The organism is Caulobacter sp., assembly GCF_035254145.1.
Classification (GTDB): domain Bacteria; phylum Pseudomonadota; class Alphaproteobacteria; order Caulobacterales; family Caulobacteraceae; genus Caulobacter.
The window spans coordinates 1-48115 of sequence record NZ_DATFAV010000126.1 but is presented as its reverse complement, the minus strand read 5'-3'; the positions used below and the strand labels follow the sequence as shown (position 1 = coordinate 48115).

Annotated in this window: 49 protein-coding genes and 2 pseudogenes; 21 read left to right on the top strand and 30 right to left on the bottom strand. The window is 69.2% G+C overall.

Going from position 1 to position 48115, the window contains the following annotated elements:
* The 3 genes from VJ655_RS07530 to VJ655_RS07520 all read right to left on the bottom strand — a co-directional run.
* On the bottom strand, positions 1 to 1603 hold a 1603-nt coding region (locus VJ655_RS07530), incomplete at its 3' end, for a flagellar hook-basal body complex protein (RefSeq protein WP_324110449.1).
* 120 nt (positions 1604 to 1723) lie between these two features.
* Positions 1724 to 2437: a flagellar hook assembly protein FlgD gene (locus tag VJ655_RS07525; protein WP_324110448.1), complete on the bottom strand. Its 714-nt coding sequence runs from the start codon at positions 2435 to 2437 to the stop codon at positions 1724 to 1726.
* 9 nt (positions 2438 to 2446) lie between these two features.
* The gene (locus VJ655_RS07520) at positions 2447 to 4285 is read right to left on the bottom strand and encodes a flagellar hook-length control protein FliK (protein ID WP_324110447.1); all 1839 of its coding nucleotides are present in this window, start codon (positions 4283 to 4285) and stop codon (positions 2447 to 2449) included.
* A gap of 401 nt (positions 4286 to 4686) precedes the next feature.
* On the opposite strand from VJ655_RS07520, the gene flgK reads away from it, so the two are divergent.
* The 6 genes from flgK (at position 4687) to VJ655_RS07490 (ending at position 10347) form a co-directional block, all read left to right on the top strand.
* Positions 4687 to 6798 (top strand): flagellar hook-associated protein FlgK, encoded by a 2112-nt coding sequence (gene flgK, locus VJ655_RS07515; protein WP_324110446.1) that lies wholly within the window; start codon positions 4687 to 4689, stop codon positions 6796 to 6798.
* A 3-nt stretch (positions 6799 to 6801) separates the two neighbouring features.
* Positions 6802 to 7725 (top strand): flagellin, encoded by a 924-nt coding sequence (locus VJ655_RS07510; RefSeq protein ID WP_324110445.1) that lies wholly within the window; start codon positions 6802 to 6804, stop codon positions 7723 to 7725.
* A gap of 44 nt (positions 7726 to 7769) precedes the next feature.
* Positions 7770 to 8993, top strand: a complete 1224-nt coding sequence (mnmA, locus tag VJ655_RS07505) for a tRNA 2-thiouridine(34) synthase MnmA (RefSeq protein WP_324110444.1) — start codon at positions 7770 to 7772, stop codon at positions 8991 to 8993.
* A gap of 58 nt (positions 8994 to 9051) precedes the next feature.
* Complete coding sequence (locus tag VJ655_RS07500) at positions 9052 to 9501, top strand: DUF4126 domain-containing protein (RefSeq protein WP_324110443.1); 450 nt, start codon at positions 9052 to 9054, stop codon at positions 9499 to 9501.
* Positions 9498 to 9665, top strand: a complete 168-nt coding sequence (locus tag VJ655_RS07495; RefSeq protein ID WP_324110442.1) for a hypothetical protein — start codon at positions 9498 to 9500, stop codon at positions 9663 to 9665. The genes VJ655_RS07500 and VJ655_RS07495 overlap by 4 nt, the downstream gene beginning before the upstream one ends.
* A 79-nt stretch (positions 9666 to 9744) precedes the next feature.
* Positions 9745 to 10347, top strand: coding sequence for a hypothetical protein (locus VJ655_RS07490; RefSeq protein ID WP_324110441.1), 603 nt, complete (start codon positions 9745 to 9747; stop codon positions 10345 to 10347).
* An 18-nt stretch (positions 10348 to 10365) separates the two neighbouring features.
* Here VJ655_RS07490 and VJ655_RS07485 read toward each other — a convergent pair whose 3' ends face one another.
* Positions 10366 to 10578, bottom strand: a complete 213-nt coding sequence (locus VJ655_RS07485; protein WP_324110440.1) for a hypothetical protein — start codon at positions 10576 to 10578, stop codon at positions 10366 to 10368.
* Positions 10575 to 11075 carry a helix-turn-helix domain-containing protein gene (locus VJ655_RS07480; protein ID WP_324110439.1) on the bottom strand — a complete coding sequence of 167 codons (501 nt, stop codon included), beginning with the start codon at positions 11073 to 11075 and terminating at the stop codon, positions 10575 to 10577. Before VJ655_RS07480 ends, VJ655_RS07485 begins: the two co-directional genes overlap by 4 nt.
* 237 nt (positions 11076 to 11312) lie before the next feature.
* Between VJ655_RS07480 and VJ655_RS07475 the strand changes: the two genes are divergently transcribed.
* On the top strand, positions 11313 to 12500 hold the full coding sequence (locus VJ655_RS07475; RefSeq protein WP_324110438.1) for an acetyl-CoA C-acyltransferase: 1188 nt from the start codon (positions 11313 to 11315) through the stop codon (positions 12498 to 12500).
* 6 nt (positions 12501 to 12506) lie between these two features.
* Here the strand turns inward: VJ655_RS07475 and VJ655_RS21055 are convergent.
* Positions 12507 to 12625, bottom strand: a pseudogene (locus VJ655_RS21055) (hypothetical protein); the annotation flags it as partial.
* Positions 12626 to 12669: 44 nt separating this feature from the next.
* Here VJ655_RS21055 and VJ655_RS07470 point away from each other — a divergent pair.
* Positions 12670 to 12939: a GNAT family N-acetyltransferase gene (locus tag VJ655_RS07470; protein WP_324110437.1), complete on the top strand. Its 270-nt coding sequence runs from the start codon at positions 12670 to 12672 to the stop codon at positions 12937 to 12939.
* Between the two features lie 48 nt (positions 12940 to 12987).
* On the opposite strand, the gene VJ655_RS07465 is transcribed toward VJ655_RS07470, so the two are convergent.
* Positions 12988 to 13476 (bottom strand): helix-turn-helix domain-containing protein, encoded by a 489-nt coding sequence (locus VJ655_RS07465; RefSeq protein ID WP_324110436.1) that lies wholly within the window; start codon positions 13474 to 13476, stop codon positions 12988 to 12990.
* 97 nt (positions 13477 to 13573) lie between these two features.
* Between VJ655_RS07465 and VJ655_RS07460 the strand changes: the two genes are divergently transcribed.
* Positions 13574 to 14371, top strand: coding sequence for an SDR family oxidoreductase (locus VJ655_RS07460; RefSeq protein ID WP_324110435.1), 798 nt, complete (start codon positions 13574 to 13576; stop codon positions 14369 to 14371).
* A gap of 233 nt (positions 14372 to 14604) precedes the next feature.
* On the opposite strand, the gene VJ655_RS07455 is transcribed toward VJ655_RS07460, so the two are convergent.
* Complete coding sequence (locus VJ655_RS07455) at positions 14605 to 15174, bottom strand: OmpA family protein (RefSeq protein WP_324110434.1); 570 nt, start codon at positions 15172 to 15174, stop codon at positions 14605 to 14607.
* A 180-nt stretch (positions 15175 to 15354) separates the two neighbouring features.
* Positions 15355 to 16224, bottom strand: coding sequence for a LysR family transcriptional regulator (locus VJ655_RS07450; protein ID WP_324110433.1), 870 nt, complete (start codon positions 16222 to 16224; stop codon positions 15355 to 15357).
* A 92-nt stretch (positions 16225 to 16316) separates the two neighbouring features.
* On the opposite strand from VJ655_RS07450, the gene bla reads away from it, so the two are divergent.
* Positions 16317 to 17225, top strand: coding sequence for a class A beta-lactamase (bla, locus tag VJ655_RS07445; RefSeq protein ID WP_324110432.1), 909 nt, complete (start codon positions 16317 to 16319; stop codon positions 17223 to 17225).
* A 30-nt stretch (positions 17226 to 17255) separates the two neighbouring features.
* Here the strand turns inward: bla and VJ655_RS07440 are convergent, their stop codons facing one another.
* Entirely contained in the window at positions 17256 to 18224 is a 969-nt protein-coding gene (locus tag VJ655_RS07440) for an SDR family NAD(P)-dependent oxidoreductase (protein WP_324110431.1), read from the bottom strand.
* A 105-nt stretch (positions 18225 to 18329) separates the two neighbouring features.
* On the opposite strand from VJ655_RS07440, the gene VJ655_RS07435 reads away from it, so the two are divergent.
* Complete coding sequence (locus tag VJ655_RS07435; protein ID WP_324110430.1) at positions 18330 to 18908, top strand: helix-turn-helix domain-containing protein; 579 nt, start codon at positions 18330 to 18332, stop codon at positions 18906 to 18908.
* Positions 18909 to 18917: 9 nt separating this feature from the next.
* On the opposite strand, the gene VJ655_RS07430 is transcribed toward VJ655_RS07435, so the two are convergent.
* The 7 genes and pseudogenes from VJ655_RS07430 to prmC form a co-directional block, all read right to left on the bottom strand.
* Complete coding sequence (locus VJ655_RS07430; RefSeq protein WP_324110429.1) at positions 18918 to 19250, bottom strand: hypothetical protein; 333 nt, start codon at positions 19248 to 19250, stop codon at positions 18918 to 18920.
* 233 nt (positions 19251 to 19483) lie between these two features.
* Complete coding sequence (gene clpB, locus VJ655_RS07425) at positions 19484 to 22063, bottom strand: ATP-dependent chaperone ClpB (RefSeq protein ID WP_324110428.1); 2580 nt, start codon at positions 22061 to 22063, stop codon at positions 19484 to 19486.
* Positions 22064 to 22190: 127 nt separating this feature from the next.
* Positions 22191 to 22943, bottom strand: a complete 753-nt coding sequence (locus VJ655_RS07420) for a M48 family metallopeptidase (RefSeq protein ID WP_324110427.1) — start codon at positions 22941 to 22943, stop codon at positions 22191 to 22193.
* 108 nt (positions 22944 to 23051) lie between these two features.
* The gene (locus tag VJ655_RS07415) at positions 23052 to 23642 is read right to left on the bottom strand and encodes a DUF4893 domain-containing protein (protein WP_324110426.1); all 591 of its coding nucleotides are present in this window, start codon (positions 23640 to 23642) and stop codon (positions 23052 to 23054) included.
* A 138-nt stretch (positions 23643 to 23780) separates the two neighbouring features.
* Positions 23781 to 24896 (bottom strand): DUF4167 domain-containing protein, encoded by a 1116-nt coding sequence (locus VJ655_RS07410; protein ID WP_324110425.1) that lies wholly within the window; start codon positions 24894 to 24896, stop codon positions 23781 to 23783.
* Positions 24893 to 25100, bottom strand: a pseudogene (locus tag VJ655_RS21050) (hypothetical protein). The gene VJ655_RS07410 and the pseudogene VJ655_RS21050 overlap by 4 nt, the downstream one beginning before the upstream one ends.
* 40 nt (positions 25101 to 25140) lie before the next feature.
* The gene (prmC, locus tag VJ655_RS07405; RefSeq protein WP_324110424.1) at positions 25141 to 26013 is read right to left on the bottom strand and encodes a peptide chain release factor N(5)-glutamine methyltransferase; all 873 of its coding nucleotides are present in this window, start codon (positions 26011 to 26013) and stop codon (positions 25141 to 25143) included.
* Positions 26014 to 26085: 72 nt separating this feature from the next.
* On the opposite strand from prmC, the gene VJ655_RS07400 reads away from it, so the two are divergent.
* Together VJ655_RS07400 and VJ655_RS07395 are read left to right on the top strand one after the other, a co-directional pair.
* A complete protein-coding gene (locus VJ655_RS07400; protein ID WP_324110423.1) occupies positions 26086 to 26352 on the top strand; it encodes a type II toxin-antitoxin system ParD family antitoxin in 267 nt (88 codons plus the stop codon).
* Positions 26349 to 26639 (top strand): type II toxin-antitoxin system RelE/ParE family toxin, encoded by a 291-nt coding sequence (locus VJ655_RS07395; protein WP_324110422.1) that lies wholly within the window; start codon positions 26349 to 26351, stop codon positions 26637 to 26639. The genes VJ655_RS07400 and VJ655_RS07395 overlap by 4 nt, the downstream gene beginning before the upstream one ends.
* Here VJ655_RS07395 and VJ655_RS07390 read toward each other — a convergent pair whose 3' ends face one another.
* Positions 26640 to 27401, bottom strand: a complete 762-nt coding sequence (locus VJ655_RS07390; RefSeq protein WP_324110450.1) for an MOSC domain-containing protein — start codon at positions 27399 to 27401, stop codon at positions 26640 to 26642.
* 109 nt (positions 27402 to 27510) lie between these two features.
* Between VJ655_RS07390 and VJ655_RS07385 the strand changes: the two genes are divergently transcribed.
* A complete protein-coding gene (locus VJ655_RS07385) occupies positions 27511 to 28722 on the top strand; it encodes a YihY/virulence factor BrkB family protein (RefSeq protein WP_324110421.1) in 1212 nt (403 codons plus the stop codon).
* Positions 28723 to 28731: 9 nt separating this feature from the next.
* On the opposite strand, the gene VJ655_RS07380 is transcribed toward VJ655_RS07385, so the two are convergent.
* A complete protein-coding gene (locus tag VJ655_RS07380; RefSeq protein ID WP_324110420.1) occupies positions 28732 to 29274 on the bottom strand; it encodes a class I SAM-dependent methyltransferase in 543 nt (180 codons plus the stop codon).
* Positions 29275 to 29425: 151 nt separating this feature from the next.
* Between VJ655_RS07380 and VJ655_RS07375 the strand changes: the two genes are divergently transcribed.
* The 3 genes from VJ655_RS07375 to VJ655_RS07365 are packed head-to-tail and all read left to right on the top strand — an operon-like array spanning position 29426 to position 31365.
* Entirely contained in the window at positions 29426 to 29953 is a 528-nt protein-coding gene (locus tag VJ655_RS07375; protein WP_324110419.1) for a GNAT family N-acetyltransferase, read from the top strand.
* A gap of 49 nt (positions 29954 to 30002) precedes the next feature.
* Positions 30003 to 30536, top strand: coding sequence for an AAA family ATPase (locus VJ655_RS07370; RefSeq protein ID WP_324110418.1), 534 nt, complete (start codon positions 30003 to 30005; stop codon positions 30534 to 30536).
* Between the two features lie 58 nt (positions 30537 to 30594).
* Positions 30595 to 31365: a hypothetical protein gene (locus tag VJ655_RS07365; protein WP_324110417.1), complete on the top strand. Its 771-nt coding sequence runs from the start codon at positions 30595 to 30597 to the stop codon at positions 31363 to 31365.
* Between the two features lie 4 nt (positions 31366 to 31369).
* Here the strand turns inward: VJ655_RS07365 and VJ655_RS07360 are convergent, their stop codons facing one another.
* Positions 31370 to 32752: a PLP-dependent aminotransferase family protein gene (locus VJ655_RS07360; protein WP_324110416.1), complete on the bottom strand. Its 1383-nt coding sequence runs from the start codon at positions 32750 to 32752 to the stop codon at positions 31370 to 31372.
* 108 nt (positions 32753 to 32860) lie between these two features.
* Between VJ655_RS07360 and VJ655_RS07355 the strand changes: the two genes are divergently transcribed.
* Positions 32861 to 33535, top strand: coding sequence for a LysE family translocator (locus VJ655_RS07355; protein ID WP_324110415.1), 675 nt, complete (start codon positions 32861 to 32863; stop codon positions 33533 to 33535).
* Between the two features lie 7 nt (positions 33536 to 33542).
* On the opposite strand, the gene VJ655_RS07350 is transcribed toward VJ655_RS07355, so the two are convergent.
* Positions 33543 to 35765 carry a putative bifunctional diguanylate cyclase/phosphodiesterase gene (locus tag VJ655_RS07350; protein WP_324110414.1) on the bottom strand — a complete coding sequence of 741 codons (2223 nt, stop codon included), beginning with the start codon at positions 35763 to 35765 and terminating at the stop codon, positions 33543 to 33545.
* Positions 35766 to 35940: 175 nt separating this feature from the next.
* On the opposite strand from VJ655_RS07350, the gene prfA reads away from it, so the two are divergent.
* On the top strand, positions 35941 to 37011 hold the full coding sequence (prfA, locus tag VJ655_RS07345; protein WP_324110413.1) for a peptide chain release factor 1: 1071 nt from the start codon (positions 35941 to 35943) through the stop codon (positions 37009 to 37011).
* On the top strand, positions 37011 to 37775 hold the full coding sequence (locus tag VJ655_RS07340; protein ID WP_324110412.1) for a pseudouridine synthase: 765 nt from the start codon (positions 37011 to 37013) through the stop codon (positions 37773 to 37775). Before prfA ends, VJ655_RS07340 begins: the two co-directional genes overlap by 1 nt.
* Before the next feature lie 4 nt (positions 37776 to 37779).
* Here VJ655_RS07340 and VJ655_RS07335 read toward each other — a convergent pair whose 3' ends face one another.
* From VJ655_RS07335 to VJ655_RS07315, 5 genes are all read right to left on the bottom strand, one after another.
* Entirely contained in the window at positions 37780 to 38298 is a 519-nt protein-coding gene (locus tag VJ655_RS07335; protein ID WP_324110411.1) for a glycine cleavage system protein R, read from the bottom strand.
* Between the two features lie 27 nt (positions 38299 to 38325).
* Positions 38326 to 39465 carry a flavodoxin-dependent (E)-4-hydroxy-3-methylbut-2-enyl-diphosphate synthase gene (ispG, locus tag VJ655_RS07330; RefSeq protein WP_324110410.1) on the bottom strand — a complete coding sequence of 380 codons (1140 nt, stop codon included), beginning with the start codon at positions 39463 to 39465 and terminating at the stop codon, positions 38326 to 38328.
* A 181-nt stretch (positions 39466 to 39646) separates the two neighbouring features.
* Positions 39647 to 40708: a helix-turn-helix domain-containing protein gene (locus tag VJ655_RS07325; protein WP_414646959.1), complete on the bottom strand. Its 1062-nt coding sequence runs from the start codon at positions 40706 to 40708 to the stop codon at positions 39647 to 39649.
* 183 nt (positions 40709 to 40891) lie between these two features.
* Positions 40892 to 43156 (bottom strand): phosphoenolpyruvate--protein phosphotransferase, encoded by a 2265-nt coding sequence (ptsP, locus tag VJ655_RS07320; protein ID WP_324110408.1) that lies wholly within the window; start codon positions 43154 to 43156, stop codon positions 40892 to 40894.
* Positions 43157 to 43389: 233 nt separating this feature from the next.
* Entirely contained in the window at positions 43390 to 43782 is a 393-nt protein-coding gene (locus tag VJ655_RS07315; protein WP_324110407.1) for a glycine zipper 2TM domain-containing protein, read from the bottom strand.
* A gap of 283 nt (positions 43783 to 44065) precedes the next feature.
* Between VJ655_RS07315 and VJ655_RS07310 the strand changes: the two genes are divergently transcribed.
* Positions 44066 to 44491, top strand: a complete 426-nt coding sequence (locus VJ655_RS07310) for a hypothetical protein (protein ID WP_324110406.1) — start codon at positions 44066 to 44068, stop codon at positions 44489 to 44491.
* Here VJ655_RS07310 and VJ655_RS07305 read toward each other — a convergent pair.
* From VJ655_RS07305 to VJ655_RS07290, 4 genes are all read right to left on the bottom strand, one after another.
* Positions 44488 to 45441 (bottom strand): DMT family transporter, encoded by a 954-nt coding sequence (locus VJ655_RS07305; protein WP_324110405.1) that lies wholly within the window; start codon positions 45439 to 45441, stop codon positions 44488 to 44490. The genes VJ655_RS07310 and VJ655_RS07305 overlap by 4 nt on opposite strands.
* Before the next feature lie 72 nt (positions 45442 to 45513).
* Entirely contained in the window at positions 45514 to 46257 is a 744-nt protein-coding gene (locus tag VJ655_RS07300; RefSeq protein ID WP_324110404.1) for an AraC family transcriptional regulator, read from the bottom strand.
* 18 nt (positions 46258 to 46275) lie between these two features.
* Entirely contained in the window at positions 46276 to 46740 is a 465-nt protein-coding gene (locus VJ655_RS07295) for a hypothetical protein (protein WP_324110403.1), read from the bottom strand.
* 81 nt (positions 46741 to 46821) lie between these two features.
* Positions 46822 to 48069, bottom strand: coding sequence for an aspartate kinase (locus VJ655_RS07290; protein WP_324110402.1), 1248 nt, complete (start codon positions 48067 to 48069; stop codon positions 46822 to 46824).
* Positions 48070 to 48115 lie beyond the last annotated feature (46 nt).

Below are 48115 nucleotides of genomic sequence, written 5' to 3'. Positions count from 1 at the left end.
CGCCCTGGCCCGGAGGCTTCAGGCTGTAGGTGCCGCTCTCGTTGGTGACGCGGTAGGCGTTGCCGTTAACCCCCTTCAGGCCGTTCGGGTTCGAGAAGGTGGCGACCGCGACCTGGGCGATCCGGCGGGTGACGCCGTTGTCGAAGATGGCCGAGACATAGCCGTCCTCGTCGACCTCGATGTTGGTCAGGTTGCCGAAGGCGGTGCCGTTGGTGTTGACCGACTGGACGACCGACTGGCTGTTGTACTGGGTCAGGCCGCCGGCGGCGCTGGCCAGGTCGATCTGGACGTCCTGGGTGTCGATGCCGAGGGCGTCGGCCCAGGTCGGCGGCGTCACGAGCGGCGGAACCAGCGGGGCGGTGCCCGAAGCCCGGATCGAGATCGAGGTCGGGTTGGTGCCGCCGAACAGGTTGCCGGTGCTCTGCAGCTTGCCGTCGGTGGTGAAGGTGACAATGCCCGTGCTGATCTGGCCGTTGGCGTTGTTGGCCAGATCGCCCGGCTTGGCGCGCAGTTCGGCGTACCACTGGTTCGGACCGGGGCCCTTCAGCAGCGACAGGGTGACGGTGCGCTGGCCGCCCTTGGAGTCCGACAGGGGGATCTGGACTTCGAAGTCCGGCTTGACGCCCTTGGTGTTGTCGGCGGCGTAGTCCGACATCGACCAGGTGGTCGGATCGTACAGCTTGCCCACCTTGGCGTCGGCGTCGGTGTCGATGCCCAGCGCCGTCAGGTTGACGGTCGTCGCCGGGGCGCCCGTGTCGATGTCCATCGTGGTCAGCGAACCCGAGGCGACGGCGGCGGCCTTCGGTTTCAGGGTCGAGCTTAAGATCGCGCCGGTGCCCGGATCGTAGCCCACGATACCCGTGGCGACGACGACCCCGTTCTCCTTGACGTCCACCTGGTAGCGGTTCTCGGCGGGCGCGCCGACCGGGTTGGCGATGCCCGTCGAGCTGTAGACCACGTCGTAGTTGTGGCTGACGGCGGGGGTGGCGCTGTCCAGCACGCCCGTCTTCGACGGGTTGCCGGCGGTGCCGACCTTGTACGACACGGCGGCGGCCACCGGCTGCTCGGAGCGCAGGTTGGCGTTGATGCCGACGCGGGTCGTCTTCTCGGCCGTGCCGCCGACGGTGCCGACGTTGATCGACGACAGTTGCATCAGGTCCGACGGGTCGGGCGTGATCGTGCCGGTGACCGGGTCGGCCAGCCAGCCTTGCAGATAAAGGCCCGCGTCGTTGCGCAGGTAACCCAGGCTGTCCAGCTGGAACGAGCCGGCGCGGGTGAACGAGCGGGTGTCGGTGGCGGTCAGGTTCTCGGGCTTTTCGGTGGCGACGAAGAAGCCCGCGCCCGAGATTGACAGGTCCAGGTTCGAGGTCGTGGACTGGGTCAAGCCCTGTTGGCTGATGAACTGGTGCGTCTGGGCCTTCACGCCGCCGGCGCTGTAGGTCTGGTTCTTCGAGCCGGAGGTGACCAGGGTCGAGAAGTTGGCGCTGGAGCGCTTGTAACCGACCGTGTTGACGTTGGCGATGTTGTCCGAGATCGCGGCCAGGGCCGAGGAGTTGGCGACCAGGCCGGAGACGCCGGCGAGCATGGCGCTGTTGATGCTCATGACTGAATTCCTGCTCTAAAGGGGTTTCGAGGGTTCAGCGCTGTTTGCGTTTGGGTCCGGGGGAAGACCGTCTTCCGGGGACCGCGTCGGCGTCGTTCTGACGCCCGTTCGATAGTCGGATCAGGCGGACTTGGAGTCCGTCTTGTCGGTGGTGCTGGCGGTGGCGGTGATGCCGATGACGTTGTCGATGGGGACGGCCTCGCCGTTGATGATGACCTTGGCCTGGCCGGTGGAGTTGTCGACCGCGGTGACGACGCCCTCGGTCCGGCCCTTGATGTTGGAGACCTTGATCTCCTTGCCGTCGCCGCCCTTGGCCTTGACGTTCGCGGTGTAGACACCGCCGTCGGCCAGCTGGACGCCGGAGTCGTCCTTGCCGTCCCAGGTGAGGGTGTGGTCGCCGCTCTTCTGGTCGTCCGGCGTCAGGGTGCGGACCACCTTGCCGGCGGCGTTCTTGATCTCGACGGTCAGCGACGTGGAGCCGCCCGCCTGGGTCCAGGAGAAGGCCGCCTTGCCGTTCTTCAGGGTGGAGCTGTCGGTGGTGGCGGTGACCGTCTTTCCGATCATGGACACGCCTTCCGACAGGCCCGTGCCGGTGTTCATGCCGACCAGCGCCGCCAGCAGGTCGTTGGTGACCAGTTGCTGCTCGACCCCCGTCATCTGGGTGATCTGCTGGGTCATCTGGGTCGTGTCGGTCGGCGACAGCGGGTCCTGGTTCTTCAGCTGCGTGGTCAGCAGCTTCAGGAAGGTCTCGGTGTTGCTCGCCATCGACGTCCGACCGTTATTGATCCGGTCGAGAACGGATTTGGTGCTCTGGGAAGAGACGGGCATCGCCATGGGCGTTTCCTAGATCCGGATGTCCAGACCGCTGTCGGCGGCCGTCTTCAGGCCGGGCAGCAGGTCGGAGGGGGTGATGGCGATCTCGTCCTCGGCGGTCATGGCGGCCTGGAACGCGCGGCCCGAAAAGGCGCGCTGCCCCTGGTCGCCCCAGCCTTCGAAGGCGAAGAAGGGGTTCTGGCCCTGACCGCCGTTCTGGCTGGACACGTCGAAGCTCAGGGCGTTGTCGGCCACGTTGAAGCCGGCGTCGACCAAGGCCTGGCGAAGCTCGCCAGCCTTGTTGCGCAGCTCCTGGGCGGCGTGGGCGGTGTCGAACCGCATCGAGGCGGTCAGGGCGCCGTCGCGCGCGATCTCGATGCGCACGTCGACCTTACCCAGGCCGTCGGGCGTCAAGGCCACGTCGAAGCGGGTGGTCTTGGCGTCGGCCTTCTTGACGATCTCGGCGGAAAGAGCCGCGACGGTTTCGGGCGAGCCGCGCACGGGCGCCGGGGCGGCGGCCAGCGACGATGCGCCGGCGGCCTGGGCCGGGGCCATCGGAGGCGGCGCGGTCGTCGGCGTGATGTCGACCGCGGCGCTGGCGGCGGCCGGGGCGTCGACGACGGCGGCGGCGATCTTGTCCGAACCCTTGGCGTCGGCGCTGGTCTCGCCGCCGCTCGCGGTGTTGTCCGTGGCGACCGCGGTCACGGCCTGGGCGGTTTCGACCGCGACGGCGTCGACGGCCTTGGCCTGGGCGGCCAGCGGCGTGGCCGGCTTGGGAGCGTCCGCCGGCTTGGCGGTCACGGCGGCTTCGGGGGCGTCCGCGGCCTCGGCCACGACCTCGGCGGCGACCGTCTCGACGACCGTGGCGGTCGCGGCGGGCTCGACCACGACCGGCGCCTCGACGGTCGGGGCGGCCGGTGCGGTCACCTGGACCTGCGGCGGGGCGACGGCTGCGGCTTTCGGCGTCTCGACCGGTTTGGCGACGGCGGGCTTGGCGGCGTCCTGCGCGGCGACCGGCGCCTCGAGGACGGGCTGATCATCGGCCGCGACCGGCGTGGCGTCGGCGTCGGTCAACTGGCTCAGAGCCTCGAACGCGGCGGCGTCCACCGCCGCGCCCTCGGTGGCGGCGACGGCGACCTGAGCGACGGCCTGGGCCGCGGGCTGGGCGGCCGGCTGAGCCTGAACGGCGGGCTGGGCGAGGGGCTGGGTGTTGTCGGCGACGGTCGGCGCCGCGACCGGAGCGTCCGTCGTCACCTGCAGGGCGGCGGCGAAGGCGGCGGGCTGATCGCTCGTCGCGGCGGGCGCCTCGAGCGCCGGCGCGGGCTCTGTCGTGGCCTGCGCCTGGACCGTGGCTTGCACCGGAGCGCTCATGGCCGCGATCAGCGCGGCGGCGGCGGCGGCGGCCTGGGCGGCCGCGTCGACCTGGGTCGCGTCCTGGCCCGAAACCGTATCGGCGACCTGTTCGGCGGCTTCGGCCTTGTCGGCCTTGTCGGTGGCGGCGTCCGTCCGGTCGGCGGCGGCTTCGGCTTTATCCGAGGCCCGGTCGGCGGCCCGGTCAGCAGCCTTGTCGGCTCGCGCATCCTGAGCCGCGTCGGCGCGGTCGTCCGCGCGATCGGCGGCCGCGGCGTCGGACTTGGCGTCGGACTTGGCAGGCTTCTTGGCGGCGCGGACGTCGTCGTCGCGAGCGTCGCTCTTGGAATCGGCGCGGGAGGACTGAGTGTTGGACGACTGGGCGCGGGGCGCGGGCTTGTCGTCGTCGCGACCGGCGATGGCCAGCAGCGCGTCGAAACCGTCATTGGCCGTCTTGGCGCCGACGGCCGGGGTCGGCGCGGCGGGAAGAGCGGCGGTGGGTGCGGCGATCGCGGTCATTCGCAGTCGAAGCTCGGGTTGGGCGACGGTCCATGACGAACACGCCTTTGCCGCCTCTCCCCAGCAACGGTCGGGCCAACTCGCCAAACCACCAGTATCATATTGATTTTATTGATATTAATTCCTCGTTTACAAACAAAATCGGGCGCCGAGCGGCGCTTTTTGCCGAGCGCCAGTGGTCGGTGATGACCGGAACTGCCGCGTCGGCGGGTCGCGCCCCGAGTTGGCGCCGTCCTTGCGCATGACCACTCGTCGAATTTCCGACCACCGGAACACTTCGCCATGAAATTCAATGGCTTGGCATATATCGGGATCCTGATCCCCACCGCACCCCGGCAAGTTTCGCCGGGCAAGGGCGCGTCCTGCGTTGCGCGGTTTGCCGAGCTGAAGGGGGTCCCCGCATGTCGCTAAACGCGATCATGAGTACGGCGACGTCCGGCATGATGGCCGCGCAGACGGGTCTGCGCGTCACGTCGGACAACATCGCCAACGTCAACACCCAGGGCTACGTCCGCAAGACGATCAGCCAGTCGAACATGCTGTCCAACGGCATGGGCGTCGGCGTCAGCATCGACGCCATCAAGCGCGCGACTGACCGCTTCCTGCAGTCGGCCAGCCTGAACGCCGCCTCCGACGGCGGTCGCGCCGCGGTGATCTCCCAGTCCCTGAACAGCGTCCAGGAGCTGTTCGGAGACCCGACGACCAACGACAACTTCTTCTCGACGCTGGACGACATCTTCACGGCCTTCTCGTCGGCCCAGGACGATCCCTCCTCGGCCCTGCTGCGGACCCAGGCCCTGACGCGCGTCAGCGACTTCCTCAGCGAGTCCAGCCGCATCACCTCGTCGATCTCGAAACTGGGCAAGGACGCCGACACCCGCATCTCGGGCGACGTCGATCGGGTCAACGACCTGCTGAGCCAGATCGACGGGCTCAACACCGACATCACCCGGGCCAAGGTGGCCGGCGCGGACGCCACCGGCGCCGAGAACGTCCAGAGCGGCCTGGTCGACGAGCTCTCCAAGCTGATGAACGTCCAGGTCACGCCGCGCAACATGGGCGGGGTGGTCGTGCGATCGACCGAAGGCCTGCCGCTGGCGGGCGACGGCGCGGCGAAGATCACCTACCAGACCTCCGCGACGGCGACCGGCTACCTGACCGTTCAGCTGGCCAACGGCTCCTTGATCCCTACGCCGCTGAACATCTCCAGCGGGGAGATCAAGGGGCTGATGGAGGTGCGCAACACCGAGCTGGTCAATCTGTCCGACCAGCTGGGCGAGTTCACCTCGCGCGCCGCCGAGGAAATCAACCGCGCCGCCAACGCCGCCTCTTCGGTCCCGGCCGCCACCACCCTCACCGGCCGCGACACGGGTCTGGACGCCCAGGCCGCCATGACCGGTTTCACCGGCAAGACCACGATCGCCCTGACCGACTCCAGCGGCGTCATCCAGCGACGGATCGACATCGACTTCGACGCGGGCACGATGAGCATCAACGGCGCGGCCGGCCCCGCCTTCACGCCGGCCAATTTCACGACCCAGCTGAACGCCGCCATGGGCGGCATGGGCACGGCGGGCTTCTCGGGCGGCGCCCTGTCGCTGTCGGGCGTGGGCGGTCTGGGCGTGGCCCTCGCCGACGACCCCACCACGCCGTCGAACAAGGCCGGCAAGGGCTTCAGCCACTATTTCGGCCTCAACGACATCGTCCGCACCAACGGCTACTCGCCCTACGAGACGGGCCTGACCGCGACCGATCCGAACGGCTTCACCTCGGGCACGATGACCATCCGCCTGACCGACGTCGAGGGCGGCCGGATCCGGGACGTGGTGGTCGACGCCCCGGTCGGCGGCACCATGCAGGACATGCTGGACGCGCTGAACTCCCGCGCGTCGGGCGTGGGCCTCTACGGCCAGTTCGCGTTGAACGCCAAGGGCCAGATCAACTTCAGCTCCAACACCACGACGCCGGTGACGATGTCGGTGGTGGCCGACACCACCGAGCGCGGCGTCGGGGGCCCCTCGGCCAGCCAGCTCTTCGGCATCGGCCCGGCCGAGCGCAGCACGCGCGGCGAGAAGTTCTTCGTCAATACGGCGATGGACCAGAACCCCAGCCTGCTGCCTTTCGCCCAGTTGGACCTGACCCAGGCCGTCGGGGGTAACGCGGCCCTGGCGATCGGCGACGGTCGCGGGGCCCTGGCCCTGGCCAAGTCCGGCGAGAACACCACCAGCTTCTCCGCCGCCGGCGACGCGTCTCCGGCGACCATGACCGTCTCGCGCTACGCCGCCGACTTCAGCGGCTCGATCGCGCGCAAGTCCGCCACCGCCGACAGCCGCAAGGACTCCGCCGAGGCGGTGTCCGGCGAGATCAACAGCCAGCGGCAGTCGGAAGAGGGCGTGAACCTCGACGAGGAACTGATCAACCTGACGACCTACCAACAGGCCTTCAACGCCTCGGCCCGCCTGATCCAGGCGACCAAGGACATGTTCGAAGTGCTCACCGGAATTGTGGGGTAAGCCATGACCCGTGTCTCGACCGTCCAGAACTACAACGTCATGACGTCCAACCTGATGCGGGCTCAGATCCGCCAGAGCGACGTGGGCGCGCAGGTCTCCAGCCAAAAGGTCGCCACCGACCTGAAGGGCTACGCCAAGAACGCCGAGATGTTGACCGCCATGCGCGGGACCCAGACCAAGATCGCCGGGCTGATGGACCAGAACAAGCTGGTCAACAACCGCTTGGCGATGCAGGACAGCGGCATCGGTCGCGTGGCCGACTCCACCAAGTCGGCGCGCGAGGCCGTCGCCAACGCCCTGGCCGCGGGCAAGGCCACGACCTTGATGCAGCAGCTGCAGGCCGCGTTCGGCGACGTCGTCCAGGGCATGAACACCAAGGCCAACGGGCTTTATGTGTTCTCGGGCGCGCAGACCGACGTGGCGACGACCTCGGCCACCAGCATGGCCGACCTGACCCTGGCCCCGTCGACGGCCTCGCTGTTCCACAACGACCAGTACATCACCACCAATCGCGTCGACGAGCAGACCAGCGCCAAGACCGGCGTCCTGGGCGACGCCCTGGGCACGGGGGTGTTCGACGCGTTCAAGCAGATCCAGGCCTATGTCGACGCCAACGGTCCGTTCACCGGCAACCTGACCGACACCCAGGTGACCTTCCTGAAGGGCCTGCTGCCGACCTTCGACGCGGCCTATTCCGGCGTGGTCGACATCCAGGGCAAGAACGGCGTCACCCAGAAGCGGTTCGAGGCCGCCCAGACCGACCTGCAGAACCAGGCCGACACCCTGACCGGCATGGTCGGCGGCATCGTCGACGCCGACATGGCCGAGGCGGTCACGCGACTGGAGTCGGCCAAGCTGGCCGTCCAGGCGTCGGCCCAGGTGTTCAGCAGCCTGCAGCAATCCTCGCTGCTGAACGTCTTGAAATAGGTCGAAACCTCGCAAAACCGGCCCCCAACCGCTATATGGCGGCGATGAGCGCCGACCTGCTGACCAAGACCGACCCTTCCGACGCCGACCTGCTTGTCGCGCGGGCGGTGGAGCAGGCGCGCGCCGCCGTCGGCCTCCCGGAGGGAACGCGGATCGTCGCGGCCATGTCCGGCGGGGTGGACTCCACCGTCACGGCCGCCTTGCTGGCCCGCGCCGGCTATGACGTGGTGGGCGTGACCCTGCAGCTCTACGACCACGGCGCGGCGATCTCGCGCAAGGGCGCCTGCTGCGCCGGCCAGGACATCCTGGACGCCCGCATGGCCGCCGAGCGCATCGGCATCCCGCACTATGTGCTCGACTACGAAAGCCGGTTCCGCGAGCAGGTCATCGAGGACTTCGCCGACGCCTATCTGCGTGGCGAGACGCCGATCCCGTGCGTGCGCTGCAACCAGACGGTCAAGTTCCGCGACCTGCTGGACGTGGCCCGCGACCTGGGCGCCGAGGCCATGGCCACCGGCCACTACGTCCAGCGCGCCATGCCCGCGAACGGCGGCAATCGCCCGCAGCTGCGCCGCGCCGCCGACCCGGCCAAGGACCAGAGCTATTTCCTGTTCGCCACCACGCGCGAGCAACTGGACTTCCTGCGCTTCCCGCTGGGCGGCATGGACAAGCCGACCGTGCGGGCCGTGGCGGCCGGCCTTGGCCTTTCCATCGCCGACAAGCCCGACAGCCAGGACATCTGCTTCGTGCCCGAGGGCAAGTACACCACGGTCATCGACCGCATCCGGCCGCAGGGCGCGGAAGCCGGCGACATCGTCCACCTGGACGGCCGGGTGCTGGGTCGCCACGAGGGTGTGACCCGCTACACGATCGGCCAGCGCCGGGGGCTGAACGTCGCCGTCGGCGACCCGCTGTTCGTGGTCCGCATCGACGCCGACAAGCGCCAGGTGATCGTCGGCCCGCGCGAGGCCCTGCTGACCGCGGCGCTGACCCTGAAAGAGGGAAGCTGGCTGGGCGGCCAGGACAGCCTGGAGGCCGCCGCTCAGGACGGCCAGCCGGTGCTGGCCCGCGTCCGCTCGACCCGCGAACCGGTCCCCGGCCGCCTGACCCTGCTGGACGGCGAGGTCGCGGTGGCCTTCGACGGCGTCGAGGAGGGCGTCGCCCCCGGTCAGGCCTGCGTGCTCTATGATCCGGCCGATCCCGGGCGGGTGCTGGGCGGCGGCTTCATCGCTCGGGCCGTTCGGTCGATGGACCTTTCGCCGGCGTAACCGGCGGATCGAATGGCGGCCTCCCGGGTTGTGCAAGGACATCCCACGGAGGCCCCGCATGCTTCGATCCTTGCTCATCGGCCTGTCGGCCGGCTCCCGCGCCCTGACGCCCCTGGCCACCGTCAGCGAGGCCGCGCGCGGCGGCCATCTGGCCGAGGCCAATCCTGCCGTCCGACTGCTGGCCCATCCGCTCTTCGCGGCGGGCTCCAAGACCCTGGCGGCCGGCGAGCTGTGGGGCGACAAGCTGAAGTCCGCCCCGGACCGCGTCGTCCCCGCCGGCATCGCCGCACGACTGCTGGCCGGCGGCCTGGCCGGCGCGGCGCTGGCCCCGCGCAAGCGGCTTCTGCTGGGCGCGGCCCTTGGCGCCGGCGCGGCGGCCGCGGCGGCCTACGTCACCTTTGGCGCGCGGATGAAGGCGATGCGACGCTGGGGTCAAACCCCGACCGGCCTGGTCGAGGACGCCCTGACCGTCGGCGCGGCCCAATGGGTGGTGCGGGGGGCGAAGTGACCAAGCCCTCCGAGGGCGTTCAGCGCCCGGGCCCGCCGCCTCGCCCCTCTAGTCCCCCCGCCGAACCCACGGCGGCGGCCACGGCCGAGGGCGTACGCCGCCAGCGCCGACACATAAAGACGCTGACCGGCGAAGATCCGCTGCGCGGCGGCGTGGCGGACTAGAACCTGCGGCGTCTTGACGCTGGTTCGCGTCGTAACGTTCACACGGCCTTCACCATGACCGCGTCAAACTGGCGCCACGATGCAGATATCGCAGATCTCGACGCGTGATGCTGGCCGTACATCCGTCGCCTACCCAGGCGGCCTCGCCGCGGCGGCGGCGGCGCTGAACGACACCAGCGGCGCCGTCGGACTGGACCAGCAGTTAAGCGCCTATCACGCCCTGGCCAGTCGCTGGAACGGCGCCGGCTTCGCCGAGCGCGCGAACCTCACGCAGGCGCTGACCGAGTCTCCGTTCGCCAAGACCATTCAATCGGCGCTCAACACGTTCACGCGCGCGGCCTGGGCCGGAGCCGACGCGGTTCCGCCCGCGCCGCAGCAACGGGCGCTCACCGCGTTCGACGGCCTGTCCGAGACCGACCAGGCGATCATCGCCTCTCTGCAGGTCGGCGTCAGGGACAGCCAGGGCCCCAGCTCGGTCGCCGACTATCGAGGCCGCTTGCAGGCCGATCTGGAAAGCGCCCAGCCCGCACCGGCCGAACCGCGCGACAGCATCACGCTCTCGGCCGAGGCCCAGGCCCGCCTCGCCGGCGGGGCGGCGCCGGACTCCGCCCCCGCCACGCCCGTGGACGCCACTCCGGAAATGGCCGCCGCGATCAGCGCCTACGGCAAGGTCGCCCGCTAGGGCGCGGACCGGACGGGCTCAGACGATCTCGTCGAACGACAAGCCGATCCGGAACAGGCAGTAGCCGGTCTCGTCGACCAGCCTGGCGACGTCGGGATTGGTGTCGCCCCGCTCGCGAACGCGGGTGAAGCGCCAGTCGGCTTCGTTCGCTTCGCCGGGAAACGGCGCGCCCTCCGCGGTCACCAGCCGGTAGGTCGGCTTCGTGCGATGGACGTGGAAGCGATAGCTCACTCGGCCGCCGTCTTCACCGCCTCGAGCGCCTCGCCGACCGTGAGCCCCTGGGCTTTCCGAGGCGTGCGCTCCAGGTCGCGGCGCTGGACGACCTCGCCGCATTCCTCGCAGGCCAGGACCGGGTGGAAGGCGCAGCCGCAGCTCTTGTGGGTGAACAGCACCGGCGAGTTGTCGCGGCCATAGACGTGGCGGTCGCCCCACTCGGCCATGGTCAGCAGCACCGGCGACAGGGCCAGCCCCTTCTGGGTCAGCCAGTATTCGTGGCGCGGCGGGCGTTCGGAATAGCGCCGCGTCTCCATGACGCCATGAGCGACCAGGCTCTTGAGCCGCGCGGCCAGGACGTTGCGGGCCACGCCCAGGCGCTCCTGCCACTGCTCGAAGCGCTTAACCCCGGCGAAGGCGTCGCGGAGGATCAGCAGGGTCCAAGGATCGCCCACGACTTCGAGCGTGGCGGCGACCGAGCAACGTTCATTGGTGTAGTCAGCTGTGCGGCCCATGACGCGAAGGTGAGGCGTTCCGCGAGGGAAAGCAAGAGAGTTGCGTTTGAATATGAACCATAGTAGGTTTTTATTCGCAATTGACTCTCTCGGTTATTGCACACTGGCGAGGAGCGGCCGACGATCCCCCGTCGATCTCTCCTCGCCCCTTTCTCATCACTTTCTCGCGGCCCTCTTGCGCATGGCGGGGTGATGAGGGCCTATCTCGCCTCAAAACACGTTCCGGGAGCCTAAAACATGTCCGCCGCCGATCCTATCGTCATCGTCTCCTACGCCCGTACGCCGATGGGCGGCTTCCAGGGCGCGCTGGGCGGGGTGAAGGCCACCGAACTGGGCGCGGCGGCGGTCAAGGCGGCGATCGAACGCGCCGGCCTGGCGGGCGACAAGGTCGAGCAGATCATCATGGGCTGCGTGCTGCCCGCCGGCCTTGGTCAGGCGCCAGCCCGCCAGGCGGCGCTGGGCGCGGGCCTGCCCCTCTCGGTCGAGGCGACCACCGTCAACAAGATGTGCGGCAGCGGCATGCAGGCCGCGATCATCGCCCACGACGCCCTGGCGGCCGGCTCGGTCGACCTGGTGGTGGCCGGCGGCATGGAGAGCATGACCGGCGCGCCCTACCTGATGGCCAAGCACCGCGCCGGAGCCCGCATCGGCCACGACCAGATCTGGGACAGCATGTACCTGGACGGCCTGGAGGACGCCTACACGCCGGGCAAGCTGATGGGGGCCTTCGCCGAGGACACGGCCAAGGACTATCAGTTCACCCGCGAGGCGATGGACGACTACGCGACCCGCGGTTTGGCGAAAGCCAAGGCGGCCATCCAGAGCGGCGCCTTCAAGGCCGAGATCACGCCGGTGACGGTCACCTCGCGCAAGGGGACCGAAGTCGTCGACACCGACGAACAACCGCTGAAGGCCGATCCGGCCAAGATCCCGACCCTGCGCCCGGCCTTCGCTCGCGACGGCGGGATCACCGCGGCCAACAGCTCTTCGATCAGCGACGGCGCCGCCGCCCTGGTCATGACCCGCGAAAGCGTCGCCAAGGCGCTCGGCCTGCCGATCGTCGCGCGGGTGGCCGGCCACGCCGCCCACGCCCATGAGCCGGGCCTCTTCACCACCGCCCCCGTGCCGGCGATGAAGAAGGCGCTGAAAAAGGCCGGCTGGGAGGTCGCCGACGTCGACCTCTTCGAGGTCAACGAGGCCTTCGCCGTCGTCGCCATGATCGCCCAGCAGGAGCTCGGCATCCCGGAGGACAAGCTGAACGTCAACGGCGGCGCCTGCGCCCTGGGCCACCCGATCGGCGCCTCGGGCGCGCGCATCCTCTGCACCCTGATCTCGGCCCTGCGGGCGCGCGGCGGCAAGAAGGGGCTGGCCTCCCTCTGCATCGGCGGCGGCGAGGCGACGGCCATGGCGGTGGAGCTGGTCTAAGGCTTAAATCCTCCCCCTAGCGGGGGAGGTGTCGGCTCGAAGAGACGACGGAGGGGGAAGAGGCAGGATCAGCGGCGCTTCCCCCTCCGGTCCTTCGGACCACCTCCCCCGCTGGGGGGAGGATTTGACTATCCCGCAACGCCCTAGCCCTCCCCGCGTTGGAAACTCCATGACCGACATCTTCCGCCACAACCCCGAACTTTCCCGCTACGAGTTGGAGGTCGACGGCCTGCAGGTCGTGGCCGACTACCAGCGCGCGGGTCATCGGCTGGTGATCCCGCACGTCGAGGCCGATCCCGCCCTGCGCGGCACGGGCGCGGCCGGGCGGCTGATGACCAAGGTCGCCGAGACCGCCCGCGCCGAGGGGATGCGGATCACCCCGCTCTGCTCCTACGCGGCGGCCTGGCTGAAGCGGAACGATCCTGACCTGATCGCCTAGCCCCCTCCCCCGACCTCCCCGGCGTTCGCCTCGGAGGTCGGATGAGAGCTACCGCGCGGCGATGAAGGCCACGCGATCCAGCACCTCGGGTCCCGCCGCCGGTCCGGCCGCGTAGGTGAAATGCTCGGCGGTGATCGGCTTGCCGCTCTTGCGGTCGACCAGGATCGGATCGGCGGCCTCGCCCGTCCGCCGGTCGACCAGTTGGCCGGCGATCCCCTCGGTGGCGAAGTGCCGGTTGCCGAAGGCCAGCATCGCCGTCAGCACGCCGCCGAAATCACGCCCCAGGTCCGTCAGCAAGTATTCGTAGCGCGGCGGCCGCTCCTGATAGCGGCGCCTTTCCAGGAGGCCGTTCTCCACGAGGGCCGCCAGGCGCTTGGTCAGGATGTTGGGCGCCACGCCCAGGCTCTTCTCGAACTGATCGAAGCGGGTGAGGCCATGACTGGCGTCGCGCAGGATCAGGAACGTCCAGCCGTCGCCCACACGCTCCAGCGTGCGGCCGACCGGACATTGGGTGGGGGCGCGTTCAGATTTGCTCATGACGAAATATGTGGTCACTAACTTGCGAAAAGCAAGTTACTCCATAGCTAGGGAAACAAGCCGGACCGCTGGGGCCCTGGCGAGGGACTTGAGAGACATGAGCGACAGCAGCAACAAAGGCGTGGTCCTGATCACTGGCGCCTCGACCGGCATCGGCGCGGTCTATGCCGACCGCCTGGCCAAGCGCGGCCACGACCTGATCCTGGCGGCCCGCGACGAGGCTCGCCTGAACGCCCTGGCCGAACGCCTGCGCGCCGAGACCGGCGTCAAGGTCGAGGTGGTCAAGGCCGACCTGACCGACAAGGCCGATCTGGTGAGGCTGGAGGAGCGCCTGGCGAGCGACCCGACGATCGACGTGCTGGTCAACAACGCCGGGGCGGCTGGCTTCATCGGCTTTTCCACCACCGACCGCGACGCGATCGACAGGCTGATCCAGCTGAACGTCACGGCCGTGACCCGCCTGGCGCAGGCGGCCGCGTCGGCCTTCGTGCCGCGCGAGCGCGGAACGATCATCAACCTGGCCTCGGTCGTGGGGCTGATGCCGGAGCTCCGCTCGCCCGTGTACGGGGCGACCAAGGCCTTCGTGCTCTATCTGACCCAGGCCCTGCGCGAGGAATTCCCCGCCGGCGTGCGCCTGCAGGCCGTGCTGCCGGGCGCCACGCGCACCGAGATCTGGGAACGGGCCGGACGCGACGTGAACGACCTGGACCCCAACATGGTCATGGATGTCGACGATCTGGTGGACGCGGCGCTGTCGGGCTTCGACCAGGGCGAACTGGTCACCATCCCGTCCCTGCCGGATCCGGCCGACTGGAACGCCTTCCAGGCCGCCCGAGGCAAGCTGGCCCCGAACCTCTCGCGCCGCTATCCGGCCGATCGGTTCAGGACCGCTTAAGCGCTTGCACCGATGGCGGAAACCTCGCCGGCGCGGCGCTCACTCCCGCGCCGGCGAGTCCGCCCTGACGGCTCTTCACTAGGTTGATGCAGACCAATGAGGCGCCGCCTGGAACGCGAAACTAGAGAGCCTGTCCATTTCGGATCGCGATCCGAAATGGATAGACGGGCTCGTTCTTCAAAGTGTGGAGCGTGGCAGCCGCCGAAATCGCTCCCACTTTCGGCCGCCACGCTCTACGAAAGCACCATCACGACGACGCGGCGGTTCTGGGCTCGGCCTTCGCGCGTGTCGTTAGGCGCCACGGGGGCGTCTTCGCCGTACGAGATCGTGGCCATGCGGTTCAGCGCCACGCCATGCATCGACAGGAACTTGCGAACCGTTTCGGCGCGCTTTTCACCCAGTTCCTCGTTGTAGGTCGGGGCGCCCGAATTGTCGGTATGGCCCTGGATCTCGAGATAGACGTTCTTGTTGTCGGCCTTCAGCTTCTCGGTGAACTCGGTCAGGCGTTGCTCGGCCTCGGGCGACAGGGTCGCGGCGTTGACCGGGAACTTCACCGAGTCGTCGCTGAGCACGAGGGCGTACTGGAATTTGCCCTCGGCGAGCTTGCCGGCCTTGGTCGCGCGGTCGAGCGCTTCCTTGGCGGTCTGGTCCAACTCACCGATCTGGGTGTCGTGAGCGCTGACCCGCTCATTGACCGCCCCGACCTGGGTGTTGACGTACTTCTTGGTCGCGCAGCCGCTGACCGACAGGCCGCCCATCACCAGGGCGGCGGCGACCATCATGGTCTTCGTGCTTGCTATCATTTTGCGTCTCATCCGTAGTTGGCGCGAGCGTCCTGCAACGCTGGCTGTAGCAAAACCGACAGCGGAACTTGGCTAAAGATGGGCGTGATTTCGACGCTTCAAGGCCAAGCTAGACCATTGATTGACCTACACATTTATACTGCGCGCGAGCGCCGGCCACACGATTTGGTTCCACAAAAATTATCCACTTTCGGAGCCCGAAAGCCACGCCAGAAAGGCCTCCAGGGCGGGACTCGCCGCCTTGGATTTCAGCCAGGTCAGCCAGTAGCGCCCCGCGCCGACCTCAACGTCGAACGGCTGGACCAGCCGTCCCTGGGTCAGGTCCCGGGTGAACATATTGGACGGCGCCAAGGCCACGCCAAGACCCTGGATCGCCGCCTCGACCATCACCCAGGAGCTGTCGAACACCGGGCCCCGGATCGGCGGGGGCAAGAGGCCGGCGGCGGCGAACCAGTCGGGCCAGTCGGCGGCGCGATAGCTGCGTAGCAGGGTCTCGCCGAACAGATCCTTGGGCTCGGCCAGCCGCTCGGCCAGGGCCGGCGCGCAGAGGGGGCTCATCGGCGCGGCGAACAGCGGCGCGGCCTGGACGCCGTGCCAGGCCCCGTCGCCAAACCGGATGGCGCAGTCCAGCCCCTCCCCCGCCAGGTCGGCGCGGTTGTTATTGGTGAAGAGGCGCAGGTCGATGAACGGGTTGGCCTCGCGGAAGGCGGGCAGGCGCGGCAGCAGCCAGCCGACCGCGAAGGTGCCGACCACCCCGACGCTCAGGACCTCGGTGACCCGCCCGCCCTCGAACCTGGCCAGGGTGTCATCCAGCCGATCGAACGACTCGCGCACCGAGGGCAGGAGGGCCAGGCCCTCGTCGGTCAGGGCCAGGCCGCGTGGCAGGCGGCGGAACAGGGCCGCGCCCAGCCGCGCCTCCAGCCCCTTCACCTGATGGCTGATCGCCGCCTGGGTCACGCACAGCTCGATCGCCGCCTTGGTGAAGGACAGGTGCCGGGCCGAAGCCTCGAAGGCGCGCAGGGCGTTGAGGGGTAGTTGGGCGCGGTTCATCGATACCCAAAATCATCTAATGCCTGCGCCAAGGTATCGTCGTTTGCGCGCGGAGCCAGCCCCCGGCAGGTTCCCCGGGCAAGGAGACCCGCATGCTGCATCGTAGAACGCTGATAACGGCCCTGGCGGCCGCGCCCGCCCTACTGTCCGCCGCCACGCCGGCCTGGGCCCGCGACCGCGCGATCACGTCGAAAAGCCTTAGCTCACGTATTAACGAATTGGAGCAGGCCAGCCGCGGCCGGATCGGCGTGGCCGTGCTGGACACCCAGGACGGCCGCCGTTTCGCCTGGCGCGGCGATGAACGCTTCCGCATGTGCAGCACGGTGAAGACGCCACTGAGCGCCGCCATCCTGCGCCGCGTCGACCAGGGGCGCGAGCGGCTGGACCGCCGAGTGACCTTCGGCCCCGACGTCCTGATGGGCAATTCGCCGATCATCGAGAAGCACGTCCAGGACGGCATGACGATCGGCCAGCTGTGCGAGGCGACCATCACCGTCAGCGACAACGCCGCGGCCAACCTGCTGTTCGAGGCCCTGGGCGGTCCGAGCGGGGGGCCCGCGGCCCTCACCCGCTTCCTGCGCGCCATCGGCGACCCGACGACGCGCAGCGACCGGATCGAGCCCGCGCTCAACACCGGCGCCCCCGACGATCCGCGCGACACCACCACGCCGACCGCGATCCTGGCGACCTGGAAGACCCTGCTGCTCGGCGACGCCCTCGCCCCGGCCTCTCGCGATCAGCTGACGGCCTGGCTGATAGCCAACAAGACCGGCGACAAGCGACTGCGAGCCGGCCTGCCCAGCGGCTGGCGCGTCGGCGACAAGACCGGCAACAACGGCCGCGACATCACCAACGACATCGCCATCGCCTGGCCGCCGGGCCGCAAGCCCGTGCTGATCGCCGCCTTCCACGATCGCGGCGGAGACGACGACGCCCGCAACGTCGTCCACGCCGAGGTGGCGCGGGCGATCGTGGCGGCGGGGTTGGGACAGCCGAGCTGACCCAGCCGCCCGACGCCGCCTCGCCGGCGACTAGAAGGTCTCGCCGACCATGCGCTCGCTCAGCGCCCACAGGGCCTGGGCGCGGGCTGGATCGAGGGCGTAGGACCGCACGCCGCCGCTCATCTGCGAGTCGCCGTCAACGCGTTCCGCCACGTGGCAGTCCTCGCAGTAGAGGCCGGCGACCTCGTCCGCCGGAGCCACCACGCCGGCCCAGACGCTGGTCGCCGCGCCCTGCGGAATGGTCTTCAGTTCGAAGGGCGGGCCACCCTCGGCCGCGGCCTGGGCGTTCAACCGCTCGATCCATTGCTGGATGAAGGCAGGGTCCAGGTGACGCGACAGTTCGGTCTGGATACCACCCGGATGCACGGCCGTCGCCCGCACGCCGCGGTCCTTGTGACGACGATCGAACTCGACGGCGAACAGGATGTTGGCGGTCTTGGACCGGCCATAGGCCTCGAAGGGGACGTAGTCCGTGGTCTCGAAGTTCGGATCCTCGAGGTTCACGTCCGAGAAGCGGTGGCCCGCCGAGGCCAGCGACACCACCCGCGAACCGGCCTTGAACAGGTTGGCGATGCGGTTGACGAACACGAAGTGCCCCAGATGATTGGTCCCGAACTGGGTCTCGAAACCGTCGGCCGTCTTGCCGAACGGCGGGGCCATCACGCCGGCGTTGGCGATGACCACGTCGAACGGCCGGCCATCGGCGACCAGGGCGTCGGCGGCGGCGCGGACGCTGGCGAGGTCCGCCAGGTCCAGCGCGATCAGTTGCAACGAGCCGCCGCCCTGGGCGGCCGCGTCGCGGACAACGGCGGTGGCGCGCTCGGCCTTGGCCAGATCGCGGGCGGCGCCGACCACGTCGGCGCCGTGGGCGGCGAGAGCTCGGGCGGTCTCCACGCCCAGGCCGGCCGAGACCCCCGTGACCAGCACGCGCTTGCCGGTGAGGTCTACGCCGTCCAGAACGTCGTCGGTGGTGGATTTGGCGCCGAATTGTTGGCTCATGGCTCTCTCGTCCCTTGCAGGATTGTTGTGCGAGCCCATCCGCGGCATTAAATGGAGGATGGCTCCGAATATATATTCGGAGGGACCCTCCGCTTTTCAAGGCCGATGTCCGAAGATTCCAAGATCAAGGTCCGCAAACCCCGCGCCGACAGTCTGCGCAATCGCGAGTTGCTGCTGACCGCGGCCAAGGCGGCGTTCAACGAGGCCGGCGCGGACGCTCCGCTGGAGGACGTCGCGCGGCGGGCCGGCGTGGGCATCGGCACGCTCTACCGCCACTTCCCCACCCGCGAGGCCCTGGTGGCGGCGGTCTACGCGCGTGAGATCGAGCAGTTGGCGGCGTCGGCCGACAACCTGCTGTCGGAGCGCCCCGCGGGCGAGGCGCTGGGCGCGTGGCTAGATTTGCTGATCGACTACATGGCCACCAAGCGCGTGGTGGCCCCGGCCCTGCGCGCCGACCCCGGCGAGGGGTCGCGGGTCTATGCGAGCTCGGGCCCGACCGTCCTGGCGACGCTGCAGCGCCTCACCGACGCCGCCCATGAGGCCGGAGCGATCCGTCCCGACATCGGCTTCGAGGACATCCTCCGGATGATGAGCGGCCTCAGCGTAGGCTACGAGCAACCCGACTGGGAAGCCGGGGCGCGAAGGCTGCTGAGCGTGATGATGGCGGGGTTGCGGGCGGCTTAAGGCGCTCGCCTACGCCCCCTCCTCATCCACATAGATCACCACGGGCTTGCCGCGCGACAGCGGCTCCCAGCCGGCCTCGATGGCCGAGGCGATGGCCTTGGCGACGACGCGGACGGGGATCTGCGAGGGCTTCAGCGGCGGCGCGCTGAACTTGGGCTTGGGGCCGGGCGGGAACTCGATCATCGCCTCGCGCTGGCCCTCCTTGTGGCGCACGGCGATCACCTTGCCGTGGCGCTCGGACGGGTCATAGGACCACTGCGGCAGGCGGTGCAGCCGCCAAACATAGGGGTCTCCGTCGACCTCGATGTCGAATTCCGTGATCAGCTTGTTGGGTTTAGCCATGAGCGGAGATAGCGCGAAGGGCGGGCGAGAAAAAGGGCTGCACTGCACGCCATTCCTTCTCCCCTTGCGGGAGAAGGTGTCAGCGAAGCTGACGGATGAGGGGTCGCCCAGACGAAAACCGCCGCGACCAACGGAAAAGCCGGTCGCGGCGGATCCTGTCTTCAACCCCTCATCCGACCCCGGCTTTCGCCGGGGCCGCACCTCTCCCGCAAGGGGAGAGGGGCTCATAACTTCTACTGCAGCGTCGCCTTGCCGAACGACAGCTGCCCATCCTGCACCCCGACGGCGATGACGCCGCCGTCCTCGATCTCGCCGGCCAGGAGCTTGCGGGCGATCGGGTCGACCAGGTCCTTCTGGATCACGCGCTTCAGGGGGCGCGCGCCATAGACTGGGTCGTAGCCCTTGTCGGCCAGCCAGTTCAGGGCCTCGGCGTCGAGGGCCAGGCTCATGCGGCGGTCGGTCAGCAGCTTCTCGACCCGTTGCAGCTGGATACGGACGATGTCGCCCATGTTGTGGCGCGACAGGCGCTTGAACAGGATGATCTCGTCGATCCGGTTCAGGAACTCGGGGCGGAAGTGGCCGCGCACCATGTTCATCACCATCGGCCGGACGGCCTCGACGTCTTCGCCTTCCTCCTGGCTGGCCAGGAACTCGGCCCCGAGGTTGCTGGTCATGATGATCAGCGTGTTGCGGAAGTCGACCGTGCGGCCCTGGCCGTCGGTCAGGCGACCGTCGTCCAGCACCTGCAGCAGCACGTTGAAGACGTCCGGGTGGGCCTTCTCGATCTCGTCGAACAGCACCACCTGGTACGGACGCCGGCGCACGGCTTCGGTCAGCGCCCCGCCCTCGTCGTAACCGACATAGCCGGGAGGCGCGCCGATCAGGCGGCTGACCGAGTGCTTTTCCATGTACTCGGACATGTCCATCCGGGTGATGGCCGCTTCGTCGGCGAACAGGAACTCGGCCAGCGACTTGGTCAACTCGGTCTTGCCGACCCCTGTAGGACCAAGGAACAGGAAGCTGCCGATCGGTTTGGACGGATCCTGCAGGCCGGCGCGCGCGCGGCGGACGGCGTCTGACACGGCGGTCAGCGCCTCGTCCTGACCGACCACGCGACCGCGCAGCTGGTCTTCCATCTTGAGCAGCTTCTCGCGCTCGCCTTCCAGCATCTTCTCGACCGGAACGCCGGTCCAGCGGCTGACGACGGCGGCGATCTGTTCGGCGTCGACGACCTCGGGCGTCAGGGCGGCGGTGTCGCCCTGCTCGGCGTCGGCCAGGCGCTTCTCCAGGGCCGGGATCTCGCCGTACTGGATCTGGCCGGCGCGGGCGAAGTCGCCGGCGCGCTGGGCGTTGGCGAGATCGGCGCGCAGGCGGTCGAGGGCCTCACGCGCTTGCGCCGCGCCGCCGACCTTCTCCTTCTCGGCCTTCCACTTGGCGGTCATCTCGTCGCTGCGGAACTGCAGGTCGTCGATTTCCGTCTCGAGGTTTTCCAGGCGCTGCCGGGAGGCCGCGTCGGTTTCCTTGGACAGGGCCTCGCGCTCGATCTTCAGCTGCACCAGGCGGCGGTCGATCTCGTCCAACTCCTCGGGCTTGGAGTCGATCGCCATGCGCACGCGGCTGGAGGCCTCGTCGACCAGGTCGATCGCCTTGTCCGGCAGGAAGCGGTCGGCGATGTAACGGTTGGAGAGCGTCGCGGCGGCCACGATGGCGCTGTCGCTGATCCGCACGCCATGGTGGACCTCGTACTTTTCCTTCAGGCCGCGCAGGATCGAGATGGTGTCCTCGACCGTGGGCTCCTGCACGAACACCGGCTGGAAGCGACGGGCCAGGGCCGCGTCCTTCTCGACGTGCTTGCGGTATTCGTCCAGCGTGGTGGCGCCGACGCAGTGCAGCTCGCCGCGCGCCAGGGCGGGCTTCAGGAGGTTGGAGGCGTCCATGGCCCCGTCACTCTTGCCGGCCCCGACTAGGGTGTGCATCTCATCGATGAACAGGATGATCGAGCCCTCGGCCGCCGTCGTCTCGGCCAGGACCGCCTTCAGGCGCTCCTCGAACTCGCCGCGGTACTTCGCGCCGGCGATCAGGCTGCCCATGTCCAGCGAGAGCAGCTTCTTGTCCTTCAGGCTTTCGGGCACGTCGCCGTTGACGATGCGCAGGGCCAGGCCCTCGACGATGGCGGTCTTGCCGACGCCGGGCTCGCCGATCAGGACGGGGTTGTTCTTGGTGCGGCGCGACAGGACCTGGATCGTGCGGCGGATCTCCTCGTCGCGGCCGATCACGGGATCCAGCTTGCCGTCGCGGGCCGCCGCCGTCAGATCGCGGGCGTAGCGCTTGAGCGCCTCGTAGCCTTCCTCGGCGTTGGCGCTGTCGGCGGTGCGGCCCTTGCGGATGGCGTTGGCGGCGGTCTCCAGCGATTGGGCCGAAGTCCCGGCTTCCTTGAACAGCTTGGCCGCCTCGCCGCCTTCCTTGGCGACGGCGATCAGCAGGCGCTCGGTGGTGACGAAGGCGTCGCCGGCGGTCTTGGCGGCCTTCTCGGCCTCGGCGAAGACGCGGGCGGTGTCGGGCTTCATGTAGAGCTGGCCGCCGGCGCCGTCGACGCGCGGGGTCTTGGCCAGCAGGGTCTCGACGCCGCCGTCCAGCTGGTCGGGGCGGCCGCCAGCGCTCTGGATCAGGGCGCGGGAGAGACCGTCCTTCTCCTCGAGCAGGACTTTCAGAATGTGTTCGGGCGCGAATTGTTGATGGCCCCGCGCGAGCGCCAGGCTCTGGGCCGATTGGACGGCCTGTTTGGCGCGGTCCGAATAGAGATCAATGTTCATGGTGTCCCCTCCTAGGCGGATCTGAACGCGTCGCCTTGAGCAAGCGCAACACGTCCTGAGCGGCATGTAGGTGTGGCTGATCGGCCACACAAGAGCCCCCCACACGGGCAATGGACCGCGAGGCCCGCTACCAGCCCCGCGCGGTGAGATAGCGCTCCAGCTCGGCGATCCGCACGGCGTCGGAGGGGTGGGTGGACTCCAGGCCGCCGCCCTTTCCGCCGTCCATGGCCTCCATGTTGCGCCACAGGGCCACCGCCTCGCGGGGACGATAGCCGGCCCGCTGCATGACGTCGACGCCCAGGCGGTCGGCCTCCAGCTCCTGCTTGCGCGAGAACGGCAGCAGCACGCCGTACTTGGCCGCGTCGCCGCCATGGTCCTTGAGCAGCTTGCCGAAATCGGTCCCGCCCGCGGCCGCGCCGGCGATGCCCAGCAGGATCTTGGAGGTCGTCTCCTGCGAGACGCGCTCGGCGGCGTGGTGGGCGATCACGTGACCAGCCTCATGGCCGATGACGGCGGCCAACTGGTCGTCGTTCTGGACCATCGCCAGCAGGCCCACGGTGACGCCGACATGGCCGCCCGGCAGCACGAAGGCGTTCGGCGCCTCGTCCAGGAACACCGCGTAATCCCAGGGCCGGTTCGCCAGGCCCGCCGCGGTGATCACCCGCTGGCCGACCGCACGCACGCGTTCGTTCTTGCGCGGCTCCTTGGAGACGTAGCCGGTTCGCAGGGTGTCGGCCCAGGCCTTCTCGCCATCGGCGGCCAGGCTGTCGTCCTTGACGATCAGCAGCTGGTCACGGCCAAGATCGGCGTTGTAGGCGCAGCCGGACAGCGCGCAGGCGGCGGCGAGGAGCAGCGGAACGGTCAGGCGGTTCAGGCGCATGGCTGCGAACAGTGTTTCCAACTCGACACATCGCCTTATCGGCGGCCAACGATGCGCGCGCAACCGGCGCGAGCCAACCCTTACCGAATTGTCATTCAGTCGGATGCGTCAGCGCCGCAGCTCCAGCAGGTCCAGCGTCGACTCCTGCCGGGGCCAGGGCAGGGCTAGGCGGTAGCGGCTGGCGCCGACGCGCTCGAACACGCCAACCTGGTCCCGCTCGGGGTCGCGGCCGTAGCGGGCCCGCCCCTCGCCGCTTCCCCAGGCCGCAGCGCCGAGGAAGACAAGCCGGCGCGAGGCCTCGGGATAGAGAGTTCCGGCCTGGCGCTGCGAGCCCGTGACCTTTTCCAGCAGCAGATCCCCACCCGGCGTCAGCATAACCCGGCAACGGAACCAGCCGTAGGCGACAAGGCCGGGACCCGCGCCTTGCGAGCCCAGCTTGATCATCCGGCAGCGATAGGCGCCCGGCGTCGGCTGCGGGCGCGCCAGGGCCACGCGGGGATCGACCAGCGCCCCCAAGGCCCGCAGCTCGCGCGCGTGGCCCCGGTCCCGCGCCTGCGAGAGCGCCGCGTCCCAGGCCTCGTCCAGGCGCTCCAGTCGGCGGATGTCGGCGCGATCGGCGTCGGCTCGCCAATCGCCGGACGCCGCCAGCGCCGGGGTGGCGACCACCAGAGAGAGGACGAGAGCGGATATGGCGCGCATGGAGGGTCCCGAGCTCGAGGATCAGGATCCTAACGCAACCTGACGACGGAAGTTCGGCCAGGGCGCTCTCTCCAGAACCGCCAACGAAAAAAGGGAGCCGCTTTCACGGCCCCCTTCAAAACGTCGACGCTTGGCGGATCAGGCCTCTTCGGACTCCGAACCGGCCGGCGCGCCTTCGCCCGCCTCGAAGCTGCGCGGGGCGCGGCGGCGGCGGGGCTTCTTGACTTCCTCGCCCTCGGCCGACGGCTCGGCGGCGGGAGCGGCCTCGACGGCGCGTTCGGTCTTGCGCCCCAGGAACGCCGGAGCGTGGCTGACGGCGCCATCCTGACCGCGCAGCAAGGGCGAGCCTTCGCTGGCGGGCGCTTCGGCGGTCAACGGCGAGGCTTCCGGCTCGATCACGGCCAGCGGATCGCGGTCGCCGCGCGGCTGCCAGTCACGGTCACGGTCGCGGTTGCGATCGCGGCCACGACGACGGCCTTCGCGGTACTCGCCGCCCTGACCTTCGCCGCCCTCGCGGGCCTCGCCCTCGGCGGCCGGACGCTCGTCGCGATCACGGAAGCGGTCTTCGCGGGGCCTGTCGTCGCGCGGCCGATCATCACGCGGCCGATCATCACGGGGACGATCATCACGCCGGTCATCACGAGGGCGGTCATCACGGGGACGGTCATCACGCGGCCGGTCGTCGCGAGGACGGTCGTCGCGAGGACGGTCGTCGCGCCACCGGTCGCGGTCGCGGTCGCGGCGCTGGTCGCCGTCGCGGTTACGGCCTTCGCGGTTGTCGAAGTTGCGGTCGCGGTCGCGATTGCGGTCCCGGTCGCGGCTTTCGAAGCGGTCGCGGCGCTGTTCGCCGCCTTCGCCGCCCTCGCCGCCTTCGCCCTGGCCCTCGGCCGGCGTCTCGGGGGCTTCGGTCTCCTCCGGCGGCTCGGCCTCGAAGTCGATCTCGTAGGCCGCGTAGACGTCCTTGCCCACGATGTCGGCCACTGGACGATTCGGCTGGATGGCGCGCAGGACGCGGAAATAGTGCTCGGCGTGCTGCAGGTAGTTCTCGGCCAGCACCCGGTCGCCGGACGACGAGGCGTCGCGAGCTAGTTGCTGGTACTTCTCGTAGACGCTCTGGGCCGCGCCGCGCACCTTCACGCCTTCGGGGCCGTTCGAGTCGAACGCGCGGTTGGCGTTGTGCTGCTGAGGCTTGCCGCCGTTGCCGCCGCGATTATTGCGGCCGCGTTGGCGCTTCATGCCTTTGAAATCTCTCATGTTCTCTTCTGAACCTGTCCGGATGTCAGTCTTGAGCTGGCGCATCCGGCCTTGCTGGTCTCTGAGCGGGTCGAACCCTGTTGAGTTTCAGAGACACTGGTTTCCGTAGAGCCCCCACCCTGCTCTTTTCGGCGCGGCGACCGGCGGACCGGGCGCGCCTGCCGGGGGAGCCTCGCGAGCGTCAGTGACGCTTGCTTTTCCCATCACCCGGCGATCTGGAAGGAGACATGACTCGTCTAACGGTTCACGTCCCGGTTTCCAAGGGATTTTTCACCCCCGTGACAACGCGGTCGTGCGTCGACAGATCCTTGATCGTCTTGACCTCGCGCGCGCCAGCGGCGCGGAACAGCGCCTCGACGGCCTTGGACTGGTCATAGCCGATCTCGACGGCGAACATCCCGCCCGGCTTCAGCACCCGCAGGATCTCCGGCGCCAGCAGGCGATAGACGTCCAGACCGTCAGGGCCGCCGTCCAGGGCCAGGCGTGGTTCGTGGTCGCGGACCTCCGGCTCCAGCGTCTCGATCACCGCGGTCGGGATGTAGGGCGGATTGGAGACCACCAGATCGAACGACCCGTCGGAGAGACCGGCCGTCCAGTCGCCATGCATCAGGGCGGCGCGGGTGTTGAGGTCCAGATTGGCGGCGTTGTCGCGGGCCACGGCCAGGGCCTCGTTGGAAGCGTCCACGCCCAGCCCCCTGGCCGCCGGCCGCTCGGCCAGCACCGCCAGCAGGATCGTGCCCGAGCCGACGCCCAGGTCCAGCATCGAGAACGGCATGGCCTCCGGGAAGGCCTTCAGAACCTCGTCGACGATGACCTCGGTCTCGGGCCGCGGGGTCAGGACGTCCTTGTTCACCCGCAGCAGGATCTTCCAGAACCCCTTGCGGCCGATGATGTGGCTGACCGGCTCGCGCCGGGCGCGGCGGACCAGGAACTCCTCGAGCATGGCCTGCTGCTCGGCCGACAGTTCGCGATAGGGATCGGTGACGATTTCGGTGCGGGTGACGTTGGCGGCCACCTCCAGCATCAGGCGCGCGTCGATGGCGGGTTGATCGACGCCAGCGTCCTTCAGGCGCTCCTTGGCGGTGGTCCAGGCTTTAACGAGGGTCAGGGTGGTCATGGGCGGGGTTTAGCGGTTTGGCGGCCGGGAGGCGAGATTGAATGCGGTACCAGTTTTTGGTACCTTTGGGCCATGGCTAGCAAAAACACGTCTGTCACCCTCGGCGATCACTTTCAGACCTTCATCGATACGCAGATCGCCGGTGGGCGGTACGGGTCGGCGAGCGAGGTCGTGCGGGCAGGCCTGCGCCTGCTCGAAAGTCACGAAGCCAAGCTGGCGGTCTTAAGGGCGGCCTTAATCGAAGGTGAGAAGAGCGGTTTCATCGAGGATTTCGACTTCGACGCCTTTATCGAGGAAAGGCGGAGGGAGTCCAATACGCATGGCTTCCACGAAGAATGAAATCTTACCGCCTTTCGGTTCTCGCTCGGTTGGATCTCATTGAGATCTGGAACTATTCTCGCGATCAGTGGGGCGAGCGCCGCGCGGAAGCCTATCTACGCAGCATTCAAACCACCATCGAGACGGTCGCTAATAACCCGCACGCAGGCGGGCGGGATGATGCCCTCCGCAAGGGATATCGTCGACGCGCCGTCCAGTCGCATGTCATTTTCTACCGTGCTGAAAGAGGCGTCGAGATCGTTCGCGTATTGCACCAGAGCATGGACGCTAAGTCTCACCTGGGTTGATCAGGCCCCAGCCACCAAATGCCCCTCGGCCACCACGCCACCACCCGTCACGTTCAAATAGATCCCGCAGAACATGTGGCCGTAGTGGTCGAACAGCGCCTTCACCAGGTCGACATCGCGCTCGCCGGTCTCCGGATCGACGTGGGTCGCGGCGCATCGGACGATGGGCTTCAGGACCTCGGCGGTCGCGCCGCCCAGGCTCAGCGTCCGGCCCGTCCAGTCGTTCTCGACCCAGGCCGGCCAGCCCTCGACATAGAGATTGGCGCGGAAGCGCAGCGGATCAAGGTCGCGCCCGACCTTCTCGGACAGGTCGCGGACGCTGGCGAGATTCACGATCGAGACGTAGCCGGACCTGCTGTCCATGAAGCGGTGGGCGCCCGGCCCCTCGATCACCTTCAGCGGCCCCCGCGCCTCGTCTCCCAGCAGCGCCGCCAGCCAGGCCTCGAACGCCGCGCGGCCGGTCGGCGCGCGCAGATCGCCGGCGAAGTCGGGTCGCCCCTCCGCCTTGGCCGCGAACAGGCCGCTGTCCTCGTCATAGGCGGTGCGGGCCCTGGCCACGGCCGGGATCTTGGCCAGCACCGTGAACTTCATCTTCGAGACGTGGTCCGGCGCGGCGGGATCGAAGCCGCTGGGACCGTCCTCCACCGCATAGAGCCGGTCGCAGGGAAAGCAGGCGCCCGCCTCCAGCGTGGCGGCGTTCAGTCGCTCGGGCGTGAACCCCTTGACGGGGTGACGGTAGATCGCGGCGATGCGGGCGTTCATGATCGGCAGGATCAGGCTCGACTCAGCCCATGGCAAGGCTTGCCTCGCCGGGCGGGGAACACAGCGGGGCCGTAGGGGTTCTTGCTCAACGCGCTTCGGAGGGCGTTTCATGGCCGACGCTTCGCCGCGTTCGATCCTGTCCTGGCTGAAGTCGCGCCCGTACCATCTGGCGCCGTGGATCGTGCTGCTGGCCGCCGCGCCGTTCGTGCTGCCTCGCAAGTCGCGCGAGACGCCGCTGGCCGACCCGCCCGGCCTGTCGGAAGACCGCGCCATGCCGCCGGCGGAGTTCGACCAGGCCGAGCCGCGCCGCGGACGCGCCGCCCGACGCCCCGGACACATCCCCCTGCTGGGCTGGCGCGACATCCTCTGGCGCACCTGGCGCGAGATCAGCGTCGACCGCCTGCCCGCCGTGGCCGGGGGCGTGACCTTCTACACCCTGCTGGCCCTGATCCCGGCGATCGGGGCCTTCGTCTCGCTGTATGGCCTGTTCGCCGACGTGCGCACGGTCGAGCAGCAGCTGCGCGACATGGCCGGCGTCTTCCCGCCCTCCGTCGTCAAGATCGTGGGCGAGCAGATGCTGCGGCTGGCCAGCCAGGGCGAGGCCAAGCTGGGCGTGGCGTTCGGCTTCTCCCTCCTGCTGTCGATCTGGAGCGCCAACGCCAGCATGCGCGCCCTCTTCGACGGACTGAACATCGCCTATGACGAGGAGGAAAAGCGCCATCTGGTGCCGCGCACCCTGCTCAGCTACGCCTTCACCGTCTGCGCCCTGGCCTATGCGGCGGCGGCCTCGGGCGTGCTGATCGTCACGCCGATCCTGCTCAAGGCCGCGCGGCTGTCGGCGCTGGACGCGATCATCGCCCCGATCCGCTGGCTGATCGTGATGGCCATGACGGCCGTCGCCTTCGCCGTCCTCTATCGCTTCGCGCCCAGCCGGGCCCAGCCGCGCTGGCCCTGGGTGTGGATCGGAGCCGCCGCCGCCTCGGCCGGATGGCTGATCGGTTCGCTGGGATTTTCGATCTACGTCAACCGCATCGCCCACTACGACGCCACCTATGGCCCGCTGGGCGCGATCATCGCCTTCATGGTCTGGGTGTGGTTCTCGATCATGGCCATACTGGTCGGGGCCGAGCTGAACGCCGAGATCGAGCACCAGACCGCCGTCGACTCCACCACCGGCCCCGAACGCCCGATGGGCGAGCGCGGCGCGGCCATGGCCGACACGGTCGGGCTGGCCTTCCACCCCTGGGAGATGATCAAGCGCGAGGCGGGCGGCGTGAAGCGCATGGCCGGCGGGGCCTGGAAGAAGGTGCGGGGCCGTTAGAGGCCCGCGTCAGGCGCCGGGCGCGGCCTTGGCCTGGATCCGCGAGGGCTTGATGGCGCGCAGGGCGAACTTGAAGCCCTCGCCGTTGTCCTCGCTGAAGGCCAGGTCGTAGTCGGCCTGGTAGAACGCGCGATAGTCGGTCATCGCGGTTCGGCCCACCTGTTCGTACCTGGGCTGTTGCAGGAAGACCAAGGTCTCGGGCTGGATCACCCGCGTGTGGCCCGGATCGCCCCACGCCCATCGCGAGGTCACCGACGGACAGGTGGCGCACAGCAGGCCGCCGGGCTTGAGGATGCGCCAGAACTCGCTGAACTGCGCCAGGAAGAACCGCCAGTCGCCCTGCTGGCCGGTGTGCTCCAGCACCTCATAGGCGTGGATCTCGTCGAAATGGTCGTCGGCGAACGGATAGGGAAGGTTATTGAGGTCGTGGATGACGTCGGCCCCGGAGTGCGGATCGATGTCCAGCGTGGTGAGATCCTTCCACCCCGGATTGGACGCGTCGCCAACCCGCTTGTCGCGGCTGTTGCCGCAACCGATCAGAAGTTCCGGCATGCCCCATCCCTCGTCGACCTCGAAGGCGAGGTCCAACTCACGCTAAGCGATTCGACAAACGCCCGCTCGGCGATTTGAACGGAGGGGCCGCCCCCTTTTCGTATCCGGGCTCTCGCTCTAGGGTCCCCGCCCTGCTCCCACGGAACCGCCCATGCCGCTGCTCACGCTCTACAAGGACCATGAACTGGCCGACATCGCCGCCCTGGTGAACTCGGCCTATCGCGGCGAACTGGCGGCCAAGGGCTGGACTAGCGAGAGCTATCTGCTGGGCGGTCAGCGCACCGACGAGGCGTCCTTGCGCGCCGACCTTTCGGCCAAGCCCGGCTCCACCATCCTGACCTTCCGCGACGAGGATTGGGAAAAGCCCTACGCCTGCGCCTGGGTCGAGCCCACCGACGACCAAGCCTGGTACGTCGGCATGGTCACCGTCTCGCCCCTGCGCCAGGACGGCGGCCTGGGCCGGGCCATGCTCGAGACCTGCGAAGCCTATGCCAAGGCGCGCGGCGGCCAGCGCATGAAGATGACCGTCATCTCCGTCCGCGACACCCTGATCGCCTGGTACGAACGCCGCGGCTACCGCCTGACCGGCGAGACCCAGCCCTTCCCCTACGGCGACGAACGCTTCGGCGCGCCGCAACGCGACGACCTGGAATTCGTGGTGCTGGAAAAGGCGCTGTAGGGGCGCTATCGTCCAAGGACACGCCGCTTTTGGCGAGGCCCCCCCATACATGCGACGCTACATCCTGACCGGCGCCCCGGGCGCTGGGAAAACCGTGCTGCTGCGCGCCCTCGAACGCGCCGGCTACGCCGTGGTCGAAGAGGCCGCGACGGACGTGATCGCCCTCTCACAAGCCGAGGGCGTGGCCGAGCCCTGGACCGATCCCGGCTTCATCGACGCTATCATCGCTCTCCAGGGGCGCCGCGAAGCGCGCGCTGTCGGCGACCCCATTTTCTTCGATCGCTCGCCGATCTGTGCGCTGTCGCTGGCGCGCTTCTTGGGTCATCCGGTGTCGGTGAAACTGCGAGCCGACCTCGATCGGATCAAGACCGAAGGCATCTACCAGCGGCGGGTGTTCCTCATCCGGAGCCTGGGCTTCGTGACGCCCACCGCAGCGCGACGGATCAGCCTTGAAGACGCCCTTCGCTTCGAGGAAGTGCACGAGGCCGCCTACGCCGAGCTGGGCTACGACCTGATCGCGATCGTTCCAGACAAGCCCGACAGGCGCGCGGCGGCGGCGTTGGCCCGCATTACCGAAGCTTAAGTAGCTCCCCGCCCCGAGGCGCGGTCACATGCCCGCGCTTTCCGATCAGGGGTTCTCCATGTCGCTCAAGTTCCGCGCCGGCGCTGCGCTCTCGCTCGCTCTCCTGGCCTCCACGCCGGCCTGGGCCGCGCCGACGCCCATTCCGGTGGGCCAGCCGCTGGCCCGGTTCGACAAGATCAAGCCGGTCGTCAACCGCTACCTGCGCTACCGTCAGGTCGGCGACACCCTCACCCCGATGGACGTCTGGACCCGCGAGATCCGCATCGAACCCGACAAGGCCGGCGTCAGACGCCTGCATATCGTCCAGCACTGGGACGGCGCGACGCCGGGGACCGTCAAGACGCTGGACAGCTGGTTCGAGCTGAGGACCTTCCGTCCGTTCACCCACGAGCGCCGCACCACCGGCAAGGACGGCCAGACCAAGGTGGAAGGCTTCGAGTTCAAACCCGACCGGATCGTCGGGCTGAAGGATCTGCCCGGCAACGCTCAGGCCGCCTACGACGTCGCCACGCCCGAACCAGCCTTCAATTTCGAGACCGACACCGAGTTCCTGCAGACCCTGCCGCTGGCGGCGGGCTACGAGGCGCGGATCGTCTTCCATCACCCCGGCGGCGGCGCGCCGGCGCCCTATGTCTTCAAGGTGACGGGGGCGGAGACCCTGACCAGCTCGGCGGGCGGCAAGGTCGACTGCTGGGTGGTGACCACCGACTATAACCACCCCGAATGGCCGCCGGCCCGCTTCTGGCTGGCCAAGGACAGCCAGGTGGTCCTGAAGGTCGTCTCGCCCGCGCCGGACGGCTCGGTTTGGGTGAAAACCCTGCTGTGGTGACCGCCTAGATCACCGCGCGCGAGCGCTCGCCGACCTCGCTGGAAAGCGCACCGGCGACGATCTCCAGGCCGCGCCGCAAGGTCTCGCGGTCGGGCACCGCGCCCAGGCAGACGCGCACGCCGCTCTCGTGGCCAGCCTCGACCACGGGCGCGGACGGCGCGGTGACCTCGGCCCCGCCGCGCAGGGCGCGTCCAGCCAGGCGTTCGGCCTCCAGTTCGCTCATGGGCAGCCAGACGTGCGGGGCCATCTCCGAGCGCGGGGCCTCGATCGCCGCGCCCAGCAGCGCGCGGGCCATGGCCAGGCGCTCGGCGGCCTCGACGCGAACCTCGGCCAGGATCATGTCGGCGACGCCGTCCTCGATCCACTGGGTGGCGATCAGCCCGCCGAAGGCCGGCGGCGCGTAGACCGTCGCGCGGACGGCGTCGAGCAGGCGTTCGAACCGCTCGTCCGAGGGCGCGACCACGAAGCCTGCGCGCAGGCCCGGCGCCAAGGTCTTGGAGACCCCCGAGACGTGATAGGTCCGCTCGGGCGCCAGCATGGCGAACGGCGGCGGGGCGTCCTCGGCGTAGGCGCCGTAGATGTCGTCCTCGACCAGGGTCAGATCGTGCTTGCGGGCGATGGCGACGATGGCGTCGCGACGCGAGCGGCTCATGATCCGGCCGGTCGGGTTCTGCAGGGTCGGCAACACGGCCAGGACTCGCGCGCCCGTCGCCAGGACAGCCTCTTCCAGAGCGTCGGGGCGCAGGCCCTCGGCGTCCATCGAAAGACCCCGCAGGCGCCAGCCCCGGTGCTCCACCAGGGCCTTCAGCCCATGATAGGCCAGGGCCTCGGTCAGCACGGTCTCGCCCGGACGCAGCAGCGCGCCCAGGGCCAGCGACAATCCCTGCAAGGCGCCGCCGCAGCAGATCAGCCGCCGCCAGTCGACGGTCTCGTAGCTGCTGGTGCGCGCCAGCCACGCCGCGCCCGCGCGCCGCTGGGCCTCGTGCCCCATCGGCGGGGCGTAGGCCAGATGCTCAAGCAGATCGGCCCGTCGGCGCACCCGCGCCAGCGCCTCGGCGATCCGCACTCCGGCGGGCGACGACAGGGCGATGTTCTGGGCCAGGTTGATGGGGCCGTCGTGGATCGGCGGCCGGTGCGAGGCTGGCGCGTTGACGAAGCTTCCACGGCCGACATGGGCGCTGACCAGGCCTGCTTTCTCGGCCTCGACATAGGCGCGGGTGACCGTGCCCAGGCCCACGCCCAGCCGATAGGCCAGGTCCCGCTGCGGCGGCAGGCGCGATCCCGCCGCCAGGGCGCCCGAGCCGATGTCGGCGCGCAGGGCCGCCACCAGCCGCTCGTAAAGCGGCGCCTCGCCGTCGGGAATGCGTGGGGTCCAGGCCGGGGCCACCGAATGTCTCCTATATTGTCATCATGACAATATGCAATTTGACTCTCGATACAATGGAAATCATCACAGTGACATTCCACGCTCGCCAATCGAGACAAAGGAGCCGTGATGACCTCCGAACTGCTGCTCGCCTATGTCCTGTTCTGCTTCGCGACCGCCGGCACGCCGGGGCCGAACAACATGATGCTGCTGGCCTCGGGCGCGAACTTCGGCTTCCGCCGCACGGTGCTGCACATGGCGGGCGTCAGCTGCGGCATGGGATTCATGGTGCTGTGCATGGGCCTGGGGCTGGGCGGCGTGTTCAAGGCTTTCCCCGTGCTCCACGAGATCCTGCGTTGGGCCGGGGCGGCCTACATGCTGTGGCTGGCCTGGAAGATCGGGACCGCCACCAAGGTCAGCGACGGCCGGGTCGGCGCCAAGCCGATGACCTTCTTCCAGGCGGTCGCCTTCCAGTGGGTCAATCCCAAAGCCTGGGCCATGGCGCTCGGCGCGGTCACCACCTACGCCCCGGAGGGCGGCGCCTGGACGGTCATACCGCTGCTGGCGGCGATCTTCACCGTGGTCGGCGCCCCGTGCAACGCCGCCTGGGCGGGCTTTGGCCAAGGCATGCGGCCGTTCCTGGACCGTCCGGCCGTGCTGCGGACGTTCAATGTCGTCATGGCCGTACTGCTGGTCATCTCGCTCTATCCGATGATGATCGAGCACGGAAAGGCCCCGCCCCTGACCGCCCGCGCGCTGGCCGTCGACGCCCCGGCGATCGTCGTGACGCCCTGGCGAGGCTGACGCGCTTCTAGGCCGCGTCCGGCTCCGGCGCGGCCGTCAGGCGCAGGCGGCCGCCCTGGGCGACCAGGGCGTCGATCGCTTCGGCGGGAACCGGGGCGCTGAACAGATAGCCCTGGACGTGGGCGCAGCCGATGGCCCGCAGGATCTCGCGCTGCGCCGCCGTCTCCACGCCCTTGGCCATGACCGCCAGGCCCAGGGCCTTGGCCAGGCGGATGATCGCCCCGACCACCGCCTCGGCGTCGTCGTCCAGGCCCAGCGGCGCGACGAAGCTGCGGTCGATCTTGATGCGATCGATCGGATAGCGCCGCAGATAGGCCAGGCTGGAGCAGCCGACGCCGAAATCGTCCAGCACCAGGGAAAAGCCCATGTGGCGCAGACGCTCGACGGTGTCGCGGGTGGCCTCGTCGCTGCCCAGCAGGGCGCCCTCGGTGATCTCCAGCTCCAGCTGACGGGGATTGACGCCGGTCTGCTCCAGCAGGACCGCGACCTCGTCGACAAAGCCGGCGCGCCGGATCTGCTGTGCCGAGACGTTGATCCCCACGCGCAGGCCGCGCCAGCGCAGGCTGTCCTCGAAGGCCCGGCGCACGACGTAGTGGCCCATTTCCTGGCTCAGGCCACAATCCTCGGCCATGGGAATGAAGGCGTCCGGCGGGATCTCACCCCGCGTCGGGTGCTTCCAGCGGGCCAGGGCCTCGACCCCGACGACGCGGTCGGCGGCGTCCACCTGCGGCTGGTATTCCAGGCGCACCTCGCCGTTTCGAAGCGCCGCGCGCAGGTCCTCTTCCAGGGCCCGGCGAGTCTTCAGGGCGGCGTCCATCTCCGGTTCGAAGAAGCTGTAGCGCCCTCGCCCCTGATCCTTGGCGCGATAGAGGGCAACGTCCGCTCGCCGGGCCGCCTCCGCCGCGCCGATGAAGGCCTCCGCGGGCTCGACCAGCGCCACGCCCACCGAACCGCTGACGAAGAGAACGCCGCAGGACAGCTCCATCGGGCCGCACAGCGCCTTGATCAGACGCTCGGCCAGCACCGCCGCGCCGTGGGCGTCGAGGTCGCCAGCCACCACGCCGAACTCGTCGCCGCCCAGGCGGGCCACCGTCTCGCCGCCCCGGCAGACGGCGGCCAGGCGCTGGCCCACCTTGCGGATCAGCTCGTCCCCGGCCGCGTGACCGTAGGTGTCGTTGACCGCCTTGAAGCGGTCGAGGTCGATCGCCAGCACCGCCATGGCGCGGCGCTGACGGTCCAGGCCGTCGATGGCCTGACGCAGGCGCTCCTCGAACAGCAGGCGGTTGGGCAGGCCCGTCAGGCCGTCATGCAGGGCCAGATGCTTGGCTCGCGCCTCGCTGGTGATCAGCCCCTCGGCGACCAGCCGTCCGCGCCGGGCCAGCACCACCGTGGCCAGGGCCAGGGCGCAGACCACGATCATCACCGGGCCGATGGTCTTGCGCAGCAGCCGCTGACCCGGATGCGGCGGGATCCAGTCGAGGGTGGCGACGATGCGCCCGGCCGCGTCACGCAGCGCCAGGTGAGCGTCGCCGGGCTGGGCCGTGGCGTCCGCGTGGTGCAGGTGCAGGCCCGCCAGCAGGAAGCGTTCGCCGAACGCGTTCAGGACCGGCCCGTCCAGCTTCAGGGCGGTGACCACCGCCGGCGCCCGCGCGTGTCGGATCACCGCGAGGCCGAAGTCGGGCCGCACCAGGCTGGCGGTGACGAGATAGACGCCGTCTCCCAGTTGGGCCGCGGCGCTGACCTGCACCGGATCCGAAACCACTCCGCCATGGTCCGAGGGTCCCTTGGCGGACGGCGAGGCGCGTTCGAGCGCGCGCAGCCTGGCCGTCAGCGGCGCCAGGACCCGGGCGCGCCGCGCGGCCTCCTCGGGCGCCAGGTTCTGGTGCCCCTCCTGGGCCAGCCGCACCCGATCTTCGCCGTCCAGCACGAAGACCTGGTCGAAGCCGGACTGCTCGATCAGATAGGCCCCGATGTTCCGGCGCGCCCAGGCGTCGTCGTAGCGATTGTCGAGGCGACGCACCGCCTCGTCCCAGAGAACCTCCGGAACCAGGCCGCTCTGGACCTCGTGGACCTTGGCCGCGACGCCGCGCGCGACCAGGACGCGGTCGTGGCGCTGGGCCTCACGGTCGATCTGCCCCGCCAGCACCACCATCACCGACAGAAGCAGCACCACCATGCCGATGGCGATCAACGCCAGGGGGGCGGACAGCTTCTTTTGCAGCCGCGTCATCGCGCGGGATCTCCTTCGTCGGTTGCGAGATCACCGTTCGCGGAGAATGGCTAAGCTGGGGCTAAGGATCACCGCCGCCGGGACGCGGCCAAACGTCGCTCCCCAAGCGTTCACTTTGGGCCCGAAAGGCTCTAGAGAGACCGACCCGTCCCTTGCAGAACCACGCGAAACTCCCTTGCGACTTCCCCAGGCCCGCCTCGACCAGGTTCTCGATCGTTTCCGCGAGGTGGAGGCGCGCATGGGCGCGGCCACCGACGGGACCGAGATCGTCAAGCTGTCCAAGGAGCACGCCGAGTTGAAGCCGGTGGCCGAGGCGGTCGAGCGCCTGGCCAAGTTGTCGGCGGAACGCGCCGAGTTGGACGCCATGGCCGCCGATCCCGAGATGGCCGACATGGTCCGCGACGAGATGGCCGAGCTGGACGAGAAGCTGCCCGTCCTCGAGCGCGATCTGGCCCTGATGCTGGCCCCCAAGGACAAGGACGAGAACGCCTCGGCCATCCTGGAAGTGCGGGCCGGCACCGGCGGCGACGAGGCGGCCCTGTTCGCCGGCGACCTCTTCCGCATGTACCAGCGCTACGCCCAGCTGCACGGCTGGAAGGTTGAGATCGACAGCATCTCGGAAGGCGAAATGGGCGGCTACAAGGAAATCGTCGCCTCGATCACCGGCGAGGGCGTGTTCGGCCGGCTGAAGTTCGAAAGCGGCGTCCACCGGGTGCAGCGCGTGCCGGCCACCGAGGCGCAGGGCCGCATCCACACCTCGGCCGCCACCGTCGCGGTGCTGCCCGAGGCCGAGGATGTCGAGATCGACATCAAGGAAAGCGACCTGCGGATCGACACTTACCGGTCCTCCGGGGCCGGAGGACAACACGTCAACAAGACCGACTCGGCCGTGCGCATCACCCACTTGCCCACCGGCGTGGTGGTGACCTCCTCGGAAAAGTCGCAGCACCAGAACCGCGCCAGGGCCATGAAGAACCTGAAGGCGCGCCTCTACGACATGCAGCGCGAGGCCCTGGACAGCGCCCGCTCCGAGGCCCGCAAGAGCCAGGTCGGCAGCGGCGATCGCTCCGAGCGCATCCGCACCTACAACTTCCCGCAGGGCCGGGTGACCGACCACCGCATCAACCTGACCCTCTACAACCTGTCGCGGATCATGGAAGGCGACGCCCTGGACGACGTGATCAATCCGCTGATCGCCGAGGACCAGGCCGAACGCCTGGCCAGCCTCGAGGAAAGCTTCGGCTGATGTCCTGGACCCGCACCTACGACGAGGCCGAGCCCCAGCGGGTCAACAAGTGGCTGGCCCAGAGCGGCGTCTGCTCGCGCCGGGAGGCCGAGCAGCTGATCTCCGACGGCCTGGTGTCGATCGACGGCGAGGTGGTCGAGGATGTCGGCCGCAAGATCCAGCCGGGCCAGACCCTGGTCCTGGCCGACCGCGCCACGGCTAAGCTGGACGCGGCCGTCACCTACATGATCCACAAGCCGGTCGGGGTGGTCTCGGCCCAGCCCGATCCCGGCCAGATCCCGGCCGCGCGCCTTCTGACCCGCCAGAACATCTGGGGCGGCGTGCCCGCGCCGATCCCGCAGTCGGGCGACCTGCTGCCGCCGATCGGCCGGCTGGACAAGGACTCGCGCGGCCTCTTGCTGCTGTCCCAGGACGGCGTGGTGGCCAAGGCCGTGATCGGTCCGCAGTCGGACCTGGAAAAGGAATACCGGGTCGCGGTGATGGGCGACCTGACCGAGCAAAAACTGGAGCTCCTACGCTTCGGCCTGGAGCTGGACGGCCGCGAGCTGCGCCCGGCCGAGGTGGAGGTGATCTCCGACCAACGCCTGCGCATCGTCCTGCGCGAGGGCCGCAACCGCCAGATCCGCCGGATGTGCGAGCTGGTCGAGCTGAAGGTCGTCGACCTGTTCCGCGTCCGCATCGGCCCGCTGACCTTGGGCGAGATGCCCGAGGGCCGCTGGCGCCCCCTGACACCCGAAGAGCGCGCGGCGCTGATCGCGGGCTAGAGCCCTACCCCGCGGGGGTCAGGGCGATGTCGACCATGATCTCGCCGGAGATGGCTTCCAGGGCGTCCTGGACGGCGGCGGCGGTCAGGCCGGGCGGCAGGCGCAGGCGGGCGTCCAGGTGGAACAGCGGCGCGCCCTGGTGGGGCTCTATGCTGAGGCGCGAGGCGAAGGCCTCGATATTGGCGCCCAGGCCGCTCAGCACGCCGGTCACCTGGTGGACGATGCCGGGGCGGTCCTGGCCGACGACGCCCAGCTGCAGGACCTCGCCCGCCGCGCCGGCGACCTCGACCGTCGGCGCGATCCGCACTTCCAGCCCCTGGGCGTCGACGGCCGCGACCGCGGCGCGCAAGGCCTCGACCTTGTCGTCGTCCAGCGCGACCAGAACCGAGCCGACATAGAGCCCGCCCAGCTGGCTGAGATGGCTCTCCAGCCAGTTGCCGCCGGCCGACAGCACGGCGCTGGCGAGCGCCTGGGTCAGGCCCGGCCGGTCGCTGCCGACGACGCTGAGGATCAGGGTGGTCATCAGGGCTCTCCCGAGGCGCGAAGGCCCCTACTCCGCCGCCAGGGCGCCGGCCGCCTTGGCCGCCTGGATCTCGGCGGCCTTCTTCTCGACCAGCTCGACGATGTGGTCGATCATGCCGTCGTTGGACTGCTTGTGGTCCGGCTTGCCGGCCATGTAGACCATGCCCGCCCCGGCCCCGCCGCCCGTGAAGCCGATGTCGGTCATCAGCGCCTCGCCCGGCCCGTTGACCACGCAGCCGATGATCGACAGCGACATCGGCGTGGCGATGTGGGCCAGCCGCTCTTCCAGGGCCTCGACCGTCTTGATGACGTTGAAGCCCTGACGCGCGCACGACGGGCAGGCGATGATGTTGACGCCCCGGTGGCGCAGGCCCAGCGACTTGAGGATATCGAAGCCGACCTTGATCTCCTCGACGGGATCGGCGGCGAGCGAGACACGGATAGTGTCGCCGATGCCGGCCCACAGCATCGAGCCGATGCCGATCGAGGACTTCACCGTGCCGGTGCGCGTCGCGCCAGCCTCGGTGACGCCCAGGTGCAGCGGGCAGTCGATGACTTCCGCCAGCTGGTAATAGGCGGCCACGGTCATGAACGGGTCCGACGCCTTCACCGAGATCTTGAACTCGTGGAAGTCGTGGTCCTGCAGGATGCGGGCGTGGTTCAGGGCGCTCTCGACCATCGCCTCGGGGCACGGCTCGCCGTACTTTTCCAGGAGCTCGCGCTCGAGCGAGCCGGCGTTGACGCCGATGCGCATCGAGCAGCCGTGGTCGCGGGCGGCCTGGATCACGTCACGGACGCGGTCGGGCGAACCGATGTTGCCCGGATTGATCCGCAGACAGGCCGCGCCCGCCTGTGCGGCCTCGATGCCGCGTTTGTAGTGGAAGTGGATGTCGGCCACGAGCGGGACCTTGGCCTCGCGGGCGATGGTCCTGAACGCCGCCGTGCTCTCGACGTCCGGACAGCTGACACGGACGATGTCGGCGCCGGCCTCTTCCAGCTGGCGGATCTGTTCCAGCGTCGCCTTGGCGTCGCTAGTCAGGGTGTTGGTCATCGACTGCACCGAGATCGGCGCGTCGCCGCCCACCTCGACGGAGCCGACGCGGATCTTGCGCGACGGGCGACGCGTGATCTGGCGCCAGGGACGGACGGACGTGTGGTCAGCGGACATGGGGGTAATTTAGAGCCTGTCGAGGGCGGATAGAAGGGCTTGAACGCCCCCTTCTCCCCTTGCGGGAGAAGGTGTCGCCGCCGGGCGACGGATGAGGGGGCGCGCGAACCTGTCGGATAGGGTGTTCAACCCCTCATCCGTCCGCTTCGCGGCCACCTTCTCCCACAAGGGGAGAAGGGATTTATTGAGGCGTCGCCGGCGCCGCTTGCGTCACGGGCGGCGCGACCTTCGGCGGCGGGATCAGCTTGGAAAGCGCGGTCTGGTTGGCGGGCAGATGGCTGACCAGGGCGCCGCCGACATAGACGTCGAACACGGCCGGGTCGGAGACGTCGGCGATCAGGCCCGGGGTGCGGGGGGCGCGATAGGCCTCGCCGGCCGCCAGGGCGCGGGCGAAATAGACCTGGCCGTCGCCGCCGCGCACCACCAGGGTGGCGGCCTTGCGGGTCTGCAGAACAACGCCGGAGCCTTCGCCCGGCGCCACGCCCAGCACCGCGCCCTTGGGCTTGAACGGCGCGCCGACCTGGACCTTCTGGGCTGGATCGACGAGACCCGACTTGGCCTCGGCCTCGGCCCGCGCCTTGGCGGCCGCCTTGGCCGCGTCGACCGAGCCGCCATTGGCGGCGGCGTCGTCCAGGCCGGGGGTCTTGTAGGGTTCGGGGGTGGTCGACTCGACCGGCGCCGGCAGCGGCGCGCCCAGCGCCACGGCGCTGTTGTTGGCGTGGGCCTGGACCTGGGTCGAGGCCGCCTGCGGGGCGATCTGGGCCGGCGGCTGGTCCTTGGCGATCGCGCGCTGGGCGACATTCCACAGCAGGATGGCGCCAACGACCAGCAGGCCGCCGGCGAAGATCAGGGCCAGGCGCGGGTCGCGCTCGCGGCGCACGCCGACCGGGGCGCGCAGCTCGCCGCCGTCATCGGGCGCGTCGGTCTTGAAGCGGGCAACGGCGGCCTCGGCGTCCAAGCCCAGCACGCCGGCATAGGCGCGGACATAGCCGATCGTGAACGGGCGCGAGGGCAGGTCTTCCAGGCGCATCGCCTCGAGCGCCTCGACATAGCTCTGGCGGATGCGAGTGGCTTCGGCGACGTCCTGAAGGCTGAGGTTCCGCGCCTCGCGCGCGGCCTTAAGCGCCGCGCCGATGTCGGCGGCCTCTTCCGGCGGCGGTTGAACGACGGCGAACGAGGCGTCGTCCGTGTCGACGTCGGCGACGAGATGCAAACGCCCCACGTTGGCCATATCTCGCGCCATGACTGACTACACGCCCCCGAACTCGCTTAAACTCGACTCGCCTGGTGCAGAACGCTGGCGAAGCCCGCGAGCTTCCCCGACTCCATAATGCACGAAATTCTTAACGAGTGTTTGTGGGTAGCAAACTAAGTATCCGGATTCAATGTACTTACCAGTGGCGCTTGGCTAACCGGATAACGGCGTTCACACAGCCACGTAGAGCTTTCGCGCCAAGGTTTCGATCTCGCCGCGCAGCGATCCGCCCGAGCCCTTCAGCAGCGCCTCGACATTGCGGCGGGCGGCCTCGCGATCGAGCGAAAGCACCATCTGCTTGACGGGACCGATGCCGGCCGGCGGCATCGAAAGACCGTCAAAACCCAAGGCCACCAAGGCGAAGGCCTCCAACGGCCGCCCCGCCATCTCGCCGCAGACCGACACCGGCGTGCCCGTGTCGGCGCACGCCTGCTGGATGGTCTTCAGCGCCCGCAAGGCCGCCGGAGACAGCGGATCATAGCGGTCCGACACCTTCGGATTGCCCCGGTCGGCGGCGAAAAGGTACTGCATCAGGTCGTTGGTGCCGACCGAAACGAAGTCGGTCATCGGCAGCAGCGCGTCCAAATGCCACAGCAGCGAAGGGGCCTCGATCATGGCCCCGACGTCCAGGCGGGCCGGCGCGGGCCGGCCGCGACGCTGGGCCCACGCCACTTCCTGGTCGACGAACGAGCGGGCGGCGCGAAACTCGTCGACATTGGCCACCAGCGGGAACATCACCCGCAGCGGCCGGCCGGCGGCCGCCTTGATCAGGGCGCGGATCTGCATCCGCAGCAGGGCCGGACGGTCCAGGCCCATGCGCACGGCGCGCCAGCCGAGCGCCGGATTGTCCTCGCGCTCCAACTCCATGTACGGCAGCAGCTTGTCGCCGCCGAGATCCAGCGTGCGGAAGGTCACCGGCATGCCGTTGGCGGCTTCCAGCACCTTCTCGTAGAGCGCCGTCTGGGCCTCGAGGCGCGGCAGCTCCTCGGCGACCATGAACTGGAACTCGGTGCGGAACAGGCCGATGCCCTCGGCCCCCGTCTCGGCCAGGATGTCGAGATCGACGGCGAGACCCGCGTTCATCAGAAGGGTGATCTTGGCCCCATCCTTGGTGATCGGCGGGGTGTCGCGCAGGCGGGCGAACTCGGCCTTGCGCTGGGCGCGGACCTCCATCCGGACCTTCAGGGCCTTGACCACGTCCGGACGCGGCCGCAGCCAGGCTTCCTGGGTCTCGGCGTCGACCACCACGGGGTCGCCCTCGCTGACCCGGTCGCGCAGGCCGGCCAGGCGGCCGACGCACGGGATGTCGAGCGCCCGGGCCACGATGCCGGCGTGGCTGGCGGCCGAGCCTTCCTCCAGCAGGATGCCCTTCAGCTTGGTGCGGTCGTATTCCAGCAGATCGGCGGGACCCAGGTTCCGGGCGATCAGGATGGCGTCGTCGGGCAGGACGCGCACGTGGTGCACATCGCCCGACAGGTGGCGCAGCAGCCGGTCGTTCAGGTCTTCCAGGTCGTGCAGGCGCTCGCGCAGATAGGGGTCGCGGGCCTGGCCCAGACGCGCGCGGTGCTCGGAGCGGACGCGCTCGACGGCGGCCTCGGCGGTCAGGCCCGAGCGCACGGCTTCCTGCAGGCCCCGGTTCCAGCCCCGGTCGTGGGCGAACAGGCGATAGGTCTCCAGCACCTCGTAGCTGGCGCCGACCAGGCCGTGCTGGCCCTCCAGCATCTCGTCGATCTGGGTCTGCAGCGCCTCGATCGCGTAGGAGAGCCGCGCCTCTTCCGCCAGGGCGTCGTCGGAAAGTAGGGTCTCGGGGGCGACCGGCTGCTCGTGCAGCACGGCCACGCCATAGGCCAGCCCCTCGGCGAAGCGCGCGCCCTTCAGCCGCTCGGGCTTGTGGGGCGCCAGCTCGACGTCCTTGAGCTCGTCGGCGCCCAGGAGCTCGCTGGAGCTGACCATCTCGGCCAGCACCATGGCGATGATCTGGAGGTCCTCGACCTCCTCCTCGTCATAGACCCGCTCCGTGCGATTCTGGACGACCAGAACGCCGATCGCCCGGCCGCCGCGCAGCAGCGGCACCGCCAGGAAGGCGTGGTAGGGATCTTCGCCGGTTTCGGGGCGGTACGAGAACTGCGGATGGGCGGCGGCGTCTGACAGGTTCAGCGGCCGGCCCAGGCGCATGGTCTCGCCGACCAGGCCTTCGCCCGGCTTCAGCCGGGTGACGTGAACGGCCTCTCGGGCCAGACCCTCGGTGGCGAAGAGCTCCAGGTCCCCCGAGGCGCGACGCAGATAGATCGAGCAGACTTCCGCCACCATCGAGATGGCGATGGTGCGCACCACCATGTCGAGCTTGGCCTGGGCGGGTCCGCCGCCGGCCATGGCCTCGCGGATCTGCCGAAGCAGGCTTCGTGGTCCTCGAACGGCGATGCCGGATGCCGCCATGAGCCTTAAGCGCGCTCCCTAACCCGAGGAGAGGCATGGCCCGCACACGCGAAGGCCAGGACCGCTCCGTCCTCAGATGGGGGCTATAGCAGATTTCGCCGCCGCGATAGCCGCCGCCGTCAAGGGAACGACGTTTAGGTGCGGCGGCACGAAAAAGCGCCGCCCGGCGAGGGACGGCGCAGTTTGCTCGCCGGAGGAGGGATCAGAAGCTCCGGCGAGGAAGGCGGGGCGACCTAGCGGCGATAGCCGTAGGCGTAGCGGCTGTCGTAGCGGCCGTCGTAACGCTGGCCGTAGCGGTCGTAGGCGTAGCGGCTGTCGCGGTAGCCGTTGTTGTAATAGCGGTTGTCGTAGCCGTAGCGCGGAGCGGTCCGGTACGATTGGCTGTAGCGACGGTCGTACTTGTCCTTGGCCGTGGTGGCGCCCAGGGCCGCGCCGGCGACCGCGCCGATGGCGACCGCATCGGTCTTGCCGTCGCCGATGGCCGCGCCGGCCACGCCGCCGATCAGGGCGCCGATGATGGCGCGCTCGGTCTTCTCGCCGGCGAAGGCGGTCGAGGCGGGGACGATCAGCGCGCCGGCGACGGTCGCGGCGATCGCGGTCTTGGTGAACTTGCCGATGGTCTTCATGGCAGGGCTCCTAATCGCAAGAGCGTCGCCCCCTTCTCGGGAATGGGATTGGGCGGCGCTGTTGAGGACTGTTGTACGGGGGCCCGCCTGAACCTGATTTGAACCGCGCTGTTCAGGTTCGGTTTAGGTGTGAAAAAAGTTTTGGCGGCGCACGGACTCGTTCAAAGCTGCGCCATCGACGTCTGGATGGGAGACACCCTTGGCGCCCGGACTGGCTGTAGCGCGACGCTTGGTGACGGCCCCGCCATGGGTGCTCACCCTGGCTATTCTGGGACTCAATCTCTTGAGCGGCCCCATCGGTCTGATCGCAGGGTTGGAGCCTCTTTCACGGGCGCTGAATTGGGTCGCGATCACGCTGGACCTCGGCTGGATCTGGTCGGTCTATACGGTCTCGGTCGCCGCCTTGCCCGAGCGCCCCCGCGCGGCTTGGATCCCGTACGTCTTCGCCGCCCCACCGATCATCGACGCCGTCACCCTCGTCTTTGGCTTGTCGATGAACAACAGCCCGACCGCCTTTCTATTCTTCGCCGCCTTCCTGTTCTGCATCGGTCAGACGGCGATGGTGTTGGAGGAGGCAGATCGTGGCGGCGCGCCTGGCTCGCTCGGCAAGACACTGGGCACGGCCCTCCTCCTGTTCTTCTCGATCGTCGGCCTGTGGTGGCTGCGCCAGCGCCTTCTACGCATCGCTGCGCGAACGCCCCAGATCTAGGCCAGGTCCGCCTTCGGCTGGTGCAGCCGCACCGACCAGAGCACGCCAGCCAGCATCAGCACGATCGCAGCCGTCTCCAGGCTACGTGGCCAACGGCCTTCGTGCAGGAAGCCGTATAGCAGGGCGAACAGGGTCTCGAACACGATCAGCTGGCCCGACAGGCTGAGCGGCAGAAGGCGGCTGGCGGCGTTCCACAGGCCGTTGCCGATCACCGAGGCCCCGATCGCCACCGCGAAGCTGACCATCCAGAACCAGCCCCAGGCGGCCGGCGCATGGACCTTGCCGCCCAGCGCGAAGGCCGGGATCACCAGGACCAGCGCCAGCAGCCCGGTGGCCACCCCCGTCAGCAGCGACCATTCGTGGCTGTTGAACTTCGGCGTCGCCGCCAGTCGGCGGGCGTTCCAGACGGCGTAGGCGGTCCACATGGCCAGGGCCAGCACCGCTCCCAGCACGCCGACCACCTGGCGGCCGATCCCGACGCCATGACTGTCGGTGAACACCGAAACGTTGATGCACACCCCGCCGGCGGCCACCAAGGCCAGCGGCGCGGCCAGATGGCGCAGCGCGACGCCCTCCCCCGCCCCTCTGTTCCTGGAATGGGATCCGACCAGGGTCACGGTGACGGGCAGCAGGCCGATTATCAGCGAGGCCAGGGCCACGCCCGCGCTCTGCACCGAGACCGACAGGCCGACATAGTAGATCAGGTTGCCCAGCAGGCTCAGCAGGAAGAGATCGCGCCAGTCTCGGCCGTCCATCTTCCTGAGCACCGTCCGCCAGGCCGGGAGCAGCAGCGCCGCCGAGGCCAACCCATAGGCCAGGTAGCGTCCGGCGGTCATCTGCAGCGGCGTGAAGTCGGCCAGCAGCTTGGGCGCCAGGAACACCCCACCCCAGAACGCGCCGGCGACCAGGCCGCACAACAGGCCAAGAAGGAGATTGCGGGAGGTGGTCATGGGCTTCCGCTTATCACCGCGCGCCGATGACGGCTTGGCGAAAGCTCCCGGAGGTTTGGAAGATCCTCCCCACTAGGGGGAGGATTTTGGCCGCCGCCTCCACGCCCTCGGCGTCACGCCCACCACCGCCTTCATTCGCCGAGTCAGACCGCTCTGGTCGCCATGGCCCGTGCGCACGGCGATCTCCGCAATCGAGAGGCAGGTCTCCGTCAGCAGGCGCTGGGCCGCCCTCAGCCGCGCGTTGGACAGCGCGCCGTGCGGGGTCGTCCCGTACGCCTCCGAGAACCGCGCGAAGAAGCGGCTCTGGCTCATGCCGGCCTGGGCGGCCAGGTCGCGGACGGTCAGGGGCTGGTCGAAGCGGTCCTCGATCAGAGCGACGGCGCGGGCCAGACGCGGATCGACAGCGATCGGGGCCGCCGAAAGGCCGCGCAGCAGCAGCGGCGTCCACAGGCTGGCGACGCCAGTCTCGATTGCGCCGGGCGCCTCGCCGGCGAGATAGTCCAGCAGGCCGCGCACCGCGCCAGTGACCGGGGCGAACGGCCGCTCGCGCAGGGCCTCGAACGGCTTCATCAGCGCCTCGCCGATGTCGGCCACCACGAACAGGTTCTCGCCCGAAGCGGCGAAGGCGTGGCGCGCGCCAGGCGGCACCACCGCCGCGCGACCCGGATCGACCCGGCCGCCCCTACCATCGATCTCCATCTCCAGCACGCCCCGGCGCGGCAGCACGATCTGGTCGAAGGCGTGAATGTGCGGCGGCGCGTCCTGGCCATAACGGCGGAACGACAGTTCAGCGGGGGCGGTCAGGTCGTGGCCCATGCCGCGACCATAGAGGAATCAGCCATGCCCCGGCAAAGCCAGGGGCGCGTCGGCGTCGGCGACCAGTTTTCGCGCCTGCTGCAGGGCCGCGTCGATGTCGTTCTCGATGAACTCGACCTCGAGGTCGGTCAGCGGATGCGGAGCGGCGACGACGTTGCGGAGATAGGCGCGCTTTTCCGGCGCGGTCATGCTCCACCAGCTGACCGTGTGGCCTTCCTCGATGACCGCGTCGCCCATGGCCAGGAGGTCGTCGGTGTCGAAGATCGGCTGGCCGGGCTTTTCCGGGAACCATTGGCCCTCGTCCGGCAGGGCCTGGTCCAGTTGGCGCAGCAGGGCCGCCAGCCACGGGCTGATCAGCAGCGGCTTCTCATAGCCATCGCCGAACTTGGCGCGCAGCAGGAGGTCGTAGAGCAGCTCCAGGCCCGCGTCGCCGTGGAAGGTGACGCTCTTGGCCTCGGGGTCGAACTTGAAGACGTCGGACATGAGAGCTTCTTAGCGGGCTTTGAGGGCTGGCGCCCCTCATAACGTCCGAACGCGACGGTTTATTGCGGCGAGGCGAGGCCCCTAGAGCTGGTCCAGCCCGTACACCGCGTGCAGCGCCCGCACGGCCAGTTCGGTGTAGGCCGCGTCGATCAGGACCGAGATCTTGATCTCCGAGGTCGAGATGACCTGGATGTTGATGTTCTTTTCGGCCAGGGCCTTGAACATCGACTGAGCGACGCCCGCGTGGCTGCGCATGCCCACCCCGATCACCGAGACCTTGGCGACATCCTCGTCGACCGCGACGTCCTCGAAGCCGATCTCCTTCTGGGCGGTACGGACGATCTCGACGGCGCGGGCGGCGTCACGCTTGCCGACCGTGAATTCCATGTTCGCCGTGGCGGCGCTGCGGGCGCGCGACTGGACGATCATGTCGACATTGACGTTGGCGTCAGCCAGGCGCCCGAAGATCTGCGAGGACACGCCCGGATGGTCAGGCAGGCCCAAGAGAGTGATCTTGGCTTCGTCGCGGCTGTAGGCGACGCCCGAGACGATGCGCTTTTCCATGATTTCTTCCTCGTCGCAGACGATCGTACCTTGGCCCGGGGCTTCACCCGGTTCGACGAAACTGGACAGCACCCGCACCGGGACGCGATGGGCCATGGCCATCTCGACCGAGCGGGTCTGCAGAACCTTGGCCCCCAGCGAGGCCATTTCGAGCATTTCCTCGTAGGAGATCTTGGCCAGGCGCCTGGCTTTGCTCTCGATGCGCGGATCGGTCGTGTAGACCCCGTCCACGTCGGTATAGATATCGCAAGCGCCCTTGACCGCCGCGGCGATGGCCACGGCAGAGGTGTCCGAGCCGCCCCGACCCAGGGTGGTGATCCGCTGCTTGGGGGTCACGCCCTGGAAGCCGGCGATCACGGCGATCTCGCCGTTGGCGAAGCATTCCTCGAGGTTCTCCGGCGGGATCTCCTCGATCCGCGCGCGGCCGTGAGCCTCGTCGGTGATGATCGGCACCTGCCAGCCCAGGAACGAGCGGGCCTTGTGGCCCATGTTGCGCAGGGTCATGGCCAGCAGGCCGGCCGTGACCTGCTCGCCCGAGGCGACGACGGTGTCGTACTCGTCGTCAGACTCCGGAAGACCTTGCGCGGCGCGGCCGGCGCCGTCGGTCCAGGCGACCAGCTCGTTGGTCTTGCCCGACATGGCCGACACGACCACCGCCACATGCTTGCCGGTCGCGACCTCGGCGGCGACCAGGCGCGCCACACGGCGGATGCGCTCCAGGTCGGCCACCGACGTGCCGCCGAACTTCATCACCAGACGTGACACGTCCTTGGTACCTCGACACTTGGTTATTTCTTGCGCCCGCGCGGCC

Coding starts and splice junctions, on each gene's coding strand:
- VJ655_RS07300 (WP_324110404.1), bottom strand. CDS start 46,257: ATGGGCCACGACCTGACCGCCCCCGCTGAACTGTCGTTCCGCCGTTAT.
- VJ655_RS07400 (WP_324110423.1), top strand. CDS start 26,086: ATGGCTAGCAAAAACACGTCTGTCACCCTCGGCGATCACTTTCAGACC.
- VJ655_RS07340 (WP_324110412.1), top strand. CDS start 37,011: ATGTCCTGGACCCGCACCTACGACGAGGCCGAGCCCCAGCGGGTCAAC.
- VJ655_RS07430 (WP_324110429.1), bottom strand. CDS start 19,250: ATGGCTAAACCCAACAAGCTGATCACGGAATTCGACATCGAGGTCGAC.
- VJ655_RS07410 (WP_324110425.1), bottom strand. CDS start 24,896: ATGAGAGATTTCAAAGGCATGAAGCGCCAACGCGGCCGCAATAATCGC.
- VJ655_RS07520 (WP_324110447.1), bottom strand. CDS start 4,285: ATGACCGCGATCGCCGCACCCACCGCCGCTCTTCCCGCCGCGCCGACC.
- VJ655_RS07350 (WP_324110414.1), bottom strand. CDS start 35,765: ATGACGCGGCTGCAAAAGAAGCTGTCCGCCCCCCTGGCGTTGATCGCC.
- VJ655_RS07465 (WP_324110436.1), bottom strand. CDS start 13,476: ATGAGCAAATCTGAACGCGCCCCCACCCAATGTCCGGTCGGCCGCACG.
- VJ655_RS07450 (WP_324110433.1), bottom strand. CDS start 16,224: ATGAACCGCGCCCAACTACCCCTCAACGCCCTGCGCGCCTTCGAGGCT.
- VJ655_RS07460 (WP_324110435.1), top strand. CDS start 13,574: ATGAGCGACAGCAGCAACAAAGGCGTGGTCCTGATCACTGGCGCCTCG.
- VJ655_RS07440 (WP_324110431.1), bottom strand. CDS start 18,224: ATGAGCCAACAATTCGGCGCCAAATCCACCACCGACGACGTTCTGGAC.
- VJ655_RS07295 (WP_324110403.1), bottom strand. CDS start 46,740: ATGTCCGACGTCTTCAAGTTCGACCCCGAGGCCAAGAGCGTCACCTTC.
- prmC (WP_324110424.1), bottom strand. CDS start 26,013: ATGACCACCCTGACCCTCGTTAAAGCCTGGACCACCGCCAAGGAGCGC.
- ispG (WP_324110410.1), bottom strand. CDS start 39,465: ATGTCCGCTGACCACACGTCCGTCCGTCCCTGGCGCCAGATCACGCGT.
- VJ655_RS07455 (WP_324110434.1), bottom strand. CDS start 15,174: ATGATAGCAAGCACGAAGACCATGATGGTCGCCGCCGCCCTGGTGATG.
- VJ655_RS07480 (WP_324110439.1), bottom strand. CDS start 11,075: ATGGGCCGCACAGCTGACTACACCAATGAACGTTGCTCGGTCGCCGCC.
- clpB (WP_324110428.1), bottom strand. CDS start 22,063: ATGAACATTGATCTCTATTCGGACCGCGCCAAACAGGCCGTCCAATCG.
- ptsP (WP_324110408.1), bottom strand. CDS start 43,156: ATGGCGGCATCCGGCATCGCCGTTCGAGGACCACGAAGCCTGCTTCGG.
- VJ655_RS07305 (WP_324110405.1), bottom strand. CDS start 45,441: ATGACCACCTCCCGCAATCTCCTTCTTGGCCTGTTGTGCGGCCTGGTC.
- VJ655_RS07510 (WP_324110445.1), top strand. CDS start 6,802: ATGACCCGTGTCTCGACCGTCCAGAACTACAACGTCATGACGTCCAAC.
- VJ655_RS07370 (WP_324110418.1), top strand. CDS start 30,003: ATGCGACGCTACATCCTGACCGGCGCCCCGGGCGCTGGGAAAACCGTG.
- VJ655_RS07315 (WP_324110407.1), bottom strand. CDS start 43,782: ATGAAGACCATCGGCAAGTTCACCAAGACCGCGATCGCCGCGACCGTC.
- VJ655_RS07355 (WP_324110415.1), top strand. CDS start 32,861: ATGACCTCCGAACTGCTGCTCGCCTATGTCCTGTTCTGCTTCGCGACC.
- VJ655_RS07385 (WP_324110421.1), top strand. CDS start 27,511: ATGGCCGACGCTTCGCCGCGTTCGATCCTGTCCTGGCTGAAGTCGCGC.
- VJ655_RS07435 (WP_324110430.1), top strand. CDS start 18,330: ATGTCCGAAGATTCCAAGATCAAGGTCCGCAAACCCCGCGCCGACAGT.
- VJ655_RS07415 (WP_324110426.1), bottom strand. CDS start 23,642: ATGCGCGCCATATCCGCTCTCGTCCTCTCTCTGGTGGTCGCCACCCCG.
- VJ655_RS07335 (WP_324110411.1), bottom strand. CDS start 38,298: ATGACCACCCTGATCCTCAGCGTCGTCGGCAGCGACCGGCCGGGCCTG.
- VJ655_RS07395 (WP_324110422.1), top strand. CDS start 26,349: ATGAAATCTTACCGCCTTTCGGTTCTCGCTCGGTTGGATCTCATTGAG.
- VJ655_RS07475 (WP_324110438.1), top strand. CDS start 11,313: ATGTCCGCCGCCGATCCTATCGTCATCGTCTCCTACGCCCGTACGCCG.
- VJ655_RS07500 (WP_324110443.1), top strand. CDS start 9,052: ATGCTTCGATCCTTGCTCATCGGCCTGTCGGCCGGCTCCCGCGCCCTG.
- VJ655_RS07525 (WP_324110448.1), bottom strand. CDS start 2,437: ATGGCGATGCCCGTCTCTTCCCAGAGCACCAAATCCGTTCTCGACCGG.
- mnmA (WP_324110444.1), top strand. CDS start 7,770: ATGAGCGCCGACCTGCTGACCAAGACCGACCCTTCCGACGCCGACCTG.
- VJ655_RS07470 (WP_324110437.1), top strand. CDS start 12,670: ATGACCGACATCTTCCGCCACAACCCCGAACTTTCCCGCTACGAGTTG.
- VJ655_RS07420 (WP_324110427.1), bottom strand. CDS start 22,943: ATGCGCCTGAACCGCCTGACCGTTCCGCTGCTCCTCGCCGCCGCCTGC.
- VJ655_RS07490 (WP_324110441.1), top strand. CDS start 9,745: ATGCAGATATCGCAGATCTCGACGCGTGATGCTGGCCGTACATCCGTC.
- VJ655_RS07390 (WP_324110450.1), bottom strand. CDS start 27,401: ATGAACGCCCGCATCGCCGCGATCTACCGTCACCCCGTCAAGGGGTTC.
- VJ655_RS07375 (WP_324110419.1), top strand. CDS start 29,426: ATGCCGCTGCTCACGCTCTACAAGGACCATGAACTGGCCGACATCGCC.
- VJ655_RS07325 (WP_414646959.1), bottom strand. CDS start 40,708: ATGGCGCGAGATATGGCCAACGTGGGGCGTTTGCATCTCGTCGCCGAC.
- VJ655_RS07365 (WP_324110417.1), top strand. CDS start 30,595: ATGTCGCTCAAGTTCCGCGCCGGCGCTGCGCTCTCGCTCGCTCTCCTG.
- flgK (WP_324110446.1), top strand. CDS start 4,687: ATGTCGCTAAACGCGATCATGAGTACGGCGACGTCCGGCATGATGGCC.
- VJ655_RS07380 (WP_324110420.1), bottom strand. CDS start 29,274: ATGCCGGAACTTCTGATCGGTTGCGGCAACAGCCGCGACAAGCGGGTT.
- bla (WP_324110432.1), top strand. CDS start 16,317: ATGCTGCATCGTAGAACGCTGATAACGGCCCTGGCGGCCGCGCCCGCC.